Here is a 57,671-nt window from a genome sequence, read left to right as displayed (position 1 = left end):
TTGAGTGCCGCACAGACTTCTGCCGATGATGCCACAAACGACTCGGCTCTTCGACCCAATTCGCTGTCGGAGTTTGTCGGCCAGCAGCGAGTGAAAGACCAACTAGGACTTGTGCTGCACGCGGCTAAAGGCAGAGGCGCAAGTGCAGATCATGTTTTGTTTGCTGGACCCCCTGGATTGGGAAAAACAACCTTGGCGATGATTATGGCCAGTGAAATGCAAGCTCCACTGCGTATTACGAGCGGTCCATCGATTCAACATGCAGGAGATTTGGCCAGCATTCTTTCTAGTTTGCAATCCGGAGAGGTTCTCTTTATTGATGAGATACATCGAGTGGCTCGTTCCGCGCAGGAGTTGCTGTATCTGGCGATGGAAGATTTTCGAGTGGATGTAATGGTCGGCAAAGGGCCGGGGGCCACATCAATCCCGATTGATTTACCCCCATTTACTTTAGCCGGTGCCACGACAAGGGCCGGACTCTTGCCGGCACCACTTCGCGACCGATTTGGTTTCACTGCGCAACTGGACTTTTATGACTCTGCAGATCTTGAGCAGATAATCGCCCGCTCCGCAGCCAAGTTAGACATCGCTATTTCACCAGCGGCCAGCGCCGAACTTGCCCGTCGTTCTAGGGGGACACCACGAATTGCAAATCGGCTACTGCGGCGAGCCCGGGATTTCAACCAGGTGCACTCAACAGGTGAAGTTGATTTAGCCACCTCTATTGCTGCGTTAAATCTGTACGAAGTCGACGACTCCGGTCTCGATCGGTTGGATAGATCTGTCTTACTGTGTCTTATCGATAAGTTCGGCGGAGGACCGGCTGGATTAAGCACTCTGGCCATCACCGTCGGGGAGGAAGCGGAGACCATCGAGACTGTGTGTGAACCGTTTCTCGTGCGCCAGGGGCTGTTAACTCGCACCACGCGGGGTCGGGTAGCGACACCTGCAGCTTATGCATTATTCGGCCGTTCTTTTCCACCAAATCAAGGCCTATTCGAATAGGCGCTATCCCTAGTCGCACTAGGCAGTAACTGACTTATCCACTAATCTAGGACAGTATGCCTACCGCATCTGCGATTAGGTGACTTCCGAGAAGAAAGCACACTTGTGGCAAAGCATTATCAACCAAGAAAGTCTCTGCTGGCATTAACGCTCATCACGGTCCTGCTTGGACTCGGTGCTTATGTTGCTGGTGATTCCCATGTTCCAAAATTAGGTCTAGATTTGCGCGGCGGTACGCAGGTAATCATGGCTCCAATCGGAGATGGTGGAAAGCCGGTAACCGCTGACCAGCTAGATCAAACTGTCCGAATTATTAGGCAGCGAGTTGACGGATTCGGTGTAGCTGAGTCACAAGTGACCACTCAAGGCTCTGGCGCTAATGCAAAAATCGTCGTAAGCATTCCCGGAGTAACCAGCAGTGAAGTAGTCGATCAGCTCAAAAACACCGCCAAACTTAATTTCCGACAAGTCTTGGCAGTTGCGCCAGGCACAAACCAAACAGCGCCTGAACCAAGTCTTTCGCCAGGCGCTTCCGCAAAGCCAACTAAGAAGCCCAAACCGACTCCTAGTGTTCCGGCAAGTTGGCTAAAACAGCCGATCCAATTTAGTGACCCTAACGATGCGCGTTCAGTAAAAATCTTCCAAGCATTGGATTGTGCAAGTTTTGCAGCAAACTCCTCAAACACCGCTGATAATGAATCTCAGTATCTCATCACTTGCTCTGATGATCAGGCCGGAAAGTACTTGTTAGCGCCAGCTGAACTCTCTGGAACGGACATCAAGAATGCAACTGCTGGTTTACCTGCCCAGGGTGCCGGCGGATACGAAATCTCGCTGAACATGACTACAGCGGGAGCGTCGAAATTTGCGGACATCACCAAGCGCTTATCCGGCGAGAAAGAGCCGATGAATCAATTCGGCATTGTCCTTGATGGCAAAGTAATTAGTGCACCGCGAGTCAATGAGGCAATCCTTGGCGGCAACGCCGTAATCACGGGAAACTTTACCGCCCAAACCTCAAAGCTTCTTGCCCAGCAACTTAAATACGGTGCATTGCCCGTCTCCCTAAACATTGACGAGAAGTCACAAATTTCACCAACACTGGGTAACGACCAATTGCACGCAGCTTTACTTGCAGGTGGATTTGGTTTGCTTTTGGTCATCATCTATCTATTCGTTTATTACCGAGTACTTGGCTTAGTAGCAATAGCAAGTTTGCTTGGAGCTGCGGCTTGGTTGTACTTGAGCTTTATTCTCTTGGGCGATCAGATCGGTTTCACTTTGACCTTGGCCGGAACGGCTGGTGCGATTGTCGCAATTGGTATTACAGCTGACTCTTTCGTGGTCTACTTTGAACGAATTCGGGATGAATTGCGCGAGGGGAAACGGTTGCGCTCTGCAGTTGATCAGGGTTGGTTGCGCGCCAGACGCACAATTTTGGCGGCTGACTTTGTTTCGTTGTTGGCTGCTGTGATTCTCTACTACTTGTCAGTTGGTAGCGTCCGTGGTTTTGCCTTCACCTTGGGTTTGACTACCGTAATTGATGTCTTCATTGCGATTCTCTTCACACGACCATTGGTAAGTGTTATCGCCAACAGTAATTGGATGAATAGGGGTTCAGCTATGACTGGTGTTTCGCCTAAGCGACTTGGGGCTCCAGAGCAGACAGAGGTGAGCGCATAATGTCAAAACTTGGCGATTTAGGTAATCGGCTCTACCGAGGGGAAGTCTCTTACGATTTCGTCGGCAGAAGGCGGGTTTGGTACATCGTTTCCGCAGTTTTCCTTACACTTTCCATCGGAACTTTATCCGTTGCTGGACTTAATTTAGGCATCGAGTTCAAAGGTGGTGCACAGTACACAGTTCAGGTGCCAAATGCTGCAACTTCAGATGTCACCACGGCGCGCAAGGCGGTAGAAGACGCCGGATCAGTAGCGGCTTCAGTGACAATTGTTGGTCAGGACAAATTGCGAGTCCAGACACCATCCTTAACATCGGAAGAATCAACAAAGGTAACAAATAGCTTGGCTGCAGCCTTTAAGACTGAGCAAAGTAAAGTTACCTCGCAGATGGTGGGGCCAACTTGGGGGGCTGAGGTCTCCAAGAATGCAGCCCGTGCTCTAGTAGTTTTTCTAATTTTGGTAGCACTGTTTTTGTCATTCTATTTTGAGTGGCCGATGGCGATTGCTGCTCTGACTGCACTAGTCCACGACGTTCTAATCACGGTTGGCGTTTATGCCTTAGTCGGTTTTGAAGTGACTCCTGCCACTGTAATTGGCTTTCTAACGATTCTGGGCTATTCGCTTTATGACACTGTCGTAGTTTTTGACAAAGTTCGAGAAAACACCAGTGGTATTTTGTCCGGCAGTCGTATGACTTATCGAGAAGCAGCCAATCTGGCTCTTAACCAAACTCTGGTGCGAAGTATTAATACTTCGATCGTTGCTTTGCTTCCGGTGTTTTCAATCCTGTTCATTGGAATTACCCAACTAGGACCTGGAACACTCAACGACCTTGCTTTGTCATTATTTGTCGGCATGCTAGTCGGTACCTACTCATCGATCTTCATAGCGACTCCATTCCTAGTTCAAATCAAGGAGCGCAATCCTGCGGTTCAAGCCCAAGCCAACCGTGTCGAATCTCGCCGCAAGAACACCGGAGGCGAGTCTGGACCAGCAGTGCTTGTCGAGAGCACTAGGGGAGTTGTCAGTGGCCCGCGCCAACAGAGAGTTAAGCGAACTCGGTCTTCCCGCTCTGGCAAGTAGCTATGGATAGCCAACGCGCTCGTTCGACGATTGTTGAAATCGCCGATTATCCTGAGCCTGGAATCATTTTCAAAGATGTCACTCCGGTTTTTGCTGATGCACAGGCTTTCGCTTTTGTCGTAAATGCCATGGCAACCGAATTCAAATCAGCAGACATTACCGCTGTTGTCGGAATAGAGGCCAGGGGTTTCATACTCGGTGGCGCCTTAGCCCATCTCATGCAGGTCGGCTTCGTGCCTGTTAGGAAGCTGGGCAAACTACCTCGTCAGACATATCGCGCAGATTATGTACTTGAGTACGGCAGCGACGCTATTGAAATCCACACTGACTCCCTGTCCAGCGCAGATCGAGTGCTGATTGTTGACGATGTCTTAGCAACGGGCGGAACTGTAAACGCGACAATCAATGTCATCGAACAAACAGGTGCTACAGTCGTCGGTTTTGCGGTATTACTGAATTTGGACTTTTTAGGTGGAGCAAGTCGCATTTGCGCCGACCATCCTGAGGTGCGGTTAATCTCGGTGCTCGATTAAGGATTCGTTCAGCATCGCTATTCCAAAGCGTAGAATGAACCCAGGAGGAGCCGATGCCAAACAGTGGGGCAGTAAGTGAATCACTCGAGTTAGCCGTTGCCGCCTATTCAGGCGAGAACTGGGCGCCCCCTGCCAATTTATTGTCGGTAATTGACAGCCTGTTAGCCTTTCATCCGGCGTCCTCAACCGAGCGAATTTACAAGGGCTACCAATACGCTGCCTACTTTCATCGGGAGCAGAGTCGACGATCTGGGGATTCATACATAACTCATCCTGTGGCTGTTGCAGGCATCCTTGCTGATTTAGGCATGACCGAGCCGACGATTATCGCCGCTCTCCTTCACGACACTGTCGAAGATACCGCCTATTCACTGGTGCAGCTTGAACAGGATTTCGGTTCAGAAGTTGCTGGGCTAGTTGACGGTGTAACCAAATTAGACAAAGTAAAGTTTGGCAACGCATCGGCCGCAGAAACAGTCCGAAAAATGGTTGTGGCAATGGCCCGAGACATTCGCGTGCTGGTTATCAAACTTACAGACCGCCTACACAACATGCGCACACTTAGCTACTTACCAGCGGAGAAGCAAGAGCAAAAAGCGAGAGAGACGCTTGAAATTTACGCTCCACTAGCGCACAGGCTCGGCATGAATGCCATCAAATGGGAATTAGAGGATCTTTCGTTCGCAACTCTCTATCCAAAGATGTTTGATGAGATTGTGCGTTTAGTAGACCAACAGGCGCCGGCCCGAGACGAATTTCTCAATAAGTTGATTGCCGAAGTTCAAGTCGATCTCAAGGAAGCAGGATTAGAGACTGAAGTTTCCGGGCGCCCGAAACACTACTACAGCGTCTATCAAAAAATGATTGTTCGTGGCCGTGACTTTCAGGACATTTATGATCTCACGGGTGTACGAATTCTGGTTGATTCTATACAGGATTGTTATGCCACACTAGGTGTGGTTCACAATCACTGGAATCCAGTTCCAGGCCGCTTCAAAGATTACATTGCGATGCCCAAATTCACGATGTATCAGTCGTTACACACCACAGTTATCGGCCCAGGTGGTAAGCCAGTCGAATTTCAAATTCGCACCCATGAAATGCATCGCGCTGCTGAATACGGCGTGGCCTCGCACTGGCGATACAAGCAGAATCAAGTAGCGGGGAAATCTGGACCAGATGATCTTGGCTGGGTTCGCCAACTGCTTGATTGGCAGCGCGAAACTGAAGATCCAGGAGAATTTCTAGATTCACTGCGCGAGGACCTTGGCGTTTCAGAGGTTTATGTTTTCACGCCTAAAGGCGAAGTTTTGGCACTTCCAAAGGGGAGTACACCCATTGACTTTGCATATTCAGTCCACACTGAGGTTGGCAATCGGTGCGTTGGCGCTCGCATTAACGGCAAACTTGCACCATTGGATACCGCTCTATCCAATGGCGACACTGTTGAAGTAATTACTAACAAAAGTGACAGCGCCGGACCGAGCCGAGACTGGCTCAATATCGCGGTCAGTGCCAGGGCAAAGTCGAAGATTAAGTCTTGGTTCAGTAAAGAGCGCCGCGAGGAGGCTATAGAGTCGGGCAAAGACCAAATAGCCCGCGCGATGAAAAAGCAAGGTGTCCCGCTGCGCCTACTGACCAATAGTATGCTCGCTTCACTTGCGGCCGACGGACATTATTCCGATGTGAGCTCGCTTTATGCCGCAGTGGGTGAAGGCCACTTAGGTGCGCAAACTGTCGTCACTCGTTTGTTGCAAGCTCATGGTGGCGAAGAGGGGTTGATTGAAGAAACTTCTGAACTGATCACTCCAGGTGAATCGCCGACCAGAAGAGCATCCAAATCGGAGCCAGGCGTAACTGTCATTGGGGCTGCCGATACCTGGGTGAAGCTTGCACGTTGCTGCACACCAGTACCTGGTGACGAAGTTTTCGGTTTTGTCACCAGGGGATCAGGCGTGAGCGTCCATCGGACAGATTGTGTGAACGCAGGATCACTTCAATTGCAAGCTGAACGCATAGTTGAAGTGAAGTGGACTCCAGGTAAGGGCAGTGTTTATTTAGTCAACATCCAAGTAGAGGCACTCGACAGGTCTCGTTTATTGTCAGATGTCACTAAGGCCCTCTCAGACCAACATGTAAACATTCTGAACGCTTCTGTTACTACAACTCGGGATCGAGTTGCAATTAGTCGTTTTACCTTTGAAATGGCTGATCCATCGCATTTGAACCAGGTGTTACGCGCAGTGCGTGGTATTGATGGCGTTTTCGATGTTTATCGGGTGTGAGTTACCCAAATTGCGCAGCACCGGCTCGAGCCGCTTCAAGTAAGGAGGCGGTCTGCTCCCTGGTCACACTTAGTTTTGCAACTTCGGCATCTTTGCCAGCGGCTTGGGCAGCTGCAATCTGTTTATCGAGCTTTTCAAGTGAACTTTCGAATGAGGAAACGATGCCATTTGCCCTCTGAACTACTTCAGGATTGGTTTTGTGCCAATGTTCCTCTTGTAGCTTTCGAACTGCATTTTCAACGGCTTTGAGCCGGCGTTCAATCTTTTCTTTTGCGTCGCGCGGTACGTGTCCAGCCTTTTCCCACTGTTCCTGGATTGCGCGAAGGGACTTCTTAGCGGCTTCTAAATCATGTATTGGTAACAACGCTTCAGCTTTTTCAAGTAAAGCTTCCTTTGCTGCCAAATTCGCTACGTATTCCTCATCTTTAGTTGCGTCGTGCGCAGATTTAGCGGCAAAGAACCGATCTTGTAATTCTTTGAACTCTTGCCAAAGTTTGTCTTCCTTGGCCTTGGCGGCACGAGGTAGGGCTTTCCACTCGCTCATGAGTCGTTTCAAAGTATTAGCTGTCGACACCCATTCTGTGCTATCCACAACCGCAGCAGCTTTCTTGATGATCTCCTGTTTTGCGGCGACCGCCTCAGCCCGCACGGCGGTTAATTGCTCAAAATGTGCCTTTCGGGCTTTATCAAAAGTGGATCTGGCCTTGCGGAAACGAGCCCAAAGTTCCTGTTCTACAGCTTTCTCTGCGTGCGGCAACGCCTTCCATTCATCGAGCAATTCTTGAAATTTTTCCGTTGTAGCCTTCCAGGACTTTGAGTCCGTTAGCTTCTCAGCCAGTTCAACAACAGCCGTGCGCTTTTCCATGCCTTCAGCCCGCAGTTGCGCCTTTCGCTCGGCATTCGCGATACGGCGCTTTTCTAGTAGCGAATCTATCTGTGTTTTTGCAGTTCGAAGATGATTGAGATCACCGATCAAGTTAGGTGAGTCAACAGCCGCTTGGATTCGATCAGTTACCGCACTGATACCGTCAGTTGAGCCTTTTCCCTCCTGCAGGCGCGCGATGGTCAATTCAACATCGGTTAGTAAGTCGGTGTAACGCTTGGTGAAAAAGGCGAAGGCTTCTTCAGCAGTCCCATCTGGAAATGAGCCGACCTTGATAGGGCCAGATTCGGAGTTAATGAACGCGTTCTTCTCGCTATCAACGTATCCAAAATCATTAGATGTTGTCATGCCAATACCTTACCTGTATGCGCGCTAGCGCTGACTAGATTATCGAGCAAAAGCTTGTTCAATAACGATGTTTGCATTTGGTTTACCATCTTTTTTACCGTCGGCTACTCCGGCAGCAGCCACACGATCAACTACAGATAGCCCCGATGTGACTCGACCCCAAACTGTGTAGTTCGCAGGTAGTGGACTGTTTTGGTAAACAATAAAGAATTGGCTTCCGTTGGTATTAGGCCCACTATTGGCCATAGCCAGCGTTCCCCGTGGGTAAATGTAAGTGCCACTGCTGTCTGCCTTTGGCAGATTCTCATCAGCAAAGCTGAATCCTGGGGTACCCGATCCCGTGCCAGACGGATCGCCGCACTGCAAAACATAGATGCCACTAGTCGTGAGTCGATGACAGGCTGTTTTAGTGAAGTAAGCAGCCGTAGCTAAATTGCTCATCACCTTGTTTGTGGTCGGTGCATTTTGATCTAATTCAATGTCGATTACTCCGCAGTTTGTGGTCAGCCTCAAATTTTTACGCAAATTTCCGCTCGTAGGTGCCGACGGAAATTGTCGAGGTTTAGTCTGCAGATCAGAAACTGGTTTACATCTAGCGGCAGCAACTGCGCTATTAGACGCAGCCGGCGTTGCAGATACGACCGGCTTGGCAACAGGCTTTGCGTCTGGCCGAGCCACGATGAAATAGCCAACTGTCGCTAGGACCAAAACGCCTGCTAGCACTGCGCGCTTGATAACACTTTCACGCTGGGCTCTTTCTTGGCGACGCGCCTGCTGGCGTTCCCACTTGGCTCTAGCCAGTTCTTTTTCTCGTTTATTCGACATGGTTCATTATTCTATGCCCATTTGGCAAAGAAAAAACTCGCGATACCCTTATCTAATTGTTGTATTTAGAGGGGACTTCAATGCTGATAAGCACCTTTCCCGCGGGTGACTGGCAGACAAACTGCTATATCGTCGCACCATCAGCAAACGCCGAATGCATCATCATTGACCCCGGCTATGAATGTGTTGGGCAGGTTGCTGATGTCATCGCCAAACACAAACTGAAACCCGTAGCCACCTTATTAACTCATGGTCACATAGATCACATGTGGTCCGTCTATCCCCTAAGCACTGGTTACGATATCGCGGCTTACATACATGAATCGGACCGACACCTGCTGTCAGATCCATATTCGGGCATTTCTCCAGAGACTGTAATGATGCTGAAAGCTTCACTTTCGATTGACTTAGAGTTTGTTGAACCCAGCAAAGTTGTCGTCTTCGATAAAGAAACGACCGTTTCGCTGGCTGGAATCGAATTCGAACTTCTTCCAGCCCCTGGTCACACGCAAGGATCAACAATCTTCAAGATTTGTGATGAGGTAACAACAGTATTCTCTGGCGATGTCCTATTTGCCGGAGCGATTGGTCGAACTGATTTGCCTGGTGGTTCGCAGGTAGCCATGAGCGAAACGCTTAGAGATGTAGTGCTACCCCTGCCCGATGATGCACGGGTATTGCCAGGACATGGCCCTGAGACAACAATGGCCATTGAGCGAGTCACTAACCCTTTTTTGCTAAGAATTGCACAAGGATTGGATGCAGTATGAGTGACTTATTCAAAGCTCCGAAAGGAACGTACGACGTCGTTGCGCCGTTTTCCAAACTGTGGCTTGAAGTGAAGCGGGCGTTGAGTGAATCAGCGATCCTTTCCGGATTTGATTACATTGAGACTCCGATTTTCGAAGACACCGCGCTTTTTGTCCGCGGCGTTGGCCAAAGCACCGATGTGGTAAACAAAGAAATGTACACATTTGATGATCGCTCAGGGCGCAGCTTGTCACTTCGGCCAGAGGGAACGGCGGGTGTACTTCGAGCCATTTTGGAAAATCGACTAGACAAAGGCCCACTGCCAGTAAAAGTTTGGTATTCGGGTCCAAATTTCCGCTACGAACAACCGCAATCTGGTCGCTACCGGCAGCATACTCAAGTTGGCGTTGAGGCAATTGGAAGTGCTGATCCATTGTTAGACGCGCAGATAATTTGGATGGCCCAGTACGGACCACGGTCATTACTTGGACTGAAGAAGCTACGCGTCCTAGTTAATACACTTGGATGCAGCAAGTGCAGGCCTGAGTATCGAAAATTACTGCAAATTTTCCTGGCCAAAGTGAATTTGGATGAAAGCACCAAGAGCCGGGCTGCATTAAACCCGCTTCGCGTACTTGATGATAAGCGTGAAGAAGTGCAGGCACAGTTAGGGCAAGCGCCGTTGCCTGGCGACCATTTGTGTGACGATTGCTCCACACATCATCAAAGTGTCTTGCACTACCTTGATGTACTTGGGGTTAGTTACGAATCAGCGCCGAAGTTGGTCAGAGGACTGGACTACTACGAGCGCACAACCTTTGAATTAGTACACGACGGATTAGGTGCACAGTCCGCTATCGGTGGTGGCGGACGATACGACCGGCTCATTGAGACTCTGGGCGGTAGCGCGCAACCAGGAATCGGCTACGGACTTGGTGTCGATCGCACCTGTTTGGCAGTACAGTCTGAAAACGAAAATTGGTCTAGCAATAATAAGCGTGGCTGTTATTTGATTGCGTTAGATCCCTCTGCAACCGATGCAGTTGTGAAGCTATGCGTGCACCTGCAAAAGCAGGGAATAGCCGCAGAAATTGCCTTGGACGGAAGAAGTATCAAAGCTGCCATGAAGGGCGCTGATCGTTCCGGCGCACGATATGCCTTAATCATCGGGCAGGATGAACTAATTGCTGGTGTAGTAACGATCAAAGACCTGGACAGCGGGGAGCAATCCAGCATTGCTTTAGACTTGGTACCTCAACATCTGAGCTCAATTCGCTAAGAAGGATTATCATGCTTCGCACCCACGAATGTGGAACACTCCAAGAACAAGACTCTGGAATTCAGGTAACGCTAACAGGCTGGGTTGCTAAGCGTCGAGATCATGGTGGAATCGCTTTTCTAGATTTGCGAGATTCATCGGGAACAGTTCAGGTAGTCGTTAATGACGAAGCTGTGGCCAGCGAATTACGAGCGGAGTTTTGTTTAAAGATTTCTGGCTCAGTCAGAGTTCGACCTGCAGGGAACGAAAATTTAGACATCCCAACAGGCGCGATAGAGGTAGTCGCTGACGAGGTAATTGTACTTAGCAAGAGTGCTCCCTTACCTTTTCCAATCGATGACTCAGTCAACGTTGGCGATGAGACAAGGTTCAAGTATCGCTATTTAGATTTGCGACGTCCATCGGCAGCTAACGCCTTACGCGTTCGCAGCGAGATGGGTCGCCTAGCAAGGGCAATCCTTGATGAACAGAGATTTCTGGAGATCGAAACACCGACTCTAACTCGCTCCACCCCTGAAGGAGCTCGCGATTTCCTTGTTCCAGTGAGATTGCAACCAGGCCACTGGTATGCACTGCCGCAGAGTCCGCAGCTTTTCAAACAACTTCTGATGGTTGGTGGCCTTGAACGCTATTACCAAATAGCGAGGTGTTACCGCGATGAGGATTTTCGTGCGGATCGCCAACCGGAATTCACTCAATTAGATATTGAAATGAGTTTCGTCGAACAAGACGATGTACTACAGGTTGGCGAAGCTATCGTCCGCGCTCTCTGGCAGGGGATTCTAGGACACCAAATCGGTGAGATACCCAGAATGACATACTTCGAGGCCATGCGACGTTTTGGCTCAGATAAGCCCGACCTGAGATTTAATCTCGAACTTATAGATTGCACTGAATACTTTGCCAATACGGCATTCCGTGTATTCCAAGCACAGCACATTGGTGCAGTTCTGATGCCAGGCGGTGCCGACCAGCCAAGGCGGACCTTTGACGCGTGGCAAGAATGGGCAAAACAGCGTGGAGCCAAAGGCTTGGCTTACGTTACTTTTGAAGCCGATGGTTCTTTAGGCGGCCCGGTTGCTAAAAATCTCTCCGAAGCAGAGCGCGAAGGACTTGCCGCACACACAGGCGCAAAATCCGGAGACTGCGTATTTTTTGCTGCTGGACCAAAATCAGAAGCTTTGGCCCTATTGGGGGCGGTACGACTTGAGGTCGGCAACCGTTGCGGCTTGATAAATGAGGACGAATGGTCCTTTTTATGGGTAGTCGATGCGCCAATGTTTGAACGCACCGACGACGGTGGCTGGACAGCAGTTCATCATCCGTTTACTTCACCGAATGACGAGTGGCTGGACAATTTTGAAACGGCTCCAGATCAAGCGCTTGCCTGGGCATACGACATTGTCTGCAATGGAAATGAAATTGGCGGTGGCTCAATCCGCATCCACCAGCATGACGTGCAGCAAAGAGTTTTCCAGTTACTCGGACTAAGTCCAGAGCAGGCCCAGGAGAAGTTTGGCTTCCTGCTCGATGCCTTTGCATTTGGTCCACCACCACACGGAGGTATTGCATTTGGCTGGGATCGTATTTGCATGCTTTTGACTGGTTCAACAAGTCTTCGCGATGTCATTGCATTTCCAAAAACTGGAGCAGGGTTTGATCCATTGACAAGTGCACCGACTCCAATTACTTCACAGCAACGAACTGAAGCGGGCATTGATGTTGATCCATTCGCCGAAGAAGTAAAGTAACCAAGTTTGACATCGTTGTTCAGCGCCGGTGAGCCGACTGCACCATTAGCCGCTCGAATGCGGCCAGACTCCCTTGATGAAGTTGTCGGACAGCAGCATTTACTGGGATCGCATAGCCCATTGCGTCGGTTGCTGGAACATCCCGAATCTACTGGTACCTCAGTAATTTTGTGGGGTCCACCTGGAACCGGTAAAACAACTTTAGCCGGTTTGGTAGCTAAGGCTGGCGGCGCTTCGTTCATCGAATTATCCGCAATAACTGCCGGCATTAAAGAAATTCGTGAGGCTATCGATAAAGCCAAAACCGATCGGAATTTCACCGGAAGTACAACTGTGCTTTTCATAGATGAAGTTCATCGCTTCAGCAAAACTCAGCAGGATGCCTTGCTCCCTGCTGTGGAAAATGGATGGATCACGCTGATTGCAGCAACTACCGAGAACCCATCTTTTAGTGTGGTTGCACCACTGCTTTCTAGATCCTTAGTTTTTGCGGTTACTGGGCTAGCAGATTCAGATGTCCTTCAACTGCTAGACCGAGCTCTAGCGAGTGACAAAGGGTTCTCAGGAGCCTTGACCTTATCAGAATTAGCTCGGGACAACATTGTTCGCCTTGCTGGGGGAGATGCCCGCCGAGCCTTAACTATATTGGAAGCTTGTGCTGCCAAAGCCCTTGGCGAACAGCGTGTTGAAATTCTGCCAGAGGATGTTGCCAGTGCGTCTGCACAAAACATAGTTCGGTACGACAAAGACGGTACCCAGCATTACGACGTAATTAGCGCTTTCATCAAAAGTGTCAGAGGTTCAGATGTTGATGCTGCGCTACATTACTTAGCCAGAATGCTAGAGGCTGGAGAAGATCCAAGATTCATTGCTCGCAGGTTGATGATCTTGGCAAGCGAGGACGTTGGTTTGGCAGATAATTCATTGCTTCCGCTCGCTAGTGCCGCAGCGCAAACTGTAGCCCTGATCGGTATGCCCGAAGCTCGCATAACTTTGGCACATGTGACAATCGCAATAGCCCTAGCACCGAAATCCAATAGCGCATATTTAGCCATCAATGCGGCCTTGGCAGACGTCCAATCTGGCAACATAGGGGAAGTTCCTTCAGCACTTCGCGGCAGCCATTACTCCAAATTAGCTGAATCGGGGCAGATAGAGCCTTACCTCTACCCGCACGACCTGGATTCGGGAATAGCTACCGCTCAATATTTGCCCGAAGCGATTTCTCAGCGACGCTACTACCACCCAACCAAGCGCGGTGACGAGACTCGGCTGTCGACAGTCTGGCAGAAGATTCGCACAATCCTCGGGCGCAAGTAGGCATGGCCAGGCTAATTGGCTAGGGTTTAGGTAAAGCCAAATCACTCGAAGGGGAAGTTGTGGAATCCGCTAACATCCGTCAACGGTTTTTAGATTATTTTGCAAATAACGGCCACACTGTTGTCCCAAGTGCGAGTTTGATTCTAGATGATCCGACACTTCTGTTTATTAATGCTGGCATGGTTCCATTCAAGCCATATTTCCTTGGCGAGGCAACGCCACCTTATGCAAGGGCCGCAAGTGTCCAGAAGTGCGTCCGCACCTTAGATATTGATGAGGTTGGAAAAACCACACGGCACGCTTCATTCTTCCAAATGTGCGGAAACTTTTCCTTTGGTGACTACTTCAAAGCAGATGCAATCAGATTCGCCTGGGAATTATTGACGAAATCGCAGACCGATGGTGGTTATGGATTTCCTGAGGACAAACTCTGGGTAACGGTTTATCTTGACGACGACGAAAGTGCCGAGATTTGGCACAAACAGATAGGGATTCCCCTCGAGCGGATTCAGCGCCGCGACATGGCAGACAACTTCTGGTCCATGGGTGTACCTGGACCATGCGGTCCGTGTTCTGAAATTTACTACGATCGTGGTCCCGAGCATGGTCGTGATGGTGGACCGATTGCCGACGAGTCAAGATATCTAGAGATTTGGAATCTTGTCTTCATGCAGTTTGAGCGCGGAGATGGACCAGGCAAAGAAGGGTACCCAATTCTCGGGGAACTTCCGGCCAAGAACATTGACACAGGCATGGGTCTTGAGCGCATGGCAGCGCTATTGCAAAACGTGGATAACATCTACGAAATAGACACCACAAAGATCACTCTCGATCGGGCAAGTGCACTAAGCGGTCAGCCGTATGGCAGAGATGTTAAGTCAGATATCGCATTGCGAGTGGTTGCTGACCACACGCGCACTTGTGCATTCATGATTGCTGACGGTGTTTTACCGGGCAATGAAGGAAGAGGTTATGTTCTGCGCCGGATTCTTCGTCGAGTTGTGCGCAACATGCGTCTACTAGGTTGTGGTGATCCTGCTATGGGCGATTTAATGGATGCAACCATTCTTTCCATGTCAACTCAGTACCCAGAACTAGCGGCCGATCGCACTCGACTGGTTGCCGTTGCCGTCGCTGAGGAAGAATCCTTCCTGCAGACGCTTGAGCGTGGAACATCAATGTTTGATGTAGCGGTTAAAGAATTAAAAGCAACCGGGAATGCGAAACTATCCGGCGACTCTGCTTTTGCCCTGCATGATACTTTCGGCTTCCCAATCGATTTGACGCTTGAGATGGCCAGTGAACAGGGCATCAGTGTTGACGAAGATGGCTTCCGCCGCCTGATGCAAGAGCAAAGATCTCGAGCCAAGGCCGATGCGCAAGCACGCAAGAGCGGTGTTGCCCCCGTTACTTTGTATCGAGAGATCATGAACTCAGCGGGCACCACGGAATTTACCGGATACAGCGAAACTGAAACCGAAACGAAAATCGCCGGGATCATCGTAGACGGCACGGATGTAAAGGGCGCCAGTGCTGGTCAGGAAGTTGAAGTGGTGTTGTCACGCACCTCTTTCTACGCTGAAGGCGGCGGTCAACTTGGTGATCATGGAAAAATCATTTTGGCCGACGGTACTACAGTCGAAATCAACGATGTCCAGACTCCTGTGCCTGGTTTATTTGTACATAGAGGCAGAGTATTGAGCGGTACAGTCTCGGTTGGTGCAGCGGCAATGTCTGAAGTCGATGTACCGCGCAGGTTGGCGATTTCGCGTGCTCACACTGCGACTCACATGGTACACAAAGCTTTCCGTGAAGCTCTTGGAGAAACTGCAACTCAAATGGGTTCAGAGAATGCTCCCGGCCGGTTCCGCTTTGATTTCCCGAGCAGTGGACCAGTTCCCGCCTCGGTTTTGGCGGATGTCGAAGCGCGAGTGAATGAAATACTGATTCAAGATCTGAAGATCAGCGCCGAATACATGACGCAAGCGCAGGCACGTGACTCTGGAGCCATGGCCTTATTCGGCGAGAAGTACGGCGACCAAGTGCGGGTAGTAAGCGTTGGCGATTGGGCGCGAGAACTTTGCGGCGGAACACACACCACCGCTACGGGTCAGCTTGGCTTAGTTACTTTCTTGTCCGAAAGTTCGATTGGCGCTGGTGTTAGGCGAGTCGAGGCACTGGTTGGCTCAGACGCTTATCGTTTTCTGGCTCGCGAACACCATCTCGTTAACCAACTCACAGAGATCATGAAATCTCGCCCAGAGGAGTTAGTAGATCGCGTCGGTCAAACTCTGGAAAGATTGCGAACTGCTGAACGGGAAATCGCTAAGGCACGAAAGCAGGCATTGCTAGGCGACCTCGCTGGACTTGTCGGCCCGCCAACCAGAATTGGCGACACTAATCTGTATCGGTTTACTGCCCCAGTTGGAACGGAGCCTACTGAATTGCGTGACCTTGTTACCTCAGCAAAGGGTGAGCTCAAGACAAATAACAACATCCTGGTAGCAGCTTGCATCAGCGCGGATAAAGTTTCATTCGTAGTAGCAACAGACAACGCTGCTCGAACAAGTGGACTGTCGGCGAAATCTATTGCAAATAAGGTTCTGCCGTTCGTCTCGGGCAGAGGCGGGGGGAATGCTGAGATGGCTCAGGGAGCAGGACCCAGCCTTGAAAATCTAGAGTTAGCGTTCGAGAGCCTTTCAGCAGGTCTGCTTGACTAAGTTGCCCGAGTCTGGGGTCCGAATCTCATTAGATTTCGGGCAAGTAAGAATTGGGGTAGCGCGCTGCGATTCGCACCAATTACTAGCGGTTCCGGTCACTACGCTGCAAAATTCTGAAGACGTTTTTGCACAGATTGAGCAGCTACTGATTGATTTTGACCCCTCTGCCATATACCTTGGCCTGCCAGTTAACCTCTTGGGTGCAGACACGATGGCGACTCAATCAGTGCGTAAATTCGGTGCTGACTTAAAAGTGCATCTTGCACAACAAAGTGTTTCAATACCAATTCAACTAGTCGATGAGCGCCTATCAACTGCCAGTGCTCAGGCTCTTGCGAGAAACGGCGGGAAAACCATCAAGGAAAGCAGAGGCTTTATTGACCAAGCGGCAGCGGTGGAAATCTTGGAACTAGCTCTAGCCATAGAGCGGCGTACAGGATCCCTTGCTGGCACTCAAGTCCACTAGCACCAAGTAACCTAGAAAAATGAACTCAAAGGAAAGCGTTCCATCGAAAGCCAAGAAGTCTACTTTGCTTGGCGTTTTCACAATTGCTGGAATTTTTCTAGTTCTAGGACTCTGGGTCATTAAAGGCGTGTTACCTCCAGCTGACTATCGCGGCTCAGGCGAGCAAATAACAAAAATCAAGATTGCGAAGGGCCAAACGGTCAGCCAAATCGCAAACATTCTAAAGGCACAGGGCGTGATTTCCTCAGTTGACCGCTTTGTCGGATTATGTGCAGATACTGACACTTGTAGTCAATTGCAGCCTGGTATTTACCGGATTCGGACTAAGTTGCCAGTTGCAGCAGCATTGTCGGCGTTATTTGATCCAACTAATCGTATTTACTCGGGGTTGTTAATTCGTGAAGGATTAAGAAATTCGGAAATTATTAGTCTGCTCTCACAAGAAACTAAAATCCCCGAGAGTGAATTTGTGGTGGCATTAAAATCACCACAAAAAGTAGGTCTACCAACTTGGGCTCATGGAAATGCTGAGGGGTTTTTGTTTCCGGCCACCTACGACTTCCCAGCGGCTGCCACCGCATCGCAGATTCTACGAATCATGATTCAAAAAGCTTGTGTCGAGTACGACTCCGTGGGCTTGCCGATACATGCAAAGAAGCTCGGACTTACGCCACATCAATTACTCACAGTTGCCTCGATTTTGCAGGCAGAGTCTCACCCGCGAGATTATTCGAAAGTGGCTCGGGTTATCTTAAATCGGTTGGCAGCGCCTATGAGATTGCAAATGGATTCGACCGTTGCTTATGGCTTGAATAAAAAGAAAGTGATTTTGTCGGATCGCGAATTGACTACTGCTACGCCGTACAACACGTACCTCAATGATGGACTTCCGCCTGGTCCGATCAATAATCCAGGCGTTCAGGCTATTGAATCAGCAGCAAAGCCGGCTAACGGAGATTGGCTGTATTTCATAACAACAAACCTAGATACTCAGGAAACAAAGTTCACCTCCTCGTATCTCGAATTCCTACGATTTAAAGATGAGTTCCTAAATTTCTGCAGTGCGAATCAGGGGGCTTGTTGAGATGAAAGCTGCCGTGCTGGGCAAGCCAATTTTGCACTCACTTTCACCTGCAATTCATACTGCCGGCTACCAAGCTCAGAATCTGCCGCATACGTACTCAGCGATAGAGATTGCAGAGAACGAGTTGGCTGCGTTTGTTTCTAATTGCGACGAACAGTGGCTAGGACTGTCCCTGACAATGCCACTGAAAGTAGCTGCATTCTCAGTCGCTGAAGAGTTGACACCACTGGTTCAATTAACCGGATCGATAAACACTCTTGTATTTGCTGATCAAATTGTCGCTTACAACACTGATGTGTACGGAATAGTGCGTGCCTGTCAGGAAAGTGAAATAGGAGCGGCAAAAACTTGTTCCATTTTAGGTTCCGGTGCGACTGCAAGGTCTGCCATAGTGGCAGCACATGAACTAGGGGTGCAACAAATTCACCTTGTTGCTCGGAATCCTGAGGCAATCTTGGTCTGCGATGAGATTGCCACAGAACTGGGGATAACTTTTCAGGCAACGAGCGCTGACAATGCACAATGTTGGGAAAGTGACTTGGTCATTAACACTACGCCAGCAGGAGTTGCAGATACTTACCTGAAACCCGAACTTACGGTTTCAGGACTCTTGCTTGACGTGGTCTATCGACCTTGGCCAACAGTCATCAGTAGTCAATGGGAAGATGCAGGGGGGCGTTCGTGTCCAGGCCATCTCATGTTGCTCCATCAAGCAGTCGCACAATACGAACTCTTTACCGGTCAAAGCGCGCCACTGAAAGCAATGCGCGCTGCACTAGAGGCGTCGCTCTAAAACTTCCCCTTTTTGCAGGGTCGTTCAAATGATCTCCATCATTGAGTTCGCACCGTTTTACATCTTTGTGGTGCTTGGCGCTTTACTGAGTTGGGTAGATGTTAAAACACATCGATTGCCCAATCAAGCAAATTTTATCTTGGCCACCCTGGTGCTACTCATTGAAATGGGTTGGGCCGTGATTTCTAATCAGTGGGTGCGAGTTCTAAGTACCTTTCAAGTTCTTGCCTACATCATCTGCATTTTCTGCACTCTGTACCTGCTAAGTAGAGGCCAATTAGGGATGGGTGATGTCAAATTTGCGATTGCTTGCGCTTTGATTATTGGCTGGTACTGTTCACAAAACTGGCTAGTTATAGTTTGGCTTATGTTTTCTCTAGCGGGACTATTTTCGGCTGGCTTGCTCGTTCTAGGCAGGTTAAATCGTAAAACTGCAATTGCCTTTGGACCCTTCATGTACCTTGCAGTCGTCATCGGAGTCGGCTACTCCTTATTCAGTGTCTGATTAGCCTTAGTAGCGCCGAACATGAAACAATAGAGGCATGTTGCGTTGGTTAACCGCTGGAGAGTCACATGGCCCGAGCCTGACTGCCGTAATCGAGGGTTTACCCGCTGGCATAGAAGTGACTACATCAGATATTCAAGCCGCCCTGGCTAGACGTCGACTTGGTTACGGCCGGGGTGCGCGGATGAAATTCGAGCAGGATGAGGTCACGCTAACCGGCGGCATCCGGCATGGACTTTCTATGGGTGGGCCGATTGCCATCTCGATTGCGAACTCTGAATGGCCCAAATGGGACAAAGTGATGGCTGCTGACCCCGTGCCGCAGGAAGAGCTCGCTTCCTTAGCTCGCAATGCTCCGCTAACTCGCCCTCGACCCGGGCATGCTGATCTGGCAGGTATGCAGAAGTACGCCTTGGATGACGTTCGACCAATTTTGGAACGGGCCAGTGCCAGAGAAACAGCGGCCCGAGTAGCTTTGGGCGAAGTCGCCAAAAGATTCTTGCGGCAAGTTGCTGGCATAGAAATTCTAAGTCACGTAGTTGCCATTGGTTCGGTATTTTCGACAAACACAACGACGCCAAGTATTTCCAACCTAGCGCAAATTGACGACGATCCCGTTCGATGCTTCGCCCCATCAGATAGCCAGGCTATGCAGGCTGAGATTAAGGCTGCACATGATGATGGGGATACCTTAGGCGGTGTTGTTGAGGTTGTCGCACACGGTGTACCGGTTGGTTTGGGTTCACATGTGCATTGGGACCGCAGGTTGGATTCTCAATTAGCTGCTGCGTTGATGGGAATTCAGGCCATAAAAGGTGTTGAAATTGGTGATGGCTTTGCGGTAGCAACCCGGCGAGGGTCTGCGGCACACGATGAAATCTTTAACGATGATGGGGTCTTGCGTCGGCACACGTCTCGTAGTGGCGGTACTGAAGGTGGCATGAGCACTGGGGAGATGCTGCGTGTTCGGGCTGCAATGAAACCCATCTCGACGGTACCCAAGGCATTAGCAACTGTTGATGTTGCTACTGGCGAGGCAACAACAGCAATCAATCAACGATCTGACGCTTGCGCTGTCCCGGCCGCTGGCGTGGTAGCAGAAGCAATGGTGGCCCTAGTTTTGGCGCAGGCGGTACTCGAGAAATTCGGTGGCGATCATGTCAGCGAAACTGCGCGTAATGTCTCTGGCTACTTGGCCAACATTGCGAGTTTCAGACGTGACTAACATTGTGCTCGTAGGAGTACCAGGGGCAGGCAAGACAACAGTGGGTCGCTTACTTGGTCAGGCTCTCGAGCGACCATTCTTTGATAGCGATTTTGAAATAGAACGACTCGCAGGCAAGACAGTTTCCGAAATCTTTACTCAGGACGGCGAACAAACATTCCGAGACTTAGAGGCTACGGTTATCGCCGATTTGCTTAAAGGCGATGGCAAAGTGCTCTCATTAGGCGGTGGAGCTCTGCTTAATCAGGACACCCGAAAACTGGTTGCAAATAGCCAGACCATTTGGCTAGTCGCCAACCTAGCTAAGGCCGTCAGTCGCGTTGGCTTAAATCGCAACCGCCCTTTGCTACTAGGTAATGTTCGGGGGCAACTGGCCGATCTTATGCAAGCTAGGGAACCTTTGTATCGCGAGGTTGCAAAACACCAAGTAGAAACATCTGAGTTAACTCCAGATGAAGTTGTGGCTGAAATAATGAAGAGCATGAATTCTAGTCAGGCAGGATTATGAAGACGATAGAAGTGCATGCGGATGTCTCATACCCCGTGATAGTTGGCCGAGGACTATTTGGACAGGTTGCGAATTTCTTAACAGGAGTTGATCGCGTTGCGATCATTTATCCGGCGGCTTTAAGGCTGACTGTGGAATTCCTGCGGAGTTCTTTAGCCGGGGTAACAGTGAGTGCGCTTGAGATTCCCGATGGTGAGGCAGCAAAGAATTCTTCTGTCGTCGAATTCTGTTGGACCAAATTGGGTCAAGCAGGCTTTACCCGAAACGACTTAATTATCTCGCTAGGTGGCGGCGCTACTACAGATCTTGCAGGCTTTGTCGCTGCAACTTGGTTACGCGGCATTAAAGTGCTACACATCCCTACAACTTTGCTTGGCATGGTCGATGCTGCTGTTGGTGGAAAGACTGGTATCAATACCGAATCAGGTAAAAATCTTGTTGGCTCTTTTCATTCTCCTGTTGCAGTGCTATGTGATTTGGATGCTCTGAAGTCGCTTCCGCGGGATGACTACATAAGTGGACTAGCAGAGATTATCAAGACAGGTTTCATCCGCGACCCAAAAATTCTAGAACTCATCGAAGGTAGTCCAGCGGGTGCATCAAGTTCCGAGTGGGAACATACGGCACAGATAATTGAGCGGGCAATCCAGGTGAAGGCTGATGTGGTGAGCACAGACCTTAAGGAAACTTTAGGTACATCTGTTGGTCGAGAGATTCTAAATTACGGTCATACTTTTGGACACGCGATAGAGCGAGCCGAGGGCTACCGATGGCGACACGGAGCGGCAGTATCAGTCGGGATGGTTTACGTGGCCCACTTAGCTCATCTTTGCGGAGTTCTTTCAGCTGAAATCCGGGACCGACACATCAGAATTCTACGTGAAGTCGGTCTGCCAACTTCGTACCGGTCGGACAACTGGGACGACCTGTACGCGGCCATGCGCATCGATAAGAAATCTCGGGGCGACTTATTGAGATTTGTCGTCCTTGAGGATGTGGCGAGGCCACGCCTGCTAGAAGGGCCTGACCTGTCCGCACTTTATGCAGCCTACGAACTAACGGCAAAAGGGGAGCGATATGCCTAGAGTACTTGTTCTTAATGGTCCTAACCTGAATCGTCTTGGACAACGTGAGCCAGAGGTCTATGGCAGTCAATCTTTGGCTGATATTGAATCGGCATGCATGACATATGGCCAGCAACTTGGACTGGAAGTTGATTTTCGCCAGTCAAATGACGAAGTAGATCTAATCAATTGGCTTCAAGAAGCTGCCGCAGATAATTTGCCAGTAATCATAAATCCAGCCGCCTACACACATACTTCGGTTGCCATCCGAGATGCAGCTGCCATGTTGACCAGCCCACTAATTGAAGTTCACTTGAGTAATCCGCTGGCAAGAGAGGAATTTCGACACACTTCACTGGTGTCTGGAGTTGCCACGGGCACAATAGCGGGATTTGGCGCTCAATCATATCTCCTTGGACTTCAGGCTTTGTCTACTTTGCTATGACCTCAAGAATTACCCGTGTTCAAGATGTATTGCCCGCTGACGAAGCACTGCTGGTTACTAAGCCTGCGAATGTTCGATATCTAAGTGGTTACAGTGGCTCAAATGGCATAGTTTTGTTGACTCAATCAGATGCCACATTGTTCACTGACAGTCGTTATGCGATTCAAGCAAGTTCAGAATGTTTTGACGTCAATATCGTGATTTCGTCTGACCTATTCAAGGGGGCAGCTGAACTTGCCAAGGGAAGTGACCTGCAAATAGAAGCGCGCCACCTAACAGTTGGTGCCTTTAATCGACTAAGTGATTTGCTTGCACCAAATCGGATAAAAGTTTCAGCTGTAGGCATTGAGTCTTTTCGAGTAGTAAAAGATGAAAACGAGATTGCTTTGATCGAACAGGCTTGCCAGATCGCAACGTCCGCCCTGAACCAGGTAACTTCAATTAATTTGATTGGACGCACCGAGAGAGAGATTGCTCGCTTACTTGAATTTGAGATGTTAAATTTAGGCGCTGAAGCAATCGGTTTTGAAACAATCGTAGCCTCTGGTCCAAATAGTGCTATTGCGCACCACCAGCCAACAGGTCGAGCGCTCAGTCAAGGTGACTTACTAAAAATTGATTTCGGTGCAAGAGTGTCGGGCTATCACAGCGACTGCACCAGAACATTCGTGGCTGGCAAGCCTAATCAATGGCAACAGGATCTTTATTCCTTGGTGCTATCGGCTCAAACAAATTCGAGATCAGTTCTAACAGGTGGTGTCACAGCCAGCGAGGTGGTGAAGCCTACGATGGTGGAATTCGAGAAAGCTGGGCTCTTAACTAACTTCGGTCATGGACTTGGACATGGGGTAGGGCTGGAGATACACGAGGACCCATTCTTATCGAACAAACTTGACGATACACTTGACCCAGGCACTGTATTAACCGTCGAACCCGGTCTTTACTTCCCGGACCAAGGTGGCGTTCGAATCGAGGATACTGTGGTTGTAACTAGTTATGGTTACCGAACTTTAACTGATTACTCATACGACTTAATAGAAATAGGGAAGTAACCAAGGAGACCAGCGTGGCAAGTACTAATGATTTGAAGAACGGCCTTGTGCTCAACATCGACGGTCAGCTTTGGACGGTGGTCGAATTTCAGCACGTTAAGCCTGGCAAAGGTCCGGCATTTGTTCGCACCAAATTGAAGAATGTTCTGTCGGGCAAAGTGGTGGACAAGACCTTCAACGCTGGCGTTTCTGTTGAGACCGCAAATGTGGACAAGCGAAACATGCAGTACTTGTACCGAGATGGCACCGATTGGGTGTTTATGGATTTGGAATCATACGACCAATATCCAGTTTCTGATGTCACAGTCGCAGACGCAGCAAAATACCTGCTCGAGAACCAAGAAGCCGTAGTGGCTATACATGAGGGTGTGCCGCTGTATGTCGAACTTCCTGCCAGTGTGGAATTGATGGTGGTGTACACCGAACCAGGTTTGCAGGGTGATCGATCCAGTGCCGGGACAAAACCGGCAACACTTGAGACAGGTGCAGAAATTAAAGTTCCCCTATTTCTGGAATCAGACACCAAGGTAAAAGTGGATACCCGAGACGGTTCCTACCTTGGACGTGTCAATTAAGTGCGAACCAGAAGTAAGGCGCGCTCAAGAGCGATTGAAGCGCTATTTGAAAGCGAGCAACGCTCGGTATCCGCGCAATCTGTCCTTGAGCGCAATCCTGAAGTAAACGAGTACGCCACTGAGCTTGTAGACCTGGTCACGGCAAATTTGGGCCGAATAGATGAATTAATCTCAACACACCTAACGGAACGTACGATAAACCGGATGCCTGCACTTGACCGGGCTATAGCTCGTGTTGCGGTTGCTGAATTGTCCTGGAAACAAGATTTGGACACGGGTGTGATTGTCGCAGAGGCTATGGAGATTGCTGAAAGTTTAAGCACCGAACAGTCAGCGAAATTTCTGAATGGATTGTTGGGTCAAATTGCCCTAACCAGATCAAATATTTCGAGCTTGTAGTGCCCTGGGTGGGATTCGAACCCACACTGAACGGTGTTTGAGACCGCGCTCTCTACCAGTTGGAGTACCAGGGCGTGACTTCTAGGTTATCGTGCTGAAGGGGTGTTGTGCACATAGGCTAGGTCTATGACTAGAACTCGGGTAGTCGTTGCAGATGACGAAGCAATAATTCGCATGGACCTCGTGGAGTTGCTCGAACACGCTGGCTACGAAGTTGTAGGTCAGGCCAGTGACGGAAAGGCCGCCCTACAGGCGATAAAAGAGTTAGCACCTGATGTCGCCGTCCTAGATGTCAAAATGCCGCTTCTTGACGGCATTGAAGTTGCTCATAACATTCGTGAGCACATTCCAGTCGTTCTTGTCACTGCCTTTGGTCAGGCCGATGTCATCGCACAGGCAGGTAGTGCAGGTGTTATGGGCTATGTCATGAAGCCATTCACCGAAGCAGATGTAGTCGCAGCAATCGAGATTGCCATTAGTCGATTTGCGGATCTAAAATCACTTGGCGCTCAGCGCGATAGTCTTGCTGAGTCTCTCGAGACGAGAAAGATACTAGATCGGGCAAAGGGCCTTCTGCAATCAAAGCTCTCATTAGATGAGCAGCAAGCTTTCCGCTGGCTACAGAAGGCTGCTATGGACAAACGACTCTCGGTTAGGGCAGTTGCCGAATCGGTAATTGCTGAATTGGGTCAATAGTTGAGAATGAAAAGTGGAAACTTTAATGTTCCCAATAGCCTGAGTGTGTTGCGGCTAATTGGAGTACCTTATTTCTATTGGCTGATAGTTTTTCGCCAAAACTACGGACTTGCAATCGTTGTGTTGTTCGCCAGCGGTGCGACTGACTGGCTAGATGGCTATGCGGCTAGGAGATTAAATCAGCGCACTAGAATCGGCGAATTACTCGACCCGCTTGTTGATCGACTTTATGTAACTGCAGCCATCGTTGCGCTTGTGGTTAACAAGGAGCTGTCGATCTTCTTGCTTCTGGCGTTCTTAGGTCGCGATTTTTTTATGACAATCCTGCTTGCACTGCTCAAGAGGAGGGGTTACTCAGGATTTCCCGTACATTTTGTCGGAAAAGCGGCAACGATGAATTTACTGTGGGCTTTTCCATTGGTCTTACTTGGAACATTCGACAGCAAACTGGGTGAAATCTCGCATTATGTTGCCACGGCTTTTCTAATTTGGGGGTTAGCCTTGTATTGGTACGGCGCCTTCCTTTATGCCGTTCAATACCGAGGTTTAGTTACAGTTAAGGATCATCTTGAGTAGTAACCCGTCACTCGATGCTCTGTTAGCCGACGCAGTCGCTTCAGATTATCAAGCGCTCAACGCTGATAGACATACTTCCAGAACCATAAAAGCACTGGCCGCTCTTTGTGCTACTGGACTGGCACTAACCTTCGTCGCTGCGGTCATTGAGAAGCGAACCCATAGTGATGTAGTAACTGCCACTCGTGAGGCGCTGATAGAGCGTATTCAGGCAGCTGACAAACGAGTCGCGACGGCCCAGCGTCAAGTAATTCAGTCCAACGCGGATCTAGCAGCCGCCGAAAGCGCGCACCTAGCGGGAACATCTCTGGGGGAACAAGCACAAAAACGTTTAGAGATACTTCGTCGAGCAACCGGCTTCACACCGTTAACTGGTCCTGGACTACAAGTGACTTTGAGCGATGCGCCAACAGACCTCTCAGTTCCAGCAGGAGTAGCAGAACCTGGCAGAGTTTTAGACGGTGATGTGCAGGCTGTAGTAAACGGTTTGTGGGCAGCTGGAGCTAAGGGGATTGCGGTAAACGGCCAGCGACTGACAGCATCGTCGGCAATCCGAAATGCGGGGGAGGCAATATTGGTGGACTATCGCCCACTATCACCGCCTTATCGCATCGTTGCGATAAGTGATTCAGCGGACGCCACAGCAGGCAATTTCCGAGATGGTGTCGCTGGACTCTTGCTTGAAGAGTTAGCCAGCAAGTACGGCGTACTCTGGAACATAGCAACCATTGGCGAGGCGACCATTCCGGCCGCTACCAGCACTGTCTACCTAGGAGGCAACTAATGATCCCGGCTCTCGGTCTGATTGTGGGCATAATTTTGGGTCTAGTTCTACGGCCGACAGTTCCACTTTGGTTCCAACCTTATTTGCCGATTGCGGTAGTAGCGGCACTTGATGCAGTCTTCGGCGCACTTCGGTCGGTTCTTGATGGCATTTTCAACGACCGAATTTTTGTTATCTCATTTCTCTCCAATGTGGTAGTGGCAGCAGTCATCGTATTTCTCGGTGACCAGCTTGGAGTAGGTTCGCAGATGTCAACGGGTGTCGTAGTGGTTTTGTCTATGCGCATCTTTGCTAACGTCGCCGCTATTCGTCGACATCTGCTAAAGGCTTAGCATGGCAGCGCATCCAAAACATCGACCCGCTCGAACCGGTCGCATAGCCCGACTACGGTTACGCCGCTCACTTGCGCCACAACTAAATCAGACGCAAATTTTGATTACTACTATTTTTGTATTACTTGGCTTTGCCACTACTGCGGCGATCAGCGGCTCAACTGCAAGCTCAGTTCTAGCCAACGCTCGACAGACTGATCTCGTAGCTGTACTAGACGACCTTTCCGGCCGTGAAGCTCGACTTCAGGCTGAAGTGTCTCGACTCGAAAGTGCCAGGCAAACTCTGCTTGGCGGTAGCGAATATCAAGCGATTACTGAGGCGAAGCGCCGAGCAGCAGCATTAGCCCAATTGGCCGGCACGCAGAAAATTGTTGCCGCTGGCATCACAGTGACGATTTCGCGTAATCTGACTGCCACAACGCTGTTAGACGCTATTCAAGAGTTACGAGATGCAGGTGCAACTGCAATTCAAATAGCAGATGCGCAAGAATCGGTACGGGTGGTGGCAAACACCTGGTTTGCTGACACGGAAACAGGTGTCTCTGTGTCCGGCACCGAATTGAGATTACCGCTGGTAATTAGTGTGATTGGCGATAGCTCAGTACTTAGCCCGGCGCTTAGAATTCCCGGCGGGCTCGTGGCTAGAGTTGAGGACGGTGCCGGTCGAGTCGTTATCGCCGAGCAACCAGATGTGGAAATCACGGCTACGGTACCGCTGCAGACCCCTTAATCCCACATGCCGTACGCTTAAGCCATGGCGAATATACCTAGCGATTTGAAGTACACCGCGGAACACGAATGGGTTCAGGTACTAGATGCAACTACGGTTCGATTTGGTATCACCGATTATGCGCAAGATGCACTTGGTGACATAGTTTTTGTGAGTTTGCCGTCGGTCGGACAGAACGTTACAGCTGGAGCACATTGTGGGGAAGTAGAATCCACTAAAAGCGTGAGCGATATATTTGCTCCAGTTTCTGGCAAGGTAGCGGCCCGAAATGACGCAGTGGAGACCGCGCCCGAAGTGATTAACTCGGATCCTTATGCGTCTGGGTGGCTAGCCGACATAATTGTCGAAAATGCTGAAGTTGCTGTCGCAGAGCTGTTAGACGCGGTAGCGTATCAACAAATCACAGGTTGATATTGGAAGGCCAAAATGACCAGTTGTTCGATGTGTGAGCATGAGAACGAGCCGGGTGCCCGTTTTTGTTCATCTTGCGGCGCCGCCATGCCAACAACCACGCAAACAACAGGCATTTACGACATCGCTAATGTAGTTGAAACCACCGAAGTACCGATCGTCAATCCAGTGCACTTCGCTGAGTTGGCCGGTAGCAACGCAGTGCTGGTGGTGACTCGGGGAAGTTTAGAAGGTGTTCGCTTCACCTTGACGGCAACTAATCCTGAGTCAGTAACAATCGGCCGCTCACCAGAGAGTTCCATCTTTTTGGACGACGTAACCGTTTCCCGCCAGCATGCTACTTTAACTTTCACGACTCAGGGCTGGGTTCTAACTGACTCTGGCAGCCTCAACGGAACTTACGTCAATCGACGGCTGGTCAACTCAGTGGTGCTAGCAAATAATGACGATGTGCAAATAGGTAAGTATCGCCTAGTTTTCATTGCAAACCAGAGTCAGGCCTAATTCACATGGCACAAGAGTTTCCGCGCACTGCATCTGGTCATGCACTATTTACAATCGGTGAGGTAATTAACCGAATTTCCGAAGAGTTTCCCGAAATAACTATTTCGAAAATCAGGTTCCTGGAAACCCATGAGCTGATAACGCCAACTCGCACTGCAAGTGGGTACCGCAAGTTCAGTCTTATTGATGTTGAGAGACTTCGCTACATTCTGCGCATGCAACGGGATCATTTCCTTCCCTTGAAGGTCATTAAGAACCACATCGAAGCCATGGATCGAGGGCTTGAACCACCAGCCGTTGGAGATGTCACGCCCAAACCTCCTCGTGCGCTGGTTAGTACCGACAGCTTGGTTGAGTCTGCCAATGTTAAGGCGGTTCGACTTACTCGTGAAGAGTTATTGGAAAATTCTGGGCAAGCTGAGGACCTGGTTAAGGATCTGCTAACTTTCAGTCTTATCAGACCAGATGAGCAAGGACTATTTAGTGGCAGAGATTTGACGATTGTCGAAACGGCTGGCTTGCTAGCAGGATTTGGTTTAGAGCCAAGACACCTGAAAACTGTGAAGTCTTCAGCCGGTAGAGAAATTGATTTGTTCGCTCCGCTGATAACTGCTGCGCGTTCCGGTAGAAATGGTGCCTCAAATGCAGAGGTTGCTGAACTGGCACTACAAATTTCAAACGCACTTTTGCGCCTGCACGAACTAGTGCTCCGACAAATTTTGGACGAACAACTTTAACTTCTGGCATAAACTAGCCATATGGTTCAGGTAGAAGTTGTCGGCGTTCGGATCGAGTTCCCATCTAACCAGCCAGTATTGATTTTGCGCGAGATTGATAGCCCTAGATTTCTGCCACTGTGGATCGGGATGCCCGAAGCTAGTGCAATCTCAATGGCCCTTGATGGAGTTGCGGTAAGCAGGCCGATGACGCACGATTTATTACTCAATGTAATCACCGATTTTTCTGAAAAACTGGTAAGCGTTGAGGTGACCGAACTTCAAGACGGTGTGTTTTATGCCGTCCTGCAGTTCAGCACCCATGACGCAGTAAGTGCTCGACCATCTGATGCAGTGGCTTTGGCAATTAGAGCCGATGTGCCGATTTATGTCAGTGATGACGTAATGGCCACGGCTGGACAATTCGTTTCTGAGCAGGAGCAGGAATCCGACACCGACACAGAGTTGGAGCAATTTCGCGAGTTTCTGGACCAGATCAAGCCAGAAGACTTTTCTTAGCCAAAATACGGTTTTTTTAGGTCTAACAAACCCTGAAGTAGAGATTTAGGCTTGACGGTCGGCGTGTCGTGGTCAAGTTAATTGACCTCAACCTGAGATGCACATATCGTGAGTATCCGAAGGTTTCCCCGTGGACTAGGTCCACCTTCACCGAGGAGATAGTCAATGACCGAATTTGAGGGTACTGCACCCGAATCGATCGCTGATGAAGTAGCAAGAGCCCAGGCGCAAATTGTTGCCGAAGAGCAGGGTTTATTCGCTGACCAAACTCCAATTTCAGAGCTTTCGCAATTGGGTTTCCGTGGTCCGGTAGCCGCCGGGGTAGTCGGGATTACGTATCGGCAGCTTGACTACTGGGCTCGCACGGGTCTGGTTGAACCTACAGTTAGGCCAGCCACGGGTTCAGGTACTTCAAGACTCTACGGTTTTCGCGACATCTTGGAACTCAAAGTGGTCAAGCGCCTGCTTGACGCCGGCGTATCACTGCAGCAGATCCGGACCGCCATTGAATACTTGAGAACTCGCGGAATAGGAGATCTCACCCAAATTACTCTTATGAGTGATGGAGTCAGCGTCTATGCCTGTATGTCCGCAGACGAAATTATTGACCTCTTGGCACATGGGCAGGCGGTTTTTGGGATTGCGATAGGCGGTGTCTGGCGTGAAGTCGCCGGAAGCTTAAGTCATCTACCGAGCGAGCGAACTGTCCTGGAAGCACCAATGTCTAACGCAACCGACGAGCTATCTCTGCGTCGTAAGGCACGCGAAGGAGCCTAACACGCTGCACCATGCGTCCTGCGGTAGAATAGAGTTGCTTACGAACCTGCAAGGGAGAGTTTGCGCTTAGCGCAACGCCGACGGGGCAAATGTCCTCATAACCTCTCAGGCAAAGGGACCTTGCGGGATCAGCAACTCTGAAGCAGCACGGCAACAGAGGGGGAGATGCGCAAACGCATCCGTCTTTGTTGTGGAGTAAAAGTGGCTGACCTTATTTCAGTACAAAAATCAGATGAAATTTTCGCTGATCGACATATCGGTCCCGATGGACATCAGCTGACACACATGCTAGACAAGCTTGGTTATGCAAATTTAGAGGAACTAATTGCAGTTGCTGTACCCCAAGGTATTGCACTAACTGAGGAACTAGAAATTCCAGCTGGGCGATCGGAACCAGAAGTGTTAGCCGAATTGCGCGATCTCGCTGGCAAAAATATCGTGTTAACGCCAATGATCGGGCTTGGCTACTACGGAACACATACTCCAGGTGTTATCGCGCGAAACATATTCGAAAATCCAGCCTGGTACACCGCTTACACACCTTATCAACCAGAAATTTCCCAGGGACGCCTTGAGGCCTTACTCAATTTTCAGACAATGGTTACCGATTTAACGGGCTTGGACATCGCAAGTGCGTCACTTTTAGACGAATCAACGGCAGCCGCAGAAGCGATGACTTTGATTCGCCGAATGAGCAAATCACAGTCAAACATTTTCCTTGTTGATGCGGACACGCATCCACAAACTCTTGCAGTGTTGCAAACTAGAGCCGAGCCACTAGGGATAGACATTCATCTAATTGATGTGAGCACCTGTAGCGATGAAATTGAGGAGTGCTTCGGATTATTGGTAAGTTTCCCAGCAAGCAGTGGTAGCGTTCGCGACCTTCGAGTTTTAGTTACCACCGCCCATGCTGCTGGCGCTCTTGTAGTTGCAGTAACCGATCTGCTCGCTCTTACACTGCTAACGCCACCGGGAGAGTGGGGAGCGGACATCGCTGTTGGTTCCACACAGCGCTTTGGTGTCCCAATCGGCTTCGGTGGTCCACACGCTGGCTTTATGGCTGTGCGAAGTGGCCTAGAGCGCTCACTGCCTGGACGCTTGGTCGGAGTTACTAAAGATGCAGCAGGTAACTTGGCCTACCGTCTTGCTTTACAAACTCGGGAACAGCACATCCGACGTGATAAGGCAACAAGCAATATCTGCACAGCCCAGGTACTCTTAGCGGTTCTTGCCTCCATGTATGCGGTCTATCACGGCCCGAATGGATTAACTCGAATAGCCCGCAGAACAAATCAGCTGGCAAGTTCATTTGCTGGTGGTCTTCGTGACTGTGGAGTAGCAACTTCAAGTGACTTTTTTGACACGGTACAAGTAACACTGGCTGGCAAGGCCAACGCAATTGTCGCAGCGGCCCGCAACGCTGGAATTGCAGTACATGAAATTTCTGCAGATGTTGTCAGTATTAGTTTTGATGAGACCTCCACTAAACAAACGGTAATGACCCTCTGGCAAGCGATAGCGAGTGTCAGTGGGGAAGTGGTTGCCCCAGAATTTGGGATAGAGTTCGAAACCTTGCCCTCACATTTACTTCGAGGGAGCAGTTTCTTGACTCATGAAGTATTCAATTCCCATCACAGTGAAACAGACATGCTGCGCTACATCAGAAGACTGAGCGACAAGGACATTGCGCTAGATCGCTCAATGATTCCGCTTGGTTCATGCACTATGAAGTTGAACGCAACCACCGAGATGGCCGCTGTTACTTGGCCTGAGTTTGGCGGGATTCATCCCTTCGCACCACTAGATACTGTGCAGGGTTATTTAGCCATGATTCGCCAGCTCGAAACCTGGCTAGCCGAGATTACGGGCTACGACAGCGTTAATCTCCAACCAAACGCTGGCTCTCAGGGGGAGTTTGCTGGCCTGCTGGCCATTAGGGCGTATCACAAGGCGCAAGGACAAGCACAGCGCGATGTCTGTCTGATTCCAAGCAGTGCCCACGGTACGAACGCAGCCTCTGCGGTCATGGCAGGCATGCGGGTGGTCGTTGTTGCCTGTGACGAGCAAGGCAATGTAGACATAGCAGATCTCAAATCCAAAATTGAGCAGAATGCACAGACTCTTTCCGCTTTAATGATTACTTACCCGTCGACGCATGGCGTCTACGAGTCTGCGGTCCAAGAAATTTGCGAGCTCATTCATAATGCAGGCGGTCAGGTCTATGTGGATGGCGCAAACCTTAATGCGTTAGTGGGGCTAGCCAAACCCGGTAAATTTGGCGCTGATGTTTCGCACTTAAATCTGCACAAAACTTTCGCGATTCCACACGGTGGCGGGGGACCTGGGGTTGGCCCAGTGGCAGTAAAAGAGCACCTGGCACCTTATTTGCCATCGCATCCAATTCGCCCCGAGGCGGGCCCCCTAGGGCAGGGTTACACAGACGGCGGGGTAGGACCGGTCAGTGCTGCTCCTTGGGGCAGCGCCAGCATCTTGCCCATAGCCTGGGCCTACATCCGCTTAATGGGTGCTCAAGGTCTCAAAGACGCTACATCGGTGGCCGTGGTTAGTGCGAACTATCTAGCTGCCGAGCTTTCGGCGGACTACCCAGTGCTGTATCGCGGAAACCAGGGGCTAGTTGCTCATGAGTGCATCCTAGATTTGCGTGACATCACCAAGGAAAGCGGGATCACCGTTGATGATGTTGCTAAGCGCCTAATGGACTATGGATTCCATGCGCCAACTATGTCATTTCCAGTGCCAGGCACTTTGATGATTGAACCGACAGAAAGTGAATCGCTTGCAGAATTAGATCGATTCATTTTCGCCATGCGAAGTATTCGAGCGGAGATCCGAGAAGTACAAAGTGGAGCCTGGCAGGGCCAAGACAACCCTTTGGTAAATGCCCCACATACCGCTGAGTTTGTTCTGGGTAACTGGACTGATGTCTACCAGCGCACGGTTGGTGCGTATCCAGCGGGAAACATCGGAAATAAATATTGGCCGCCAGTTCGACGAATTGATGGCGCTTACGGTGACCGCAACCTGGTTTGCTCTTGTCCAAGCCCTGAGGCCTTTCAAGTCGATTAGCTAGCGCGGGGTAGCGCCCGGGAATCGGTGTAAATGAGTGCGTCGCACGTCAATTCCATCAGTACTGGCAAGATTTTGTTAGATTGACATAATGTATCTTATCGGCTAATTAGTGTGCGCCCCTGAGACTTCAATCACGGAGTTTAGTCTGGCTTTGCGCCTATTGGTAACACTCAGAATTCTCCCGGTAACTGAGTTTTTCAGACGATGTTGGCGGGGTAACACTACTTAGAAAAAGCTTGGCTGAACTTTTTGTTTGAGTGTATTTACGTTGGGTAGACAAGCGATAACAGATTGCTCGAATCAAATACGGGAGGTCATCATGATGGACGAATCAATGCGTGGCAGTTCAATGAGTCACGTTAGTTATGAAGTAGACCGTGGCGATCATGTAGCCGTACAGCTCGTGACCTACACCTGCATCGACGGGCACAAATCTACCCTGCCGTTTGCCGCGGATGCCGAAGAAATTCCAGTCACTTGGGACTGTGCGTGCGGTCTCGTGGCGGTTCTTCCTGGGGCGAGCATTCCAGAGCCTGAGCCGATTCGCGCCCGCAGGTCGCATTATGAAATCGTACGAGAGCGCCGCACCGAGAATGATTTGGCGCAAATCTTCTTGCTAAAGCTGCACCAGATGCACGACTTTGACCAGTTGCGTAGCGCCTAATCGCGAAAAATTCGCAAAATTTTGTCCAGGCGTTTTGTCAAACCCCATACCGTAACCCGGCGTAGTGCCTCTTTGACAATTCGGGAGTCCATCTTGCTTTCGCCGAATTCGCGTTCGACGAAAGTGATTGGGACTTCAACAACGCGCAGGTGGTTTTGTATCGCACGCCAAGCTAAATCAACTTGGAAGCAATATCCCTGACTCTGAACTGTTTGAACATTCATCGCATCAAGTGCGGACATTCGATACGCTCGGAAACCGCCGGTTGCATCGTGCAGGGGAATGTTGAGAAGTAGTCTGGTGTAAATGTTTCCACCCCGAGACAAAATCTTTCTACTTAGCGGCCAATTCACCACTTCCCCACCACTAACCCAGCGTGAGCCAAGCACCACATCTGCGTTAACTAATGCATTAAGCAATTTTGGTAAATCAGCGGTGCGGTGCGAGCCGTCTGCATCCATTTCGACTACCACTTGAAAACTGTTTGCTTTTGCCCACGCAAAACCGGCCAAATAGGCAGCACCGAGTCCATTCTTTTGGGTTCGATGCAGTACTTGAATGTTGGCGTCAGTATTGGCCATTTGATCGGCTAATTCGCCAGTGCCGTCGGGCGAATTGTCATCAACGATCAGTAAGTGCACTGCAGGGACCTGCTCACGTAATCCGGTAACTATCAGGGGCAGGCTTTCAATCTCATTAAAGGTAGGGATGATTACCAGAATCTTACCTAGTTCAAGGTGCGCAGGATTTTCCACTAGACAACCCTATCTGCGCTATCTTTTCGACTTGCCGCTCCCCTTCTTCGTTGGACAAACTGAGAAATTCTCTCTAAATAGCAAAGTCCCGCAAGAACAACCAAAATAAGTCCCAGACGCAACGGGTTTCGATCGGCAAAGGTTTTACCGTTCACCAGGTCTACCTCAGAGACAATTGCTGCCCCCTCATTGTGGCCGATTCGGCTCACAATTTGACCGTTTGAAGCGATTACTCCTGACGTTCCCGTTGTGGTGGCAATGACCATACTGCGTTGGTGGGCCAACGAGCTAAAACGCGAAATTTGAAATTGTTGCGCCGGCTGGTTGGTCGCAACGTAAGTTGCATTATTTGAAAGAGTCACGAGAAGCTCAGCGCCACCTTGGACTAATTGCTGAAGATGGTCTTGATCGGCGACTTCAAAACAAATAGCTAAGCCTATTTTGTGTCCACCAACCTCCACTATTGAGCCACCTGATCCTGCAGCAAAATCTGCGGGAATTTGATCGAAACGAGAAATTCGACTGGCCAGAAGATTACGCAGGGGTAAGTATTCACCAAATGGAACTAGATGCTTTTTGGCATATGAGGCAGTGGGTCCAAGCTTAGGTTGCCAAAGAACCGCCAGATTTCTTGGAGCTTCATCTGCTCTCTGCAGCACCACTCCGATGATAAAGGGTTTATTGACCACATCTACCGCATTTTGAATCTGGAATGCAGCACTATCCTGAAACGAAGTGAGATTAACTGAATTTTCTGGCCAAAGCACAAAATCCGCCTCGCGTAAGGTCTCCTTGTGTGCGACAGTTTGCGCTATTTGCCTTCGTAACACTTCGGCCGGGCGTAAATATTCGGAGACTTCAGAACCAACTACGCCGCTCTGAACTATCCCTACCTTTAGCGAATCACCCACTGGCGGGCTAGGCAGCACAACTGCTAATAGGTATGCCACCAGCATTAGAACCAATTTGCGTAGTGTCTGTTGCTTCCAGAGCTCGGCCAAGTTTGTAGCAACTAATACCGAAACGATCGCGACCAGCGTACTACCGCCAATCTTTGCGTACTGTGCAAGCCAGCTCGAACTAGCGGGATAGCTAAGTAGACCCCAACTGAAGCCACCCCAGGGAAAATTGCTCCGCAGCAGTTCAATGGCTGCCCAAATAATTGCGAATTCGATTTTTCCACGGGTGCTGTTTGCTTCAACTGGCGTTAAGGCCAGGAATATGAAGAAGCTTAAACAAAGCAAAACCAAGAGTGCATGCGCATCGGTGCCTAAAACTGCTATCCAACGAAGCAAAGGAACGAAGAATCCAAGTCCAAAACTGAGCACTATCCAGAATCTGGCTTTGAGCGGCTGATCTATCAATAACCGATATAGCCACGCAAGGGAAAATAGAACTAGGACCCAGCTTGACCAGATAAAGGAAGAATAGAGAATTACACCAGCAAAAATAGATTTGAACACCGTGCGAAAATTAAACATGCGTAGCTCGGTCATAAATCACCCGACCTGCACGAACCGTGAGTAAACACTCAGGGTTACCTTCACTTAAATCTGGCAGGGCAGGTAAACCAGATCGCGGATCAGTTGACCAACTCTGGGTAACAGTAGCCGCTTGCCCACTGTTGTAGTTTTCTACCTGCCAAATCGCCAGATCGGCCCGGTGTCCTACCTGGATAACACCAGCAGCGTCATTTCGCGCGGCTCGATGCCCTCCCCTAGTGGCGGCATTAAACGCTGCGCGATCAGAAATCTGCGATTCGACCTGATTATGGGTAGTTGCTGCCCGAATCCAATCCCAAGGACTGCTTTGGGTCACCGGCGAATCAGAACCGAAGGCTAGTGCCATCCCCGCTTCTATCATTTTGTGGAATGGGTGCGTTTGGGCTAAACGAGCAGATCCAAGCCGACTCTCATACATGCCCGCTTTAGTGCCCCAGTAGGCGTCGAATGACGGCTGAACACTAGCCACCACTCCGAGTCCAGCGAATAGCTCTAGCGCTTCGCAGGTTGGCATCGATAAATGTTCAATCCGATGGCGACAGGCCCGAACCTGTGCTGGTGTAACTTCGGTGAGTGCTTGCAGAAACCCCTCGTGCACCTTTTCACAGGCTAAATCGCCGATAGCATGAAAGCCCGCCTGAACTCCTCGCCGGGTTGCCCGAACAATTTGTGCTGCAATTTCTGGTACTGACAACTGTGCAAAGCCACGAGTATCCGGTTGATCGGAATAACTTTCGGTTAGCAGTGCAGTCCTTGAACCCAGTGACCCATCTACACTGAAATCGCCAGCCACCCCGAAAGCACCTAGTGCCAGTGCTTCGTCGATGTCTGCAGACGCCCAATACGGTACGACGCCAGGAAGGTCGTTCGATTTGGCAACTGACAGAACTGAAAGGAAGTCTGCTTTTGAACTAACAGTGGGCCCAGCGTTCTCGTGAACGCTCACAACCCCGAAACTAGCAGCCTTTTTTAACGCAGCCGTGATGCTTTGTGTGTAGAAATCTGAATCGAAACCGCTCGAATACTCTTCCCAATATTTTTGCCGCACTTGCCCGGAGAGCACTTTCGGACCAGAACTATCTTCCATTTGGTTGACTACTGCAGAGTGCCCGTCTATTCGGGCCAGATAGAAGGATTTAACTCGAAGCGCCTGCGGCAGCGCGTCAAGAAACTGGGAGAAATCATCAGGCCATCCCGACTCGTCCCACCCGAATAGAAAATTTCGATTGCTGTTTGAAGCCGACAGATATTTCGCAGTGCGTAGCGCAAGGTCTGACCAACTTGTTGCTGCAGATAGGTCAGCGCCAAGTAAGCGCAGGCCTGTGGCACTCAGGTGTACATGAGCATCGACAAAACCCGGACCGATAAATGCGTCGGGGTGTTCCACATAGTTGTCTACCTCAACCTTGAAAGTTTGAGCGGTGAACTTGTCGCCAACCCAAACAATTTGTTCCTCTTCAAAAAGTACTGCTTGAGCGCCTACGACTCCAGGCGCATAGACACTGCGCCCAACAATCAATGTGGAACTCATAATTACAAAATGGCTAAGTCGTGTGAAGTGTTGTTGAAATTAACTAACCCAGTCTCAGTCAATGCAACAATGTCTTCGATTCTGGCTCCATACTTGCCAGGAATATAGAAACCTGGCTCAATTGAGAAAACATTTCCGGCAACCAGTGGTTTCTGATTACTTGCGACTATGTACGGCTCCTCGTGAGTGTCTAAGCCCAGGCCATGACCGGTTCGGTGTACAAAGTATTCGCCCAGTCCGCCTTCAGTAAGAATATCTCTTGCTATTGCGTCCGCTGCAGCGCCGGTCATACCCGCACTTATCCCATCAACTGCTGCGCTTTGTGCCTCCTGCAGAATCTTGTAACTAGCAAAATATTGCGCACTTGGTGTCCCCACGGCGTACATACGCGTTGAATCGCTGCAATAGCCACTGGGCATCGTTCCACCTATGTCGACAACTACTGGGTCTCCTGGTTCAATAATGCGGTCAGAAGATTCATGGTGTGGGCTTGCTCCGTTTGGTCCACTGGCCACAATAACAAAATCAACGCGTTCATGGCCCGAGCTGACAATGGCGTCCGCGATGTCCCGCGCAACGTCACGTTCACTTCTGCCCGCCCGTAGCCAGTTACCCATTTGATCGTGAACTGCGTCGATGGCCAAGCCTGCTTTTGCTATGGCCGACAGCTCGGCATCTTCCTTTACCTCACGCAGTTGGCTCAGCAATGATCCAGCCGCAACTGTCGTAGCCGAAAGAGCACTCTGGATAGCTAATGCCTTTTGTGCCCACATCGTGTCAGCAACTGCCACTCGAGAAACTGAGCCCGTGAGTTTAGCCAGCATTGCGATCGGATCGTCTGTCTCATCCCATGCGACTAATTCAATGTCGAATTGTGCTAAATCGTGAACTTGAGCCGCTGGCAGTTCTAAGCGCGGTACAAGGAGTTTGGTTGTTTGGCCAGATGAAACTATTAAACAGGTTAGTCGCTCTAGCGGTAGCGCCTGATAGCCCGTTAAGTACCGCAGGTCAGAACTCGGAGTTATGAAAACTGCGTCGAGGTCATCACTTTCCATGGCCTGCTTCAGGCGTGATATCCGTTTGTCATAAGCCAAAGAAATCATGAGTCAACGCTATCCAATTTCGGCAGATTAAGTGCGACCAAAAAGGCATTTACTTGCCGAGAAACGCCCCAGTCCCTAGCCAACTCGGCAAGGGAGCTGCTGTCCTTAATTCTGCTAACGGGCACAAGTTTGCGCGTTACCCTTGCGTCAGTACGAACTTGAACGACCTTCAACATATTGGGCAATTCGTCAATCTGCGTCAAGAGTTTTGTCCGATGACTTTTACTGATGCCACTAGAGACTTCATTGACCGCTGCCATCAATCCAGGGATCGAGTCGTGCGCAGCTATTAGAGCTGCTGCGCCCTTTTCGCCTATCCCTCGTACCCCCGGCAGTCCATCAGAAGAGTCCCCTCGCAATGCGGCAAAAGCCGAGTATTGACTTCCTGTAACACCGTAGGTTTGCAAAAGATACGAATCGTCCACAAAGACCAGGTTTCGAATACCTTTGGTGATGGAAATCACGCGATGCTTTGATTCATCATTCACCAATTGAAATAGATCACGATCTCCTGTCACAATGTCGGCCTCATGTTTATGCTGCGCAACTAGTGAGCCGAGTATGTCGTCAGCCTCAAATCCATCTTCTCCGAGTCGTGGCACGCCCACAGCGTCAAGAATTGCGGCGATGGCATCGATCTGAGCAGACAACTGATCGGGAACATCTTCTTCGCCCTCACCTAACCGAGCGTCAGGTTCAAGGCGATGTGTCTTGTAACTGGGTATCAAATCAACTCGCCACTGTGGTCGCCAATCTAAATCCCAGGCAAAGACCACATGATCTGCTGGAAACTGAGAAATCAAAGTGCTTGTCATTTCTAGAAAGCCACGGACAGCACCTGACGGTGTTCCATCCGGTGCTCGCACAGAGTCTGGTACGGCAAAGAACGCGCGATAGTAAAGCGTTGCACTATCGAAATAGAGACCTTTCACCACGTGACTATTCCCCGCTCTAAATTTCTTGCGCTATTGCGAGCTAGCTCGCTTAGCTCTCGATCAGTACTCGTTACGGCAATCTGCTTTAACAGGTCGATGACTTGCTTGGTCCACCTAACGAAATCCCCTGGCGCCAATGACTGATTTCTGAGAACTCTGGCTATGTCTTGTCCGCGAGCCCACTTCAAAGTTGGCCAGATAAAGCCAAAATCTAACTCAGCGAGATAGTCAATCCGATTCTGCGATTCAACGTCTTTCAGCTCGCCCCAAAGTTGCTGCATTCCTATGAGAACGTCGCCAAGTTGTCCTTCGGGAATAGTAATCGGGTTCTCTTCATCTCGTCTGGCATCAAAAACCAAGGCACTTACTGCACTGGCTAATGTTTCGACTGTCAGTCCAGACCAAGCCTGCTGTTCGATGCACTCGGCGACCAGCAAGTCTCGATCTGAGTAAATTCCGCGCAACACCTGGCCGCGTTCAGTAATTTCGTGTCCATCTGTTATTTCCAATAGGTAGCCTAGTTCGGTCAAAACAGAGCAAACCTGGTCAAACTCTCGAGCGATGGAACTTGTCCGAGCGGCTACCCGCTCTTCCAATTTGCGAATGGATTTTTGCGTTTCTCTATTTCTTTCGTACCAGCGGACATGTTCTTCGCGATCCGTGCACCCATGGCATGGATGACTTCGAATTGCCTTACGAAGACGATCAATCTCGACGCTAGTCTGGACAGTCGACTGTTTCCACTGGTGCTCTGGTTTGCTGTGTTTAGCTTGCCGAATTAATTGTTCCGACAACCAATTTCTGCTTTTAACGGAACGTGAATCAAAACTTGGCGGAATCCTGATTACCCCAATTAATTGCGGTAGTTCGTCGAAGTCAAAAATACCGATGCGTTTTACTTGCTTATTTAGTGACATAACTCTTGGTCGAGGATCTTGCGCATCCTGGGCCTCATTTAGCACTACATGAGGAACGCCATCTCGGCGTCCTACCCGCAAAACGAACACATCCCCGCGCTTCAAGTCATTTAAAAAGTTTGTATTTACAAAGCGGCGCTGCCTTACCTCATCCCGCTTTGTACCTTTTTCAAGATCAGAGAGTTTTGAGCGCAATTGCATGTAATCCCGCATGTCACCTAAATGACACTCGGCTGAATCCAAATATTCTGCGCTTGCCTGCTGAGTTCTTCGTAACTCTGTTGCGATTCCCACCACCGCTCGATCTGCCTGAAATTGAGCAAATGAGGACTCAAGTAGTTCTCGGGCCTTCACGGTACCGTATTTGCCAATAAGATTTACCGCCATATTGTAGGACGGCCGGAAACTAGATTTGAGCGGATAAGTTCTGGTGCTTGCTAATCCAGCTAATGACTGAGGGTCCAGCTCGCTGTGCCAAATAGTAATCGCATGGCCTTCAAAATCAATTCCTCGCCGACCCGCTCGACCAGTTAACTGGGTGTACTCGCCAGCAGTAATCGGTGTGTGGCTATTGCCATTCCATTTAATCAACTTCTCCAGCACGACACTTCTAGCCGGCATATTGATGCCCAGTGCCAGTGTTTCGGTAGCAAATACCGCCTTAATTAGGCCCCGCTGAAAGAGTTCCTCTACCACCTCTTTAGAGATGGGCAGCAGGCCGGCATGGTGCGCTGCTAAACCACGCTCTAACCCCTCTACCCATGTTCGGTAATTTAAGGTTCGCAGCTCATCAACAGAAAATTTTTCAAAGCGCTTATCAACGATCGCTCGGATTTCAAGCTGCTCCTCTCTGGTTGTCAGCGACAGGCCAGAAGCCAGGCATTGATTAACCGCTTCGTCGCATGCAGCGCGAGAGAAAATGAAAGTGATACCGGGCAGTAAATCTTCTTGCGCGAGTTTTTCGATTACGGTAACCCGCGACGGGGTGTATCGACTAGAAAATCGGTTGCCGCGATTACGAGGTACCGTTCGTTCATTTCTGGCATATCTCATCAGCTCCGGATTCACTCGGGTACCTTGAGAGTCGCTGAACAACTCATAAAGAGTCCCACCAACCATCACCGATTGGTGTAGCGGAGTCGGACGCGTTTCCTCAACCACCACTTCGGTATTGCCGCGAACTGTATTGAGCCATTCACCGAACTCCTCTGCATTACTAACGGTTGCGGAAAGTGCTACAACTCGAACATGCGCTGGTAGATGGATGATAACTTCTTCCCAAACGGCTCCCCTTGATCGATCAGCTAGATAATGGACTTCATCCATCACGACATGTGATAGGGACTTCAAATCGCGTTGATTCTCATAAAGCATGTTGCGCAAAACTTCGGTGGTCATAACAACAATCTGGGCATCGCCATTAATCGAATTATCACCAGTTAGCAGACCCACCTGTTCGGATCCAAAAATTTCCACAAACTCGCTGAATTTCTGATTAGACAGCGCCTTAATCGGTGTTGTGTAGAAACATCTAGATTGGTTTGCCAAGGCCAGATAGGCAGCAAACTGTCCGACCACGGTTTTGCCCGCACTAGTTGGAGCAGCGATTAAAACTCCATTACCAGCCTGGATGGCTAAACATCCCGCTTGCTGGAAGTCGTCGAGCTGAAAACTTAACGAGTCCACAAAGCCGCCTAGCAGACTCCTTTGTAGGCTTGTTCTTGCCTTTGCAGCCGCATATCTATCGGCTGGCGAACTAGTCATCTTTACCGCTAGTTGCCCTGCGGCGATCTACCAGAATTGCAATACCTGTGGCCCCGAAACATAGAACTCCAACGGGTAGTGCCAAGATGGCCATCCCAAGTGGGTCACCATTTGGCGTTGCAATCGCCCCAAAAAAGAATGCACCAAGCACGATCCAGCGCCACCCAGACAAAAAGGTTTTTCCTGAAACAATATGGAAGAAATTTAATACAACCATCAGCAGTGGGAGTAGGAATCCGAGTCCGAAAAATAGTGTCAGGTGTAGTGAGAACGAGATGTAGTTCTCGACGTTTGTTACATTGGTCACTGCCGCTGGAGTAAAACTAAATAAGGCAGATAATGTGCCTGGTAAGGCAAAATAACCTAGCCAACATCCCGCCAGGAACATGGGTAGAGCTACTGCGGTGAAAAATAACGACCACTTCTTTTCGTTTTTGTGTAGGCCAGGTGCAACAAAACGCCAAATTTGAAAAATCCAAATTGGACTTGATGACAGCACTCCGGCGACAAGGGCGACATTTAACTGCATCACTAGACCGCTAGTAACCCCTGTTAGGGCAAGAATAGTTTCTGGGTGATCTTTATGAATCCGATCAAAAGGCTCACGAAGAACTGCAAAAATATCCTCGTATCTTGACCAAGCAAACAGCGTGCCAAGCAGAATTGCGGAAATGCTTTTTACCAGTCGAGATCGCAACTCATCTAGGTGTTCACTCAGAGTCATTTTTGCCAAATCAACAGTATTTGCCACTTTGGGACTTACTGCTCGTCAGAAGTTGAAGGACGATCCTTATCGCCAGAATCCAATTCGTTCTTAAAAATTCTGATTGACTTACCAAGATTTCGCGCCGCATCTGGCAACTTCTTAGATCCAAAAATCACGATTGCGATAAGGATGAGAATTAACCCACCTTTGCCAAATAAATCTGCCATGATGCCCCTAGTTTCGTGTCTGGTTCTATTCTAATCGCCGTTGTGAGCAAACCACTTTTCCGCTTTGCCGATTATGTCAATCCGTAGCTCATCGGGACCCAGAACTTCAATGTCGCCACCGCTAGCCAAGACCAAGCTGGCAAGCCAAGCGCTTGAATTAACCTGCACTTGCACGATTAGACGATCTTGATCTGGGCTGACATTCGTTACAGTCTCCGGCGCAAAACTCTCAAGCATCTCGGGGAGCATTCGCAATTGCGCGGTTAATGTCGGCGCAGAAATTTCGAACCGTGGTCCTTGTTCCTCGGTTTTACTGGTAGCTTCTGTGGAATATCTCGCGCTCAGAATTCGGTCTACGCGGAAAGTTCGCCAATCTTGTGCTAGTCGACAGTAAGCGCGGACATAAAGTACAGTTTCGTCAGCAAACAGCAGGATTGGCTCAATTGTGCGCTCGGTAACCTTCTGATCAATTCCCGCTCCATATGTGATTTCAACACATCGACCCTCGGCTATCGCTGACTTGAGTGAGTCGACGATTTGCATGTCTATCTCAGCTGTACCGATCTGAATAATGTCCTCTGGTGCATCAAATGCAGTCTGCAATTTAGCGAGTAGAGCAGAGACAATCTCTCGGTCAACTAGATGTGGCATAGCTTGGAGATACTTGAGCCCACCAAGTATTGCAATCGACTCTTGGACGGTGAAGCGAATCTGTTCCGTTAAACCCTGAGACTCTCGAGTTTCAATCCAAATTCCATCCTCATCGTCTTGAATTTCGACTTCGACGAACTCACCGTAGTATTCACCGATTCTTGCCTCATTCAGTAGCAGGCAATATTTACGAACCTCGGAGCTTTTCAAATTGAAAATCTTGGCGACATGCTCTAACTCAACTGGGCTGTTTGCCCGCAGAAAAGCGAGCATGCGCACGGCCACCTCAAATTTGATTGCCATTACTTATGCACCGCGATTACTGACTTTAAGATTTCTGAAACTCTATTGCGCAAATCCAATGGTGAAAGCACTACAGCCCGATCACAAACAACCGCTACTTCAGTGGCTAGTGAGTAGGCATCGTCATAATCAATTTCCAAAATGTCGAAATCATCAGACTCAATAACTGCTTTCGACCGTAATCGTAAATTTGCGCAGTTGCCCTTGGGTACCTGCAATTTCGCTGTTTGTACTGAATCCTCGGTTCGCTGAAATTCGACAAGTTGCGCTAGTGAGTCTAAATCAGGTGGAGCAATTTCGGTATTCGCTTGGGCAGTTATCAGGATGTCACCACTTATTCTGCTGAGCCGAAACAGCAAACCTTTAGCGCGTGACTCTTCGAATCCGTGCAGGTACCAATGGGTTTGATGTAGTACCAATTTCCATGGCTGAACGGTTCTCAATTTGGTTTCGCCACTATTGCGACTGAAGTATTCAAATTGAACGGTCTTGGCAGCTGCAATCGCTCGCTCTAACGTGGCTAAATGTCGTTCATCTCGGCCAATAGCGGCCAAGATTTGAGGAGTCTGCAAAAACTGGTAACTAGCTAAGGTTGCTCCGGCTGCTGCCGACTGACCGAGTTCAACATCACGCCATGCTCGGACGGCTAGAGCTATCAGCAACCGCTCGTCGCTGGTCAAGTCTAGGTCGCGAATAAAGGAACGGGATTTATCAATTCGATATGTGTCAGCAAGATCTCCTTCGCCAGGCGATTCCTCAAAGACGATAAAACTGCGTAGCTCTGCTTTATCTCGTTCGAATTTTCGCTGTGCTGACGGATCCTCGGGATCTCCGTAGCCATTGACTCGCTCAAAAATGTCTACTCTGGAAAGCGGTCTTTGGGCATTGAGAAGTACCAGCAAAAGATTGAGTTGCCTCATGGTACTTTCCGCCGCCACGAACTACCTCACTGCTAGTAAATCAATTACAAAAACTAGAGTTTTCCCAGAAAGTCGGTGACCTGCTCCAGTTGGTCCATAGGCCAAGTGTGGTGGGATGATGAGCTGTCGCCGGCCACCCACTTTCATGCCCGGAATACCCAGTTGCCACCCTTGGATTAATCCGCGCAGCGGAAATTCTATGGACTCATCACGGTCCCATGATGAGTCGAACTGTTCGCCAGAATCAAATTCGACACCCAGGTAGTGAACCTCAACAGTTTGGCCAGCAACTACTTCGGGACCCGAACCTACAGTCAGATCCTGGATCACTAACTCAGATGGCGCTTCGCCGTCAATAAAATCAATAACCGGAGGGTTTGTCATGTATCCTCCTAACTCACTGCCGTTAGATCAACCACAAAGACTAAGGTTTGACCTGCTAACTGGTGTCCCGAGCCAGCCGGACCATAAGCCAATTCGGGTGGAATGATTAGCAGCCGACGGCCTCCTACTTTCATTCCTTGAAGACCTTGGGTCCAGCCCTGGATCACCCCATTTAATGGAAATGTAGTCGGTTCACCGCGCTCCCAGGACGAGTCAAACTTTTCTTGGTTGCTCATTGAATATCCGACATAGTGCGCGGTCACAGTGGAATTGGGGCCCACCGCAGTGCCCGAACCACTGGTGACATCCTTAACAATGAGTTGCGCGACATCCTTAGCATCCGAGCCGAATGAAATCTGGGGTGCTTCTGACATGGAACCTGAGACGGTAACACCTGATTGCGTCACCGATTCGGTCTTAGTTGTGCGCTCTGGTCCACAGCCAGAAAGTAAGCCCAAGGTAATTACGCATATTACTGAGAATCTGAATCGCATAATCTCAGCCTATTGGGTTGATGCGGGCACTTCCTGACTGCCACGCTTAAAGGGCCAACTCAAGCAACTCTGAAACTCGACTGTCTATGTTGGCGAACGGGTCACTTAGGGTCAAGGATTGCTCGACCGGTTGGTTGATTTTTAAGTGCATCCAATCAATTGCCACTGAGAGATTAGATTTTTCGGCTTGTGCGATGAATTCCCCGCGCAGTTTTGCCCGGGTGCTTTGTGGAGGTAACTTCACCGCACTGGCTACTAAAGACTGGTCAATAATTGAATCTGTCCTATTTTGCTCAGTTAGCACCTGGGCGATGCCGCTACCAATTTCGTGATACATGAAATCGATTTGAGCGAGTTTCGGCGAATCTAAGCTCAGATTTTGTTCAGTTGCGTAGGCATCAATAATTCCTTGCTTTATCCGCCAATCGACAATTCTGTCCAGAGCTGTTAGATCTGCGTTTTCAAAAGCTTCAAGGATTTGACTCCACACTTTAATCGCGTATTTGTGCCACTGCGAAAGTTGCCAGTCGAATCTCGCTATGCAGCTTTGAACAACATCTAAATACCAGCGCTGAATTTCGTAAGCACGAAATTGACGACCGTCGGAAAGTCCAACTAGAGCACCGCCAGTCAAATCACGAGAGATTTCTCGAATGCTGCGCATGGGATTTTCAATCCGAAGGTCAACTGGAATAGCACCGACTTCCATAGCAGCCAAAATCAAGTCCATTGTGGCGACCTTTAGCAACATTGCCGTTTGTGACATGTTGCTATCCGCGGAAATAACATGCAGCCGTCGGTACCTATCGGAGTCTGCATGAGGTTCGTCACGGGTATTTATTAGTGGCCTGGACCTGGTAGTGGCACTTGAAACAGAATCCCACAGGTGCTCCGCTCGCTGCGACAAGACGTACTTGGTTCCAGTTGATGTTTTTAACAACTTTCCGGCGCCTAGAAAAATTTGCCGCGTTACCAAAAACGGCAGAAGACCATCAAGTCCAGAAAGTTGATCTGGCTTACGGTGAATTAAGTAATTCTCGTGGCACCCATAGGAATTGCCAACCGAGTCAGTATTGTTCTTGAAAATGTAAATCCGTCCAGTGACTCCTTCATTGCGAAGTAACACTTCAGCATCCCTAGCCATCTGAGCAATCAAAAAATCACCGGCCAATTCTTGTGCAACTACGTCAGCCAAGAGGTCGCATTCCGCAGTTGCATATTCAGGATGACTGCCGACATCAAGGTACAGTCGTCCGCCGTTAGGCAAGAACACATTGTTACTTCGGTACCGATTGACAAGATCTTTGAATAGGTATCTTGCGATTTCATCAGGAGTAAGCCGGCGATGTCCATCAAGCGAGCAGGTGATTCCATACTCGGTTTCAATGCCAAAAATTCTTCTTGGCAACGATTGCGTCAAGACTATTGACCGCCCTTTTGCACGAAAGAATTAACGAACTCTTCTGAGTTCTGCTCTAAAACCGCGTCTATCTTTGCTAAGAGTGAATCAACATTTAGTAGCTCAACCGTTGGCTTGATTTCATTGGCCACGTCCGCCTCGCCCTTGTCAGATGCCGAAATCTGACCTCTACTCTGCTCAGACAAAATAATCTCCTAGTGCTTTGATGCAAGCCTAATACTCAACCATGGTCAGCTGGCCAAGTTGACTTAACAGGCTGTAAAGATTGGAGTTGCCGCTAAGGACTGCTGAAACTTCTTCGCTCCCTAGTCTGCTTGCATCGGGCAAACTGACTCGAATGCGCGACTCATTGTCTGCTGCTTGAAAAATCAATGTTTCCCAGGAAGCGGCAATTAATGCAGGTGCGAATCTATGCACCAGTTGTCCTCGCAAAAAAGCGCGAGTGTCTGCTGGGGCGGTATGCACTGCAAAGCCGATTTCCGCTTCGGTAAATAAGTCACCTTCGCCTGGTTCAGGTCTAAATATTCTGGCCAACCCCTTTTCTGGCCTAATGTCACAGAATTGCAGATCGATTGCCTGCAATTTGCTACTGGACCAGTCGAGTCCGTCACGTTCTCGAAAGGACTCTAACAGCTGCAGTTTGGTAACCCAGTCAACAGTTCCAGCTAGTGACATTTGATCCACTTCAAGTGCAGACAACACTGACTCCCAGAGGGTAAGTACCTCAAGAGTCTGCTCGTCCGGATCTGTTAGAGCCACAAATTGAACTGCACGCTCGTAAAAATGTCTTTGAATCGCCAGAGCACTCAGTTGCTGACCATCGGCGAGTGTGATTAGGTGACCCATGGAGTAATCACGACTGACTGCGGTAATTTCTCGAACTGGGTCTGCCAAATCGAAAACATCATCTAGAAAATCAGCCTCAATCATGCTCAGAATTAACGAGGTAGCGCCCATTTTTAAGAAAGTCATGGCCGGTGAAAGATTGGCATCGCCAACTATCACGTGTAGCCGCCGGTACCGCTGAGCGTCCGCATGCGGTTCATCGCGGGTATTAATTATTGGACGGTTAATAGTAGTTTCTATGCCAACCCGTGCTTCGAAAAAATCGGCACGCTGAGATATCTGAAAGCCGGCTTGTTCGCTTCCTTGGCCAATTCCAACTCGGCCACTACCCGCCCAGATATTTCTGGTCACAAAAAAACTAGTTAGATGCTTGACCAGATTTTCAAATGGTACGCTGCGCAGCACCTGATAGTTTTCATGTGTTCCATAGCTGGCCCCTTTGCCATCCGTGTTGTTCTTGTAAAGGACAATGAGATTTCCCGACAGTTCACTAGCTTTTTGCGCAGCGTCCCGCATGATGACTTCGCCCGCCAAGTCCCAAAGTGCCGCGTCTCTGGGATTAGTCACTTCGGGTGTTGAATACTCTGGATGCGCGTGATCTACATACAGACGCGCTCCGTTAGTCAACATCAGGTTAGGAATTCCCAAGTCAAAGTTGGACCAGAGTTCTCGTTCATCCGGATGTTGCAACGATTCGGCGTATCGCAAATCATTAAATGGCGATTCCACATTGTAATCCCACCTGAATGGCCGCTGTCTGCCTGGAAAAACGAGTTCGGCGTATGCGTTCACGACTTGTGCACTCAATATTTCGGGACTGATATTTGGGTTATGGGGTGACAGAATTCCGTATTCGGTTTCGATACCCATAATTCGATGAACGGACATGGGGGCTGTCCTACTGTGCAGTTTCGATAGTACGGCCTACTTGCTTACCGTCCTTGGTGCGAATTAACGTGCGCATGTAAACAATCTGTTGACCTTTTTGCCCTGAAATTTTGGCCCAATCATCTGGGTTGGTCGTATTGGGCAAATCTTCGTTTTCCCGGAATTCATCCAAAGCTGCCTGAGCTAAGTGAGCCGACGATACGCCCCGCTGACCAGTTGATAACTCATTCTTTATCGCGTATTTTTTGGCCCGAGCAACAATGTTTTCAATCATCGCTCCTGAATTGAAATCTGAAAAATACAAAGTTTCTTTCTCACCATTTGCATAGGTAACTTCCAAAAATTCATTATCCGAAGAAGTCTCATACATTTGTGCAACAACCTGATCGATCAACGCCTGGGCTGCAGCCTGTGGGGACCCATGCTGCTGCAATGATTCGTCATGTATCGGCACATCTGCCGTTAAATATTTTGAAAAAATCTGTGCGGCAGCCATCTGGTTAGGACGTTCCACTCTAATCTTCACATCCAAGCGACCCGGCCGAAGAATCGCGGGGTCGATCATGTCCTCTCGATTAGAGGCGCCAATTACTATTACGTGCTCCAAGCCCTCGACACCGTCTATTTCACTCAAAAGTTGGGGCACAATTGTGTTCTCTACATCGCTAGATACCCCAGAGCCACGGGTTCGAAACAGAGCGTCCATTTCATCAAAGAATACGATGACCGGATTGCCCGCCTCTGCGCGCTCGCGTGCTCGCTGAAAAATCGTTCGAATTTGTTTCTCAGTTTCGCCCACGTATTTGTTCAAAAGCTCAGGACCTTTGATGTTGATGAAGTAACTGGTCCCACTTCCCTGCCCAGAAATTTGTTTTGTCTTTTTTGCAATTGAGTTTGCTACTGCTTTGGCTATTAAAGTCTTCCCGCAGCCTGGGGGTCCATACAGCAAAATGCCTTTCGGTGCTTTTAGGGCATATTCTGCGAAAAGTTTTGCTTGCAAAAAGGGCAGCTCAACCGCGTCAATGATGCTCTCAATTTGAGACTGTAGTCCCCCGATATCCTCATACGAGATGTCAGGTACTTCCTCGAGAAGCAGATCTTCTATTTCGGAGCGGGCAATTCGTTCAAAGGCATAGCCCACACGAAGATCACAAAGCAGATTGTCGCCAAACTGTAGTTCGTTAATTGCAACCTGCTCGGCCGCCTGAACCACGTGAATTTCATCAGCCAGGCCACGCACCAGTATGCGATCGCCATCGCCAACTGGCTCTAGAAATGTTGCAAGCTGACCACTTTTAGGAAGTTCGCCAAATTCAATCACATTCATCGCATCATTCAGGACGACCAGTTGTCCCCGAGATAGGTTTTTGTAATCCAACTCGGTGTTGACAGCTACCCGCATCTGGCGTGAATTAAAAGAAATGTTAATAAGGCCATCTGACTCATGGTTAAGGAAAATTCCGTAGTTATTAGGTGGTAATCCCAATTTCTCAAGTTCTTGATGGAGTTCAGAGATCTCCGCACGCGCCTGCCGCAAAGTTTTGGCTAACAACTCATTGTGGGCCACTAAATCATCGACGCGCTTTTGTAATGTGGCTAGATCTTCCGGTGTCACAGCTGGGTCACCAACTCACTCATCTTGTTCTTGCTCTAATTCTTGTGCATCAAATCCTTTTGCGGGTCGGATTCGCCGAGGTGGTAGCACGGTACCGGCCGCGAGTTTGCGGGCGACGACCAAAAATCCAGTGTGTCCTTGCATTTTGTGACTTGGCCTAACCGCCAGTCCCTCAACATGCCAGGTTCGGGCAATCAGTTCCTGGCCAACAGGATCTGTCCAAGATTTTGAATCCCGAATGGCTTCAATCGTCTTAGCCATTTGGGTTGTGGTGGCAACGTAGATAACGAAAACACCACCAGGTCTTGTGATTCGAGAGACTGCTCTCACGCACTCCCAAGGCGAAAGCATGTCCAGTATCACGCGGTCAACTGACTCGTCGGCCAATGCGGATGTTTCATCCTGGACCGAACCTAGCGTTAGGTTCCAATTACTTGGTCGGGTACCGAAAAATGTTGAAACATTCTTTTCAGCAACTTTTGCGAATTCTTCACGGCGCTCATAACTATGTAGTTGTCCAGTTTCTCCGATTGCCCGAAGCAGCGAGCAACTAAGCGCACCTGAGCCAACGCCAGCTTCTACAACCGACGAGCCGGGATAAATGTCAGCCAATCCAACTATCGCCGCAGCATCTTTGGGGTAAATCACGGCAGCGCCACGTGGCATAGACAAGACGAAATCGCTAAGCAATGGGCGAAGTGCCAGGTAAACATAATTACCAGTTGAAGTAACGGTGATTCCCTCGGGCTTGCCAATCAGTTCATCATGCGCAATCGCGCCGTGATTAGTGTGGAATTCCCTGCCTGCCTCAAGAACCACTGTGTGTTTTCGCCCTTTGGTGTCGGTTAATTGCACACGATCGCCAATTGCGAATAGCGCTTTTTGGCTAGTCATTTTTCACCCTTTTAATGATTTGTTTCGCTTCTATTGTGTCAGCATTCCCATGGCTGCGCGACAGTCGTAGGCGATACACTCAAAACGTGGAGCAAAACAGCCAATCTGCAGCGGGCAATCTGCAAAAGGATCCAGCAACCTTAGTACTGGCCGCCTTCAAAGGTTGGAGTAATGCGGCTGAGGCTTCTTCGGAAGCACTCGAGTATCTCCTGGAAGTTTGGGATGTGATTTCAGTGAACGAAATTAGTCAGGACGACTATTACAGTTACACCGAGAATCGACCCGAAATCTACATTTCACCCGAGGGCAGGCGAGAAATTTACTGGCCAGCCACGACCATAAGTGAAGTTAAATGTGTGAATCTGCCAAACACTCGAATTTTTATTATTGTCGGCGACGAGCCAAATCTGCGTTGGCAGCAATATTGCACGGAAGTGTTGTCAATCATTAATCCCAAAGCACCAGGGTTGGTAATTACTCTTGGCGGCATGCTAGCTGAAGTCCTGCATAATCGGCCAATACATGTTCATGGCAATGCCTCTGACCCTCGGATTCAGGAAATAACGGGATTTGAACTATCTCGTTACGAAGGCCCCGTGAGCATGTTGAATGTATTACAAGACGAGTTAGAAGGATTTGGATTTGAATCTGCTTCACTTTGGGCTGCAATACCCCATTATGTTGCTGGTGATCCTTGTCCAAAAGCGTCTCTAGCGCTACTTCGTGGCATTGAGGATGTGCTAGACATTGCCATTCCTCTGGACGACATGGTTGAAAATGCCCGCGCTTGGCAAACTGGAGCTGATGATTTGGCAACCGCCGATGAGGACATTGCCGATTATGTACGAAGTCTGGAGGAAGGCATAGAGACTGCTGAACTCCCCGAAGCTAGTGGCGAAGCCATAGCACGCGAGTTTGAACGATATTTGCGGCGGCGGGAAAATTAGCGCTTTTGGCGATACCAACTGATTGCGGATTGAGTTGCTGCGTCAAAATCTGACACTTCAGCATCGTTAGTTAAAAATGGTGCAATCGCCGTAGCCATTTCTTTGCCCAATTCAACGCCCCATTGATCGAATGAATTGATTCCCCAGACAATTCCTTGCACAAATACCATGTGTTCGTAAAGTGCAATAAGTGAACCGAGAGCAAATGGGGTGACTTCGTCCAAAGTAATTAATGTGGTCGGCCGATTGCCAGGCATGACTTTGTGATTAATGAGAGCCTCGGGAGTATTCGCCGCTTTCACTTGATCAGCCGTTCGGCCAAATGCCAGCACTGTTGCCTGGGCTAGTGCATTGCTAACTAAAACATCGTGGTGTGCCCCCAATTTATTTTGTGATTGGGCGGGAACTAATACATCGCAGGCCACTAGTGAAGTGCCCTGGTGCAACATTTGATAGAACGAATGCTGACCATTGGTTCCAGGCTCTCCCCAGTAAACCGGACTTGTTTGGGTAGGCACCAACTCTCCTGAATGGGTTACCGATTTTCCGTTACTTTCCATTATTAGTTGCTGCAAATAGGCAGGGAAACGTTTTAGGTACTGGTCGTATGGCAGTACTGCGACAGTTTCGATGTCTAAGAACGAGCGATTCCAAATGCCAATCAGACCCATCAGTAGAGGCACATTTTGGGAATCAGGAGCATTCCGGAAATGTTCATCAAGGGTGTGGAAACCTGCAAGTAACTGAGCAAAATTCTCAGGGCCGATAGCAATCATTGTTGAGAGTCCGATACTCGAGTCCATCGAGTATCTACCGCCTACCCAGTCCCAGAATCCAAACATGTTTTCCGAGTTAATGCCGAATTCCTCGACTCGTTGTTTGTGCGTCGAAACGGCGACAAAATGCTTAGCGACCGCATCCATTGACTGGTTCGTTACTGCACTCAAAAGGGCTTCGCGCGCAGTGGCCGCATTCATCATGGTTTCTATCGTGCTGAAAGTTTTACTCGCCACAATAAAAAGGGTTTCCAGCGGGTCGATCTGTCGCAGTACTTCAGCTATGTCTGTGCCATCAACATTGCTAACAAAATAGAAACTCAAATCACGGGCACTGTAAGCGCGTAGCGCTTCGTACGCCATCACTGGACCCAAGTCTGACCCGCCAATACCTATGTTCACCACATTTTTTATTGGCAATCCGGTAACACCGAGCCAATTGCCACTACGCACCTGATCGGCCAACAGGCTCATACGGTCAAGAATTTCGTGCACCTCAGCTACGACATCTTGGCCATCAACTGTCAGACTGGCATCCCGCGGCAGTCGTAGTGCGGTATGCAGGACGGCACGATCCTCGGTGCTATTTATGTGCTCGCCAGCAAACATTGCGTCCCGAGCTTGGGCAAGGCCAACTTGGCTAGCTAGCTTGAACAAACTCTCAATGACTTGACTATCTACTCGCTGTCGACTGAAGTCGATAGTCAGCGGACCAGCAGTAAAAGTAAGTTCGGATACCCGATCTGAGTCACCGGCAAAGAGGTCTCGAATGTGCTGATTTTTGCGCTGCTCTGCCAGAGAGGTTAAGTGTTTCCATTCATTGCAATTAAAGCCTGGTGTGCCAGTCATGCGGTGTGCTCCAACTTTCCTGAAGAGGTGTTCTGTACGCTAAGAATACGCGTACTAGTTTTGGAGCAGATGTGGCAACCTACGAAAACATCACACAAATTGGCATGGTCGGTCTTGGGCGTATGGGAGCAAATCTTGTCCGCAGAATAACTAGAGCCGGCTTACACTGCGTGGTTTATGACACCAATCCCGAAGTTGCGCATAATTTAGCTGCCGAAAATCCTGAACAAATCACTGCCATCTCGACTCTGAACGAATTTTCTTCCCAACTAAATGGGCCTCGAGCCGTGTGGGTAATGGTTCCTGCGGGTAGCATCACTGAATCAGTAATCTCCGAATTGATTGACATACTCTCGCCCTCAGACATCATCATCGACGGTGGTAATTCCTACTACCGTGACGACCTTGCTCATAGTGCTAAGGCCGCTGAGAAAGGTATTGAGTTTGTCGATGTTGGCACCAGCGGAGGTGTCTGGGGACTTGAACGCGGTTACTGCCTAATGATCGGTGGCGAAAAGCCGGTGGTCACGGCACTGTCCGATGTTTGGAATGCCGTTGCACCTGGAGCAGATGCAGCTGAGCGCTCTCCCGGCCGAGCAGGAAATCTAGCCTCTGAGGAGCGGGGCTGGCTACATTGTGGACCAAGTGGCGCTGGCCACTTCGTCAAGATGGTACATAACGGTATCGAGTACGGATTGATGGCTGCTTATGCCGAAGGTCTAAACATTCTGAAGTCGGCCGATGAAGGATTGAAACCGCGCACCGCAGACGCAGAGACAGCGCCGCTAGCTCACCCAGAGCATTATCAATACGAATTCGACATTGCTGCTATCACAGAACTTTGGCGTCGTGGCAGTGTCGTGGCTTCTTGGCTGCTTGATCTAACGGCAATTGCCTTGTATGAGTCACCAGAACTCGACGAATTTACTGGCAGGGTGTCTGATTCGGGAGAAGGTCGGTGGACGGCCATAGCAGCCATTGAAGAAGGTGTTCCTGCTCCGGTCTTGACAGCTGCAGTGAATAGCAGGTTTGAATCTCGTAACCGGTCGCTATTTGCAAATAAGGTTCTTTCCGCCATGCGAAAGCAATTTGGCGGGCATCACGAAAAGAAGGACTAATTCGACCATACCATCGACAGTGCCCGTACCTTAAACTTAATCTGTGCTTCCTTGGTCTGACGTTGATGTCCCAAAATTAGACTTTCTAGCGCCACCACCTCTGGTTCATGACTCTGCTTCACAAGCTGAACACCAATTAGCAGTCAATCGCGAAGTGAAAATTTATGTCTGTGGTATCACGCCTTATGACGCAACCCACATGGGCCATGCTGCTACTTATGTGGCCTTTGACACCTTAATTCGCATCTGGCGAGCAGCAGGCGCGGATGTTAGTTACGCCCAAAATGTCACTGACGTGGACGACCCACTGATCGAGCGCGCCGCGCTTATTGGACGCAACTGGCAGGACATAGCCACTGAGCAAACCGAACTTTTCAAATCTGACATGGTTGCGCTACGCGTCATTCCACCTCAGCATTACATCGGAGCCGTCGAGTCCATTCCGTTGGTTGAGACGGCAGTGCATGAATTGATTGCGGCGGATTGTGTTTACAATCTTGATGGGGATCTCTACTACAGGACGAATCAGACCAACTTAATTGGCAGTATCGGTCATTTGAGTCGCCACGACATGATTGATTTGTTTAGCCAACGAGGTGGTGATCCACACAGAGTCGGCAAACATGATCCGCTCGACCCATTGTTATGGCGAGCTGAACAACCTGGCGATCCTGCTTGGACTAGCGCTCTGGGCTCGGGCCGACCAGGCTGGCACATTGAATGTGCTGCCATAGCCGTTGAATACCTCGGTCCAACTATTGATGTTCAAGGAGGTGGCAGCGACCTTAAGTTTCCGCACCATGAGATGAGTGCAGCGCACGCACAAAGTGCCACAGGCGTCACACCGTTCGCCCGGACCTTCATGCACACTGGCATGGTCTGGCTAGATGGTCACAAAATGAGTAAGTCGCTTGGCAATCTGGTTTTCGTCTCAAAGTTGCTCATTGACGGTGTCGATCCAATGGCAATCCGGTTGGCAATCCTTTCTCACCACTATCGCACCGAATGGGAATGGACAGATGCTGGCTTGGCCGCGGCCGCCAGACGCCTAGAAAACTGGCGTCGTGCCTTTGCCTGCCCTAATGCAACAACGGACTGCTCGGTGGAACTGGCCGCACTGCTTGCTAATGATTTGGATACCCCGGCAGCACTTAATCTCATTGATAATTGGGCGGTGCAAACCCTAGCAAGTTCATCTGCACTCTCGGCGAGTGCATCAAATCGTGTGCAAAGGGCCGTCGATGCTTTATTAGGCATCAAGTGAAAAATCTTTCCATAATTGAGCAGCTATCCAATGCATCTAATGGAGCGTTTAAAGCCGAACTCGAAGGCAAACCGGTGATTTTCAAGCCAAACCATTTGGAACGAGAGCTTTGGGACTTTCCGAATGGCACTTTGGTCTTTCGGGAGCGTGCAACTTTTCTAATGAGTGAATTTTTGGGTTGGAATCTGGTTCCAAATACTGAACTAATTTCTACAGATCACGGAGTAGGGAGTATTCAAGATTGGGTTACTGGCGAATGCACTTTGGTCGATATCATTCCTAGTGTGGAGATTTCCTCTCCTTGGCTGTCGGTGCTCGAGGGACAAAATGAATCGGGGTTACCAGTCTCTCTAGTCCATCAAGATGATGAAATTCTCAAAAGGATTGCCCTGCTAGATGTACTTGTCAATAATGCGGATCGAAAAGGTGGCCATCTTTTAACTGACGAAGCAGGGAAAACTTCTGGAATTGATCATGGTG

At 49.5% G+C, this 57,671-nt stretch carries 57 protein-coding genes, 1 tRNA gene and 1 riboswitch (2 of these 59 cut by a window edge); of the genes, 37 read left to right on the top strand and 21 right to left on the bottom strand.

The window, feature by feature from the left end; all coding sequences use genetic code 11:
- The 5 genes from ruvB to EBS36_01710 all read left to right on the top strand — a co-directional run.
- A protein-coding gene (gene ruvB, locus EBS36_01730; GenBank protein ID NBU31880.1) for a Holliday junction branch migration DNA helicase RuvB crosses the window boundary here: on the top strand, nt 1-1,005 show its 3' portion. Its footprint begins 12 nt before the window's first position; only the last 1,005 of its 1,017 coding nucleotides appear in the window; its start codon lies off the left edge, out of view; it ends in the stop codon at nt 1,003-1,005.
- Nucleotides 1,006-1,110: 105 nt separating this feature from the next.
- Nucleotides 1,111-2,688, top strand: coding sequence for a protein translocase subunit SecD (secD, locus tag EBS36_01725; protein ID NBU31879.1), 1,578 nt, complete (start codon nt 1,111-1,113; stop codon nt 2,686-2,688).
- Entirely contained in the window at nt 2,688-3,770 is a 1,083-nt protein-coding gene (gene secF / locus EBS36_01720) for a protein translocase subunit SecF (protein ID NBU31878.1), read from the top strand. The genes secD and secF overlap by 1 nt, the downstream gene beginning before the upstream one ends.
- Before the next feature lie 2 nt (nt 3,771-3,772).
- Complete coding sequence (locus tag EBS36_01715) at nt 3,773-4,303, top strand: adenine phosphoribosyltransferase (GenBank protein NBU31877.1); 531 nt, start codon at nt 3,773-3,775, stop codon at nt 4,301-4,303.
- Between the two features lie 53 nt (nt 4,304-4,356).
- Complete coding sequence (locus EBS36_01710; GenBank protein ID NBU31876.1) at nt 4,357-6,588, top strand: bifunctional (p)ppGpp synthetase/guanosine-3',5'-bis(diphosphate) 3'-pyrophosphohydrolase; 2,232 nt, start codon at nt 4,357-4,359, stop codon at nt 6,586-6,588.
- Between the two features lies 1 nt (nt 6,589).
- Here the strand turns inward: EBS36_01710 and EBS36_01705 are convergent, their stop codons facing one another.
- Together EBS36_01705 and EBS36_01700 are read right to left on the bottom strand one after the other, a co-directional pair.
- Complete coding sequence (locus tag EBS36_01705; protein ID NBU31875.1) at nt 6,590-7,819, bottom strand: DUF349 domain-containing protein; 1,230 nt, start codon at nt 7,817-7,819, stop codon at nt 6,590-6,592.
- Nucleotides 7,820-7,858: 39 nt separating this feature from the next.
- Nucleotides 7,859-8,644, bottom strand: a complete 786-nt coding sequence (locus tag EBS36_01700; GenBank protein NBU31874.1) for a peptidylprolyl isomerase — start codon at nt 8,642-8,644, stop codon at nt 7,859-7,861.
- A gap of 80 nt (nt 8,645-8,724) precedes the next feature.
- Here EBS36_01700 and EBS36_01695 point away from each other — a divergent pair, with 80 nt between their 5' ends.
- From EBS36_01695 to nusB, 16 genes are read left to right on the top strand one after another with little or no spacing between them, the layout of a single operon-like run.
- Nucleotides 8,725-9,414, top strand: a complete 690-nt coding sequence (locus EBS36_01695) for an MBL fold metallo-hydrolase (GenBank protein NBU31873.1) — start codon at nt 8,725-8,727, stop codon at nt 9,412-9,414.
- Nucleotides 9,411-10,673 carry a histidine--tRNA ligase gene (locus tag EBS36_01690; protein ID NBU31872.1) on the top strand — a complete coding sequence of 421 codons (1,263 nt, stop codon included), beginning with the start codon at nt 9,411-9,413 and terminating at the stop codon, nt 10,671-10,673. The genes EBS36_01695 and EBS36_01690 overlap by 4 nt, the downstream gene beginning before the upstream one ends.
- Before the next feature lie 11 nt (nt 10,674-10,684).
- Nucleotides 10,685-12,424, top strand: a complete 1,740-nt coding sequence (aspS, locus tag EBS36_01685; protein ID NBU31871.1) for an aspartate--tRNA ligase — start codon at nt 10,685-10,687, stop codon at nt 12,422-12,424.
- 57 nt (nt 12,425-12,481) lie between these two features.
- Nucleotides 12,482-13,744: a replication-associated recombination protein A gene (locus EBS36_01680; GenBank protein NBU31870.1), complete on the top strand. Its 1,263-nt coding sequence runs from the start codon at nt 12,482-12,484 to the stop codon at nt 13,742-13,744.
- Nucleotides 13,745-13,803: 59 nt separating this feature from the next.
- A complete protein-coding gene (locus EBS36_01675) occupies nt 13,804-16,464 on the top strand; it encodes an alanine--tRNA ligase (GenBank protein ID NBU31869.1) in 2,661 nt (886 codons plus the stop codon).
- Nucleotides 16,457-16,930 carry a Holliday junction resolvase RuvX gene (gene ruvX / locus EBS36_01670; protein NBU31868.1) on the top strand — a complete coding sequence of 158 codons (474 nt, stop codon included), beginning with the start codon at nt 16,457-16,459 and terminating at the stop codon, nt 16,928-16,930. Before EBS36_01675 ends, ruvX begins: the two co-directional genes overlap by 8 nt.
- A 19-nt stretch (nt 16,931-16,949) precedes the next feature.
- Nucleotides 16,950-18,014: an endolytic transglycosylase MltG gene (mltG, locus tag EBS36_01665; GenBank protein NBU31867.1), complete on the top strand. Its 1,065-nt coding sequence runs from the start codon at nt 16,950-16,952 to the stop codon at nt 18,012-18,014.
- A 1-nt stretch (nt 18,015) separates the two neighbouring features.
- Nucleotides 18,016-18,807, top strand: coding sequence for a shikimate dehydrogenase (locus EBS36_01660; protein ID NBU31866.1), 792 nt, complete (start codon nt 18,016-18,018; stop codon nt 18,805-18,807).
- A 28-nt stretch (nt 18,808-18,835) separates the two neighbouring features.
- On the top strand, nt 18,836-19,312 hold the full coding sequence (locus tag EBS36_01655; protein ID NBU31865.1) for a hypothetical protein: 477 nt from the start codon (nt 18,836-18,838) through the stop codon (nt 19,310-19,312).
- Nucleotides 19,313-19,349: 37 nt separating this feature from the next.
- Nucleotides 19,350-20,537 (top strand): chorismate synthase, encoded by a 1,188-nt coding sequence (aroC, locus tag EBS36_01650; GenBank protein ID NBU31864.1) that lies wholly within the window; start codon nt 19,350-19,352, stop codon nt 20,535-20,537.
- Complete coding sequence (locus EBS36_01645; GenBank protein NBU31863.1) at nt 20,491-21,045, top strand: shikimate kinase; 555 nt, start codon at nt 20,491-20,493, stop codon at nt 21,043-21,045. Before aroC ends, EBS36_01645 begins: the two co-directional genes overlap by 47 nt.
- Nucleotides 21,042-22,130 carry a 3-dehydroquinate synthase gene (locus tag EBS36_01640; protein ID NBU31862.1) on the top strand — a complete coding sequence of 363 codons (1,089 nt, stop codon included), beginning with the start codon at nt 21,042-21,044 and terminating at the stop codon, nt 22,128-22,130. Before EBS36_01645 ends, EBS36_01640 begins: the two co-directional genes overlap by 4 nt.
- The gene (aroQ, locus tag EBS36_01635) at nt 22,123-22,554 is read left to right on the top strand and encodes a type II 3-dehydroquinate dehydratase (protein ID NBU31861.1); all 432 of its coding nucleotides are present in this window, start codon (nt 22,123-22,125) and stop codon (nt 22,552-22,554) included. The genes EBS36_01640 and aroQ overlap by 8 nt, the downstream gene beginning before the upstream one ends.
- Nucleotides 22,551-23,606: an aminopeptidase P family protein gene (locus EBS36_01630; GenBank protein NBU31860.1), complete on the top strand. Its 1,056-nt coding sequence runs from the start codon at nt 22,551-22,553 to the stop codon at nt 23,604-23,606. The genes aroQ and EBS36_01630 overlap by 4 nt, the downstream gene beginning before the upstream one ends.
- 14 nt (nt 23,607-23,620) lie before the next feature.
- On the top strand, nt 23,621-24,181 hold the full coding sequence (efp, locus tag EBS36_01625; protein ID NBU31859.1) for an elongation factor P: 561 nt from the start codon (nt 23,621-23,623) through the stop codon (nt 24,179-24,181).
- Complete coding sequence (gene nusB, locus EBS36_01620; protein ID NBU31858.1) at nt 24,182-24,580, top strand: transcription antitermination factor NusB; 399 nt, start codon at nt 24,182-24,184, stop codon at nt 24,578-24,580.
- Here the strand turns inward: nusB and EBS36_01615 are convergent.
- A tRNA-Leu gene (locus EBS36_01615) sits at nt 24,578-24,654 on the bottom strand. The genes nusB and EBS36_01615 overlap by 3 nt on opposite strands.
- Nucleotides 24,655-24,706: 52 nt before the next feature.
- Here EBS36_01615 and EBS36_01610 point away from each other — a divergent pair.
- From EBS36_01610 to EBS36_01555, 12 genes are all read left to right on the top strand, one after another.
- The gene (locus EBS36_01610) at nt 24,707-25,276 is read left to right on the top strand and encodes a response regulator (protein ID NBU31857.1); all 570 of its coding nucleotides are present in this window, start codon (nt 24,707-24,709) and stop codon (nt 25,274-25,276) included.
- A gap of 6 nt (nt 25,277-25,282) precedes the next feature.
- Entirely contained in the window at nt 25,283-25,852 is a 570-nt protein-coding gene (locus EBS36_01605; protein NBU31856.1) for a CDP-alcohol phosphatidyltransferase family protein, read from the top strand.
- On the top strand, nt 25,839-26,636 hold the full coding sequence (locus tag EBS36_01600; GenBank protein NBU31855.1) for a DUF881 domain-containing protein: 798 nt from the start codon (nt 25,839-25,841) through the stop codon (nt 26,634-26,636). Before EBS36_01605 ends, EBS36_01600 begins: the two co-directional genes overlap by 14 nt.
- Complete coding sequence (locus tag EBS36_01595) at nt 26,636-26,968, top strand: DUF1290 domain-containing protein (GenBank protein NBU31854.1); 333 nt, start codon at nt 26,636-26,638, stop codon at nt 26,966-26,968. The genes EBS36_01600 and EBS36_01595 overlap by 1 nt, the downstream gene beginning before the upstream one ends.
- A 1-nt stretch (nt 26,969) precedes the next feature.
- Nucleotides 26,970-27,698 (top strand): DUF881 domain-containing protein, encoded by a 729-nt coding sequence (locus EBS36_01590; GenBank protein ID NBU31853.1) that lies wholly within the window; start codon nt 26,970-26,972, stop codon nt 27,696-27,698.
- 24 nt (nt 27,699-27,722) lie between these two features.
- A complete protein-coding gene (gene gcvH, locus EBS36_01585) occupies nt 27,723-28,109 on the top strand; it encodes a glycine cleavage system protein GcvH (protein NBU31852.1) in 387 nt (128 codons plus the stop codon).
- A 15-nt stretch (nt 28,110-28,124) separates the two neighbouring features.
- Nucleotides 28,125-28,613, top strand: coding sequence for an FHA domain-containing protein (locus EBS36_01580; GenBank protein NBU31851.1), 489 nt, complete (start codon nt 28,125-28,127; stop codon nt 28,611-28,613).
- A gap of 5 nt (nt 28,614-28,618) precedes the next feature.
- Entirely contained in the window at nt 28,619-29,350 is a 732-nt protein-coding gene (locus EBS36_01575; protein ID NBU31850.1) for a MerR family transcriptional regulator, read from the top strand.
- A 21-nt stretch (nt 29,351-29,371) separates the two neighbouring features.
- Nucleotides 29,372-29,848: a bifunctional nuclease family protein gene (locus EBS36_01570; GenBank protein ID NBU31849.1), complete on the top strand. Its 477-nt coding sequence runs from the start codon at nt 29,372-29,374 to the stop codon at nt 29,846-29,848.
- 165 nt (nt 29,849-30,013) lie between these two features.
- Nucleotides 30,014-30,625 carry a MerR family transcriptional regulator gene (locus EBS36_01565; protein ID NBU31848.1) on the top strand — a complete coding sequence of 204 codons (612 nt, stop codon included), beginning with the start codon at nt 30,014-30,016 and terminating at the stop codon, nt 30,623-30,625.
- Between the two features lie 41 nt (nt 30,626-30,666).
- Nucleotides 30,667-30,756: riboswitch (glycine riboswitch) on the top strand.
- Between the two features lie 34 nt (nt 30,757-30,790).
- On the top strand, nt 30,791-33,715 hold the full coding sequence (gcvP, locus tag EBS36_01560; GenBank protein ID NBU31847.1) for a glycine dehydrogenase (aminomethyl-transferring): 2,925 nt from the start codon (nt 30,791-30,793) through the stop codon (nt 33,713-33,715).
- A gap of 322 nt (nt 33,716-34,037) precedes the next feature.
- Nucleotides 34,038-34,382, top strand: a complete 345-nt coding sequence (locus EBS36_01555) for an RNA polymerase-binding protein RbpA (GenBank protein NBU31846.1) — start codon at nt 34,038-34,040, stop codon at nt 34,380-34,382.
- On the opposite strand, the gene EBS36_01550 is transcribed toward EBS36_01555, so the two are convergent.
- The 17 genes from EBS36_01550 to EBS36_01470 form a co-directional block, all read right to left on the bottom strand.
- Nucleotides 34,379-35,104, bottom strand: a complete 726-nt coding sequence (locus tag EBS36_01550) for a polyprenol monophosphomannose synthase (GenBank protein NBU31845.1) — start codon at nt 35,102-35,104, stop codon at nt 34,379-34,381. The two genes, EBS36_01555 and EBS36_01550, sit on opposite strands and share 4 nt — an antisense overlap.
- Nucleotides 35,105-35,136: 32 nt before the next feature.
- Nucleotides 35,137-36,633 carry an apolipoprotein N-acyltransferase gene (gene lnt / locus EBS36_01545; GenBank protein NBU31844.1) on the bottom strand — a complete coding sequence of 499 codons (1,497 nt, stop codon included), beginning with the start codon at nt 36,631-36,633 and terminating at the stop codon, nt 35,137-35,139.
- Entirely contained in the window at nt 36,611-38,170 is a 1,560-nt protein-coding gene (locus EBS36_01540) for an amidohydrolase (GenBank protein ID NBU31843.1), read from the bottom strand. Before EBS36_01540 ends, lnt begins: the two co-directional genes overlap by 23 nt.
- Before the next feature lie 2 nt (nt 38,171-38,172).
- Nucleotides 38,173-39,273, bottom strand: a complete 1,101-nt coding sequence (locus EBS36_01535; GenBank protein ID NBU31842.1) for an aminopeptidase P family protein — start codon at nt 39,271-39,273, stop codon at nt 38,173-38,175.
- Complete coding sequence (locus tag EBS36_01530; protein NBU31841.1) at nt 39,270-40,208, bottom strand: 5'-3' exonuclease; 939 nt, start codon at nt 40,206-40,208, stop codon at nt 39,270-39,272. The genes EBS36_01535 and EBS36_01530 overlap by 4 nt, the downstream gene beginning before the upstream one ends.
- A complete protein-coding gene (locus tag EBS36_01525) occupies nt 40,202-42,889 on the bottom strand; it encodes a DEAD/DEAH box helicase (protein NBU31840.1) in 2,688 nt (895 codons plus the stop codon). The genes EBS36_01530 and EBS36_01525 overlap by 7 nt, the downstream gene beginning before the upstream one ends.
- Nucleotides 42,882-43,640 carry a twin-arginine translocase subunit TatC gene (gene tatC / locus EBS36_01520; protein ID NBU31839.1) on the bottom strand — a complete coding sequence of 253 codons (759 nt, stop codon included), beginning with the start codon at nt 43,638-43,640 and terminating at the stop codon, nt 42,882-42,884. The genes EBS36_01525 and tatC overlap by 8 nt, the downstream gene beginning before the upstream one ends.
- Before the next feature lie 8 nt (nt 43,641-43,648).
- Entirely contained in the window at nt 43,649-43,822 is a 174-nt protein-coding gene (locus EBS36_01515) for a twin-arginine translocase TatA/TatE family subunit (GenBank protein NBU31838.1), read from the bottom strand.
- 30 nt (nt 43,823-43,852) lie between these two features.
- Nucleotides 43,853-44,776, bottom strand: coding sequence for a WYL domain-containing protein (locus EBS36_01510; protein ID NBU31837.1), 924 nt, complete (start codon nt 44,774-44,776; stop codon nt 43,853-43,855).
- Nucleotides 44,776-45,714 carry a WYL domain-containing protein gene (locus tag EBS36_01505; protein ID NBU31836.1) on the bottom strand — a complete coding sequence of 313 codons (939 nt, stop codon included), beginning with the start codon at nt 45,712-45,714 and terminating at the stop codon, nt 44,776-44,778. Before EBS36_01505 ends, EBS36_01510 begins: the two co-directional genes overlap by 1 nt.
- Before the next feature lie 3 nt (nt 45,715-45,717).
- Nucleotides 45,718-46,080, bottom strand: a complete 363-nt coding sequence (locus EBS36_01500; GenBank protein NBU31835.1) for an FKBP-type peptidyl-prolyl cis-trans isomerase — start codon at nt 46,078-46,080, stop codon at nt 45,718-45,720.
- Nucleotides 46,081-46,088: 8 nt separating this feature from the next.
- Nucleotides 46,089-46,454, bottom strand: a complete 366-nt coding sequence (locus tag EBS36_01495; GenBank protein ID NBU31834.1) for an FKBP-type peptidyl-prolyl cis-trans isomerase — start codon at nt 46,452-46,454, stop codon at nt 46,089-46,091.
- 166 nt (nt 46,455-46,620) lie between these two features.
- On the bottom strand, nt 46,621-47,982 hold the full coding sequence (gene pafA / locus EBS36_01490) for a Pup--protein ligase (protein NBU31833.1): 1,362 nt from the start codon (nt 47,980-47,982) through the stop codon (nt 46,621-46,623).
- Nucleotides 47,983-47,996: 14 nt separating this feature from the next.
- The gene (locus EBS36_01485; protein ID NBU31832.1) at nt 47,997-48,179 is read right to left on the bottom strand and encodes a ubiquitin-like protein Pup; all 183 of its coding nucleotides are present in this window, start codon (nt 48,177-48,179) and stop codon (nt 47,997-47,999) included.
- A 28-nt stretch (nt 48,180-48,207) separates the two neighbouring features.
- Nucleotides 48,208-49,728, bottom strand: coding sequence for a proteasome accessory factor PafA2 (locus EBS36_01480; GenBank protein NBU31831.1), 1,521 nt, complete (start codon nt 49,726-49,728; stop codon nt 48,208-48,210).
- Between the two features lie 10 nt (nt 49,729-49,738).
- A complete protein-coding gene (gene arc / locus EBS36_01475; protein ID NBU31830.1) occupies nt 49,739-51,343 on the bottom strand; it encodes a proteasome ATPase in 1,605 nt (534 codons plus the stop codon).
- A 15-nt stretch (nt 51,344-51,358) separates the two neighbouring features.
- Nucleotides 51,359-52,237: a tRNA (adenine-N1)-methyltransferase gene (locus EBS36_01470; GenBank protein NBU31829.1), complete on the bottom strand. Its 879-nt coding sequence runs from the start codon at nt 52,235-52,237 to the stop codon at nt 51,359-51,361.
- Nucleotides 52,238-52,251: 14 nt separating this feature from the next.
- Between EBS36_01470 and EBS36_01465 the strand changes: the two genes are divergently transcribed.
- Nucleotides 52,252-53,184, top strand: coding sequence for a PAC2 family protein (locus tag EBS36_01465; protein NBU31828.1), 933 nt, complete (start codon nt 52,252-52,254; stop codon nt 53,182-53,184).
- Here the strand turns inward: EBS36_01465 and EBS36_01460 are convergent.
- A complete protein-coding gene (locus EBS36_01460; protein ID NBU31827.1) occupies nt 53,181-54,809 on the bottom strand; it encodes a glucose-6-phosphate isomerase in 1,629 nt (542 codons plus the stop codon). The genes EBS36_01465 and EBS36_01460 overlap by 4 nt on opposite strands.
- A gap of 104 nt (nt 54,810-54,913) precedes the next feature.
- Between EBS36_01460 and gnd the strand changes: the two genes are divergently transcribed.
- The 3 genes in view from gnd to EBS36_01445 are tightly spaced (at most 43 nt apart) and all read left to right on the top strand, a layout consistent with a single transcriptional unit that may run on beyond the window.
- Entirely contained in the window at nt 54,914-55,927 is a 1,014-nt protein-coding gene (gnd, locus tag EBS36_01455) for a decarboxylating 6-phosphogluconate dehydrogenase (GenBank protein NBU31826.1), read from the top strand.
- Nucleotides 55,928-55,970: 43 nt separating this feature from the next.
- Nucleotides 55,971-57,191 (top strand): cysteine--1-D-myo-inosityl 2-amino-2-deoxy-alpha-D-glucopyranoside ligase, encoded by a 1,221-nt coding sequence (locus EBS36_01450; protein ID NBU31825.1) that lies wholly within the window; start codon nt 55,971-55,973, stop codon nt 57,189-57,191.
- Nucleotides 57,176-57,671: the 5' portion of an SCO1664 family protein gene (locus EBS36_01445; GenBank protein NBU31824.1), read on the top strand. Its footprint extends 245 nt past the window's final position; only the first 496 of its 741 coding nucleotides appear in the window; the start codon lies at nt 57,176-57,178; its stop codon lies off the right edge, out of view. Before EBS36_01450 ends, EBS36_01445 begins: the two co-directional genes overlap by 16 nt.

It is taken from the genome of Actinomycetota bacterium (assembly GCA_009923495.1).
In the GTDB taxonomy this organism is placed as follows: Bacteria; Actinomycetota; Actinomycetes; order S36-B12; family UBA5976; genus UBA5976.
Note: the sequence above shows the minus strand (reverse complement) of the source record. Positions and strands in the feature narration are given on the sequence as shown.

Coding starts and splice junctions, on each gene's coding strand:
- secF (NBU31878.1), top strand. CDS start 2,688: ATGTCAAAACTTGGCGATTTAGGTAATCGGCTCTACCGAGGGGAAGTC.
- EBS36_01715 (NBU31877.1), top strand. CDS start 3,773: ATGGATAGCCAACGCGCTCGTTCGACGATTGTTGAAATCGCCGATTAT.
- EBS36_01710 (NBU31876.1), top strand. CDS start 4,357: ATGCCAAACAGTGGGGCAGTAAGTGAATCACTCGAGTTAGCCGTTGCC.
- EBS36_01705 (NBU31875.1), bottom strand. CDS start 7,819: ATGACAACATCTAATGATTTTGGATACGTTGATAGCGAGAAGAACGCG.
- EBS36_01700 (NBU31874.1), bottom strand. CDS start 8,644: ATGTCGAATAAACGAGAAAAAGAACTGGCTAGAGCCAAGTGGGAACGC.
- EBS36_01695 (NBU31873.1), top strand. CDS start 8,725: ATGCTGATAAGCACCTTTCCCGCGGGTGACTGGCAGACAAACTGCTAT.
- EBS36_01690 (NBU31872.1), top strand. CDS start 9,411: ATGAGTGACTTATTCAAAGCTCCGAAAGGAACGTACGACGTCGTTGCG.
- aspS (NBU31871.1), top strand. CDS start 10,685: ATGCTTCGCACCCACGAATGTGGAACACTCCAAGAACAAGACTCTGGA.
- EBS36_01680 (NBU31870.1), top strand. CDS start 12,482: ATGCGGCCAGACTCCCTTGATGAAGTTGTCGGACAGCAGCATTTACTG.
- mltG (NBU31867.1), top strand. CDS start 16,950: ATGAACTCAAAGGAAAGCGTTCCATCGAAAGCCAAGAAGTCTACTTTG.
- EBS36_01660 (NBU31866.1), top strand. CDS start 18,016: ATGAAAGCTGCCGTGCTGGGCAAGCCAATTTTGCACTCACTTTCACCT.
- EBS36_01655 (NBU31865.1), top strand. CDS start 18,836: ATGATCTCCATCATTGAGTTCGCACCGTTTTACATCTTTGTGGTGCTT.
- aroC (NBU31864.1), top strand. CDS start 19,350: ATGTTGCGTTGGTTAACCGCTGGAGAGTCACATGGCCCGAGCCTGACT.
- EBS36_01645 (NBU31863.1), top strand. CDS start 20,491: ATGTCTCTGGCTACTTGGCCAACATTGCGAGTTTCAGACGTGACTAAC.
- EBS36_01640 (NBU31862.1), top strand. CDS start 21,042: ATGAAGACGATAGAAGTGCATGCGGATGTCTCATACCCCGTGATAGTT.
- aroQ (NBU31861.1), top strand. CDS start 22,123: ATGCCTAGAGTACTTGTTCTTAATGGTCCTAACCTGAATCGTCTTGGA.
- EBS36_01630 (NBU31860.1), top strand. CDS start 22,551: ATGACCTCAAGAATTACCCGTGTTCAAGATGTATTGCCCGCTGACGAA.
- EBS36_01610 (NBU31857.1), top strand. CDS start 24,707: ATGACTAGAACTCGGGTAGTCGTTGCAGATGACGAAGCAATAATTCGC.
- EBS36_01605 (NBU31856.1), top strand. CDS start 25,283: ATGAAAAGTGGAAACTTTAATGTTCCCAATAGCCTGAGTGTGTTGCGG.
- EBS36_01595 (NBU31854.1), top strand. CDS start 26,636: ATGATCCCGGCTCTCGGTCTGATTGTGGGCATAATTTTGGGTCTAGTT.
- EBS36_01590 (NBU31853.1), top strand. CDS start 26,970: ATGGCAGCGCATCCAAAACATCGACCCGCTCGAACCGGTCGCATAGCC.
- gcvH (NBU31852.1), top strand. CDS start 27,723: ATGGCGAATATACCTAGCGATTTGAAGTACACCGCGGAACACGAATGG.
- EBS36_01580 (NBU31851.1), top strand. CDS start 28,125: ATGACCAGTTGTTCGATGTGTGAGCATGAGAACGAGCCGGGTGCCCGT.
- EBS36_01575 (NBU31850.1), top strand. CDS start 28,619: ATGGCACAAGAGTTTCCGCGCACTGCATCTGGTCATGCACTATTTACA.
- EBS36_01570 (NBU31849.1), top strand. CDS start 29,372: ATGGTTCAGGTAGAAGTTGTCGGCGTTCGGATCGAGTTCCCATCTAAC.
- EBS36_01565 (NBU31848.1), top strand. CDS start 30,014: ATGACCGAATTTGAGGGTACTGCACCCGAATCGATCGCTGATGAAGTA.
- gcvP (NBU31847.1), top strand. CDS start 30,791: ATGCGCAAACGCATCCGTCTTTGTTGTGGAGTAAAAGTGGCTGACCTT.
- EBS36_01555 (NBU31846.1), top strand. CDS start 34,038: ATGATGGACGAATCAATGCGTGGCAGTTCAATGAGTCACGTTAGTTAT.
- lnt (NBU31844.1), bottom strand. CDS start 36,633: ATGACCGAGCTACGCATGTTTAATTTTCGCACGGTGTTCAAATCTATT.
- EBS36_01540 (NBU31843.1), bottom strand. CDS start 38,170: ATGAGTTCCACATTGATTGTTGGGCGCAGTGTCTATGCGCCTGGAGTC.
- EBS36_01535 (NBU31842.1), bottom strand. CDS start 39,273: ATGATTTCTTTGGCTTATGACAAACGGATATCACGCCTGAAGCAGGCC.
- EBS36_01525 (NBU31840.1), bottom strand. CDS start 42,889: ATGACTAGTTCGCCAGCCGATAGATATGCGGCTGCAAAGGCAAGAACA.
- EBS36_01515 (NBU31838.1), bottom strand. CDS start 43,822: ATGGCAGATTTATTTGGCAAAGGTGGGTTAATTCTCATCCTTATCGCA.
- EBS36_01510 (NBU31837.1), bottom strand. CDS start 44,776: ATGGCAATCAAATTTGAGGTGGCCGTGCGCATGCTCGCTTTTCTGCGG.
- EBS36_01500 (NBU31835.1), bottom strand. CDS start 46,080: ATGACAAACCCTCCGGTTATTGATTTTATTGACGGCGAAGCGCCATCT.
- EBS36_01495 (NBU31834.1), bottom strand. CDS start 46,454: ATGTCAGAAGCACCCCAGATTTCATTCGGCTCGGATGCTAAGGATGTC.
- EBS36_01480 (NBU31831.1), bottom strand. CDS start 49,728: ATGTCCGTTCATCGAATTATGGGTATCGAAACCGAATACGGAATTCTG.
- EBS36_01470 (NBU31829.1), bottom strand. CDS start 52,237: ATGACTAGCCAAAAAGCGCTATTCGCAATTGGCGATCGTGTGCAATTA.
- EBS36_01465 (NBU31828.1), top strand. CDS start 52,252: ATGATTTGTTTCGCTTCTATTGTGTCAGCATTCCCATGGCTGCGCGAC.
- EBS36_01460 (NBU31827.1), bottom strand. CDS start 54,809: ATGACTGGCACACCAGGCTTTAATTGCAATGAATGGAAACACTTAACC.
- gnd (NBU31826.1), top strand. CDS start 54,914: ATGGTCGGTCTTGGGCGTATGGGAGCAAATCTTGTCCGCAGAATAACT.